The following is a 57671-nucleotide window of genomic DNA, read 5'->3' on the forward strand; positions in this document are numbered from 1 at the left end:
TAAATAACATGAAGCTAAAACTCGGAATGATAGGAGGCGGAACGGGGGCATTCATCGGTGCCGTGCACCGGATTGCCTCCAGGATTGACGATCAATACGAACTTGTTTGCGGAGCCTTCAGCAGCGATCCGGAGAAAGCAAGAGCCAGCGGCATCATGCTTGGTCTCATGGAAAGCAGGATCTATAACTCGTATGCCGAACTGTTTGAAAAGGAAAAAAAATTGCCACCTGAAGAACGGGTTCAGGTGGTGAGCATCGTTACCCCTAATCACCTGCACTATGAGCCTGCTAAACTCGCTCTGGAGAGTGGTTTCCACGTGATCCTGGACAAGCCGGCAACGTTCTCACTTCTGGAAGCGAAGGAACTGGCCCGGCTGGTGTTGGAAACAGGATTGCTGTTTTGCCTTACGCATACCTATACCGGCTATCCGATGATTAAAGAAGCCCGGCAGATTGTAGCTTCCGGGAAACTTGGAGAGATCAGGAAAGTCTACGTGGAGTATCCCCAGGGATGGCTGAGCGGCTTCGAAGAAGGTTCAGGCAATAAACAGGCGTCCTGGCGCACCGACCCTCAGCAAAGCGGGATTGCGGGGGCTATGGGCGATATCGGAACTCATGCTTTTAATCTTGCCGAATATGTGAGCGGATTGCAGGTAAATCGTATATGCGCTGACATAAATATCGTGGTGAAAGGCCGCAAGCTGGATGATGACGGAGCTGCTTTATTGAAATTTTCCGGGGGGGCTTCAGGGCTCCTGATGGCAACGCAGGTAGCTGCCGGAGAGGAAAATAATGTCAGGATCCGGGTGTACGGGGAAAAAGGAGGCATTGAATGGCAGCAAAGTGATGCCAATACTCTTCTTTTGAAATGGCCCGACAGGCCGTCTGAAATTCTGCGTACAGGAGGGGGATACCTGAGTTCTTTTGCAGCTCATAATACACGCGTCCCAGCCGGGCACCCGGAAGGGTATCTGGAAGCTTTCGCCAACCTGTACCGCAATTTTGCGCTCTCTGTGAAGGCGAAGATCAACGGAGATGAAGCAAAACCGGAATGGCTGGACTACCCCGGGATGGAGGAAGGAGTAAGGGGAATGGCGTTTATTGAAAACGTGATTGCTTCAGGCCGTTCAGAACAAAAATGGATTGATTTTACAGTTTAACCAATATGACGACAATAAAAGGCCCTGCCGTATTTCTGGCACAATTCATAGGGGAACAGGCTCCTTTCAACAGCCTCGGATCCATTTGCCGCTGGGCAAAAGATCTTGGATTCGAAGGGGTGCAGATCCCTACAACCGACCCCCGGTTCATCGACCTGCAGAAGGCTGCAGAAAGTAAAGATTATGCAGACGAAATCAACGGTGTAGTAAGGGAAGCGGGACTCGAAATTACCGAGCTCTCCACGCATCTGCAGGGACAGTTGGTAGCCGTACATCCTGCTTACGATCAGTTATTTGACGGATTTGCCCCTGAGGCAGTACGAAACAATCCCAAAGCAAGACAGGAATGGGCTGTTCAGCAGCTTAAGTATGCTGCTAAAGCTTCGCAGAACCTGGGGCTGAAGGCTCATGCTACTTTTAGCGGTTCCCTCTTGTGGCCGATGGTTTATCCCTGGCCTCAAAGACCGGCAGGCCTGGTGGAAACAGGTTTTGAGGAACTGGCATCGCGGTGGCTGCCGATATTGAACTATTTCGATGAATGCGGAACAGACCTGTGTTACGAAGTGCACGCAGGCGAAGACCTGCATGACGGAATTACCTTTGAGCGATTCCTTGAAAAGGTAAATAGCCACCCGCGTGCCTGCCTTCTTTATGATCCGTCACACTTTATTCTGCAATGTCTTGATTACCTTGAATATATCGATCTCTACAAAGACCGTATCCGGATGTTCCATGTGAAGGACGCAGAGTTCAACCCCTCCGGGCGGCAGGGAGTTTATGGCGGATACCAGGCATGGGTAGACCGGGCCGGACGCTTTCGTTCGCTTGGCGACGGCCAGGTTAATTTTAAAGCAATTTTTAGTAAGTTAGCACAATACGGGTTTGAAGGATGGGCGGTAATGGAATGGGAATGCGCCCTTAAACATCCGGAAGACGGGGCGAGAGAAGGGGCTGAGTTTATCCGTAACCACATTATCAGGGTGACAGACAAGGCGTTTGACGACTTTGCAGCTTCTGGTATTGATGTAGCTGCAAATAAAAATATCCTTGGAATTAATAAATAAAATAGCACACATGAAAAAAACACTGATCCTTTTTAGTTTTTATGCATTTATCACAGCCTGCGGGGGGAGTTCGGATAAGACCGCCAGCGGAGATACCAGCGCGGCGGCCGATCTTGCGGCATCAAGCCGGCAGACAGAAGTGGATACCAATGTCAACAATATCGGTACCAACCGGGCGGAAGGTTCTGCCCCCAGCGGAGCGTATGAGAAAGGCGCCCAGCTTATTTCCGAATCCGACTGCCTCACCTGTCACAAAGTAAATGACAAACTGATCGGCCCTGCATATAAGGATATTGCCAAAAAGTACAGCAAGACAGACAAAGACGTCGCATACCTGGCGGGTAAGATCATCAAGGGAGGAAGCGGTGTCTGGGGCGATATTCCAATGACTCCTCATCCTGCTGTGAGTGAAGACGACGCCAAAGAGATGGCAAAATATGTTTTATCATTAAAAGAGTAATCAAATAACTATGAAACGTTTTATTCTACCGGCAGTGGTGTGCGGCATATTTATATCCTGCGCCTCATTTAAAAACACATCCTCGATGAATACAGAAGTTGCAGGCCAGAAGGCTGGCTGGGTTCCCCTTTTTGATGGAAAAACTACCAGCGGTTGGCACATTTATGGAAAAACTGTGACCAGTTCGGCCTGGAAGGCCGATAACGGAACTCTGCATCTGGATCCCGCAGCGAAAAAACAGGGAGCCGAAGGAGGGGATATTGTTACCGACCAGGAGTTCGAAAATTTTCATCTGAAGCTTGAATGGAAGATTTCAAAGAATGGCAACAGCGGCATCATATTCCTGGTGAACGAAGATCCCAAATATCAAAGCACGTATAATACCGGCCCTGAAATGCAGGTACTCGATAACGACGGGCACCCCGATGCTAAGATCCATAAACACCGTGCCGGCGATCTTTATGACTTGATAGCCAGTTCAAAAGAAACAGTTAAGCCTGTGGGCGAATGGAACAAGGCAGAAATTGTCTGCATTAAGGGTAAGTTGGATTTCTTCCTGAACGGAACAAAAGTGGTTTCCACCACGTTATGGGATGATAACTGGAACAAGCTTGTTGCCGGGAGTAAATTTGCTTCCATGCCCGGCTTCGGAACATTCCGGTCGGGCAAGATCGCCCTTCAGGATCACGGAGACGAGGTCTGGTACCGCAACATTATGATTAAAAAGCTGTAAATTACCCATCAGACTAACCAGACATGACCACAGCCAATCGTATTAAACTTTCAGTGATGATGTTCCTCGAATTCTTTATTTGGGGAGCATGGTTCGTCACACTGGGAACTTTCCTGGGTAAGAATCTTCATGCTTCGGGTACACAGATCAGCCTGGCCTATCTGACGCAGTCTATTGGAGCTATTATTGCTCCGTTTATTATCGGGCTGATCGCCGACAGGTTTTTCTCTGCACAGAAGATCCTGGGAGTCCTGCATCTTGCCGGGGCTGTCCTGCTGTGGACGGCATCCCGGGCGTCCGGTTTTGACGCTTTCTTTCCCTGGATACTGGTTTATATGGTTCTTTTTATGCCCACCCTTGCTTTGGTCAACTCAGTTTCTTTCAGGCAGATGACCGATCCCGGAAAGCAGTTTCCTTCCGTCAGGGTACTGGGTACTATCGGGTGGATTATCGCCGGCTTGACGATTGGATGGTTAAACTGGGAACAGAACAATCAGCTGGAACTTACGTTTGGAATGGCTTCAGTTGCTTCTGCAATACTCGGGCTTTTCAGCTTCACATTACCCTCTGCACCTCCTGTTAAAAGAGGAGAGAAGACTTCGGTGGCAGATGTGCTGGGGCTGGATGCCATTGGCCTGCTTGCCAACAGGTCTTATCTGTTGTTTTTCGTGGCATCAGTCGCTATCTGCATTCCGCTAGCGTTCTACTACAACTTCACCAATCTGTTTCTCAATGAAGCAGGGATGAAATCGGCAGCCGGTGTTCAGTCCCTGGGGCAGGTGTCCGAGACTTTGTTTATGCTCCTGATCCCCGTGTTTTTTGTCCGCCTGGGTGTGAAAAAGATGCTGGCAATAGGAATGCTTGCCTGGGTGCTCCGATATGTTTTCTTTGCCTTTGGAAATGCAGACGCCAATTACTGGATGCTGATCCTCGGGATTGTCCTGCATGGCGTTTGTTACGACTTCTTCTTTGTCACCGGGCAGATCTACACAGATAACCTGGCGGGAGAACGTTTTAAAAGTGCAGCGCAGGGGATGATCACACTGGCTACGTATGGTGTCGGGATGCTGATAGGATCGCTGGTGGCGGGGCCCGTTGTCGATCTCTATGCACAGGGAGGGAGCCATGACTGGAGATCAGTCTGGCTGATCCCTGCGGCAATAGCGGCTTTTGTCCTGCTGCTCTTTATTCTCCTGTTTAAAGACAGGAACCATGTAAATAAGCAAGCGGCTGTTCTTCCGGGAGAGAGCCGTGAAATAGATCCTCTGATATGAAAACACAACAGAACCGCCGCTCGGCAATAAAAAATATTCTGGCCGGGACAGCAGCTATCACAACATCCACTATGGTGCCTTCATTTGCATGTGCCACAGGGCATAAGGAATATAAGCTCAAAGGAAATATCAATCACGCCGTGTGCAGGTGGTGTTTCAGCGACTTGTCACTCGATGATCTGTGTATGAAAGCAAAGGAAATCGGAATAAAGGCGATTGATCTTGTGGGGCCTAAGGACTGGGAGGTGCTGAAAAGACACGGACTGGATTCGTCTATGTGTAACGGTGCCGAAATAAGTCTGACAGAAGGCTGGAACACCAGGGAATACCACGCTGCCCTGGTTAAGAATTATTCTGAAATGATTCCGCTTGTAGCAAAGGCAGGGTACAGGAATCTGATCTGTTTCAGCGGCAACAGAAGGGGAATGGATGATGAGACGGGTTTGAAGAACAGCGTTGAAGGGCTCAGGCAGGTACTGGCCCTTGCGGAAAAGCACAAAGTGGTGCTGGTTATGGAATTGCTGAACAGCAAGGTCAACCATAAGGATTATCAATGCGACCGCACGGCCTGGGGCGCCGAACTGGCCAGGCGGCTGGAGTCGGAAAGTTTTAAACTGCTCTATGATATCTATCATATGCAGATCGATGAAGGCGACGTGATCCGCACTATCCGTGATAATCATCCCTTTATTGCTCATTATCATACAGCCGGGGTGCCTGGCCGGAATGAAATTGACGATACGCAGGAACTGTATTATCCTGCCATCATGAAAGCAATTAAGGAAACGGGTTTCAAAGGATATGTTGCCCAGGAATTTATCCCGTTACAGAAAGATAAAGTTGCTTCTTTGAAAAAAGCTGTTGAAATTTGTGATGTGTAATTCCGGCATTGAAAGATAAGTTAGATTAAAACAAAATGATCAGAAGAAATTTTCTGCAGCATGCCGGTTTGTTGAGTGCAGCCTTCCTCTTGCGTCCGTCTTTTTTGACAGGCAGGCCTTCCCGGAAGATTGGGATTCAGCTATATACACTTCGCGATCTGATCGGGAAAGATGTCAGCGGAGTCCTGGCCAAGGTAGCAAAGGCAGGGTACAAGGAAGTGGAGGTTTACGGCTTTAGCCGGAAAGATAAGTTCTGGGGCCTTGAGCCCCGGGCATTTAAGCAAATTTTAAGATCTCATCAGCTTACTTCTCCTTCAGGACACTATGATCCTGGCATGTTTTTAGCTCCCGGAGGAAAGGAAGATGATCTCAAAGTAAATATTGAGGCGGGAGCGGCCCTTGGCCATTCGTATCTTACTGTTCCTTATCTTGATGATCGCTTCAGGAGAAGTGCTGATGACTATAAAGCTATCGGGGCAAAATTTAACAGGGCAGGGGAGCTCTGTAAACAGTCCGGCCTCCGGTTCGCTTATCATAATCATTCCTTCGAGTTCGATCGCCTCGGCGATACTTCGGGATATGATATCCTGCTGAAGGAAACTGATCCCGCATTAGTGAAGTTTGAATTAGATTTGTACTGGGCTGTCAGGGCTGGAAAAGACCCGGTTGCGATGTTTAAAGAACATCCCGGCCGTTTCGCCATGTGGCATGTAAAGGATATGGACAGGCAGAAACCGGATCTTAATACAGAAATTGGGGATGGAAGTATAGATTTCAGGAAGATTTTTGCAGCAGCGAAAATCTCTGGAGTGAAACATATCCTGGTGGAACAGGAGAATTTCGCTATCGATCCTTACCAGAGTATCGCCAGGAGTTATCAGTATATCAATACTAAGCTTCTTTCGGAAATATAGGATAAACAGATCTTTTCAGAAATACTGGCGTCATCTGCTCTGTCATATCTATGACTTAGTGTATTTTCTTCTCCCTGTATAGGTTAGGTGAGATACCCATGATCTTTCTAAAAAGGCGCGAAAAGTAATATGGGTCGTCAATCCCTACTTCATTCGCAATTTCCTTTATTCTTAATGTCGTAAAAAGTAAAAACTGGCATGCCTTCTGAATCTTCAAATGGTTGTAGTATTCAATAGGGGAAAAGCCTGTTTTGTTCTTGAACAACGAGGAGAAATAAGATGGAGACAGGTTAACATGTGAAGCTATTTCTTCCAGAGTAAGCGTTTTGCTGATATTTTTGCTTAAATAGTCGATAGCCATGTCCGTCGTATTCTTGTCATTAAGCTGTCCGGCCGGATCGGATTGTATGTTATAGATGAACGAGGTTAAAAAATGCCATAAACACATATTGGTATAAATCAGGTTATCTGTGCCATAACCTCGCTCCAATTGATTGTACATTTCATTAAAAAGGCTGAAAATCCTTTCGTTATTCCTTATAAATCCTTTGTGCCCGCCTGTTTGTTTTTCAAAAAGCGAAAGTATAGAATGCGAAATGCTTCCTTTAAAATGTACCCAATAAATTGTCCATGGGTCATTTACATCCGCTTCATATTTATGTGCGACTTTTATCGGAATAATAATGAAATCACCCGCTTCAATCCGGTATTCCTTTGTTTTGACAATTACATCACCCGCTCCTTTATAGCAATAAATAAGAATATGCTGATCAGCACCGTGAGGTCTCTCCCTGTAATGGTAAAGTGCTTTAGGATAATAGCCTATATCGGTAATGTACAGGGTGCTGATGATATCATTTTTTACACATTTCTGGGCAAGCACCGGCCTTGGAATTACTACCGCCTTTTGCCCCTGGAAGCCTTCTTTCTTTTTTAGCGGGAGACTTTTGTTCATAATTTAATGATAGTAAAAAAATCCATCATTATAAAAAAAACTTCCATTTTTCCCCCACTTGCCTCTGCCTATTTTAGCGTTATAGTTTTAAGCCAGTTATATGATAAATGAAGTAAATGCCTGGAAAGAGGATGTGGTCATTCCGACCTATCCCGTCGGGCAGCCCGAGAAAAATCCATTGTTCTTAGAGAAAAGAGTTTATCAGGGCAGCAGCGGGGTGGTATATCCTCATGCTGTTATCGAAAAGATCTATGATGAAAAAGTTGACCAGACCTATCAGGCGGTTTTTATTGAAAATGAATACATCAGGCTGATGATACTTCCCCAGCTGGGGGGCAGGATACAAATGGCATATGATAAAGTACAGAACCGTCATTTTGTATATTATAATCAGGTGATTAAGCCGGCTTTAGTCGGTCTGACCGGACCATGGATCTCCGGCGGGATCGAATTTAACTGGCCTCAGCATCACCGGCCTTCAACTTTCGAACCTGTTGACTTTAAGATTGAGGCGAACAGTGACGGGAGTAAAACCGTGTGGGTAAACGAGGTGGAGCGAATGTCCCGGACTAAGGGCATGGCGGGCTTTACCCTTTATCCTGGAAAGGCATATATTGAGATCAGCGGAAGAATTTACAATCGTACGCCCTTTCCTCAAACCTTCCTGTGGTGGGCAAATCCTGCGGTGAAGGTAAACGACGATTATCAGTCTGTTTTTCCGCCCGATGTTTACGCGGTATTCGACCATGGAAAACGGGATGTTTCTTCGTTCCCTATTGCCAAGGGTGTGTATTATAAAGTCGACTACTCCCCCGGTACAGATATTTCAAGGTATAAGAACATACCTGTTCCTACGTCCTACATGGCCATAACTTCGAAGTATAATTTTATAGGAGGATATGAACACGATAGCCGGGCCGGGCTGCTGCATGTTGCCGACCATCATGTTTCACCCGGTAAGAAGCAATGGACCTGGGGGCATGGCGACTTTGGAGTTGCCTGGGACAGAAACCTTACTGACGAAGACGGCCCGTATATTGAATTGATGACAGGTGTATATACAGATAATCAGCCGGATTTTTCGTGGTTGCAGCCGTTTGAAGAAAAGCGTTTCGTGCAGTATTTTATGCCTTACAGCGAAGTCGGCCTGGTCAGGAATGCCACGAAAGAAGCTGTAGTAAGTATCGGCTGCCAGGAGCAGACTGTTGAGATAAGGCTCTATGTAACTGCGGAATATCCGCGATTACAGGTGATCTTAAAGCAGGGGATGGATGAACTCTTCAGCGAGGAAACGAAAGGCTCGCCGGATCTTCCCTATATTAGAATAGTTGAGCCGGATAAGTCATTTTCTGAAACTGAATTAGAATTAATAATCGTTGATTTATCCTCCGGCAGAGTTCTGGTGAGCTACCAGAATGAGAAACCGGAAGAACAGGAAGTTCCGGCTCCGGCCACGGCTGCAAAACGCCCGGAAGAAGTGGAAAATAATGAGCAATTGTATCTGACCGGATTACATCTTGAGCAATACCGGCATGCGACGTATTTGCCTTTAGATTATTACAACGAAGCGCTTCGGCGCGATCCCGGCGATGTGAGGAGCAATAATGCAAAAGGACTATGGTATTTGAGGCGTGGAAAATTTGCGGAATCGGAAGGTTATTTCAGAAAGGCAATCTTCACGTTGACGCAGCGTAATCCTAATCCTTATGATGGTGAGCCCTTCTACAACCTTGGTTTGGCTCTTAAGATGCAGGGAAAGAATGCTGAAGCGTTTGACGCTTTTTTTAAATCGGCGTGGAACGATGCCTGTCAGCATGCTGCCTATCTTCAACTTGCACGGATAGCTTGCGGTGACGGGAAATTTGAGGAGGCATTAGACTTTGCCGAACAAGCGTTGATAAAGAATTATCGCAGCCATACGGTGCGGCATATTAAAACCGCGATTTTGCGGAGACTCGCCCGTAAGCGCGAAGCGCTTGCCTTTGCCGATGATTCTCTTGCTGTTGATCCTTTTAACTTCGGATGTTTATTTGAAAAATACCTGCTGTTAAGTGAAAGTAATCAGCCTGATGCTGAACAGTCGCTCGAAGCTCTGAAAGATTTAAGCCGGAACTGGGTTCATAATTTCATAGAATACTCTCTTGACTACAGTCATGCCGGTTTGTTTGAAGAAGCGTCAGACTTGTTACAAGTACATGTGAACAGCAGCGGCAGTATCTATCCTATGCTTTTCTACTATTCAGGCTGGTTTGCTTTCAGGCAGGGGCAGCATGAAACTGCTCTTGAATATTTCAGGAAGGCCTCTTTGCTCGACAGCGGGTATTGTTTTCCTAACAGGATTGAAGATGTCCCCGTACTGCAACTTGCTATGGATCTGAATCCCGCGGACGCAAAGGCACCTTATTATCTCGGAAATTTCTGGTATGATAAAAGGCAATATGCCGACGCGATCTCGTGCTGGGAGCGGTCTGTTGAAACAGATGCTGCCTTTCCCACTGTACACCGTAATCTTTCTCTCGCTTACTTTAACAAGCTTAATCAACCCGAAAAGGCACTCAGGTCTCTGGAGAAAGCTTTTATGCTTGATACGACAGACGCACGTGTGCTGATGGAGCTGGATCAGTTGTATAAAAGGCTGAATACTCCGCACGCGGAAAGACTCGCACTGCTGGAAAAAAACATAGATCTCGCGGAAGCAAGAGATGATTTATTCCTGGAGCGAATAACCCTCTGCAATCAACTGGGAGACTACAAGAAAGCCTGCAAGCTAATATTGTCCAGGAAATTTCATCCGTGGGAAGGGGGAGAGGGAAAGGCCGTGGGGCAGTATCTGATATGTCACACAGAACTGGCGAAGGAGGCAATTGCTGCCGGTAATTATGAAGAAGCGTTGGGTTTGCTGGAAGAAGCGGGAAATTACCCCGTTAACCTGGGAGAGGGAAAGCTGCCGGGCACGCCTGAAAATGATATATATTTCCTGAAAGGCCTTACTTTCGGACTATGCGGAGATGAAGAGGCCGCTACACACTATTTTAAACTTGCAACGCAGGGAATAAGTGAGCCCGTTCAGGCCATATTCTACAATGATCCGCAGCCCGACAAGATCTTTTATCAGGCTCTGGCCTGGATGAAACTGGGTAATCCACAGAAGGCGGAAGAGTTGTTCACCCGGTTAATCGATTTCGGGCAAAAGCATATAGACGATGACGTTACTATCGATTATTTCGCTGTATCCCTGCCCGACCTCCTGGTCTTTGATGTAGATCTTGTCCTGAGGAATAAAATCCATTGTCTCTATCTTATCGCTTTAGGCCGGCTGGGACTTGGCAAAGACGGGGCTTTGCAATTGGAAGGTGCTTTTAACGAAGTGCTGCAACTGGATTGTAACCATCAGGGCGCTATTCTGCACAAAAATATGATCGGTTTTTTAGGCGGGGAGTTTAGATTATCTTCTTCTCAATTAGAAAAAAAGTCCATCAAATCCAACTGATTATCCATTTTTACTGACACAACATCAGAATAAATTTGACATAATAAAGCTAACCAATTAACAAACTTGAAATATGAGATGCGATCCTCTAAAAATCAAGAAGCTTAGTGCTTGCCTCAGGCTGAATCTTTTATTCGGCCTCCTCCTGGCCTCTTTCTTTTCCTTTGGCCAGGGAACTCTCAAACAAGTTACAGGGAAAGTAACTGATGACAAAAAGGAACCTTTTGCCGGGGCAACCGTCAGGCTGAAGGGGAAACAAGGTTCTGGAACCCTTACTGACGGTAAAGGTGCTTTTTCTCTCATGGCAGCGCCGGCAGACACCCTGGTGATTTCCGCTGTCGGTTATTTAAACGTAGAGCTGTCTGTAGGAAGCAGCACAAGTTTCACGGCTGCACTTATGCCTTCGTCAAATACGCTCAGCGACGTCGTGATAGTGGGTTACGGCTCGGTCCGCAGGACCGATCTTACAGGAGCTGTAACACAGGTAAGTTCGAAGGATTTAACCAAACTGCCTGCCGCAAATGTTGATCAGGCGCTTCAGGGTAATGTGCCTGGTCTGTGGACCAATCAAAGCGACAGAAGTCCCGGTGCAGGAGTCAACATCGCTTTGCGGGGTAGCAATTCGTTTTCCGGAAATGCACCGCTTTTTATTGTAGATGGTTTTCCGATCGCATCGGGCGGAGGTGTTAATGCCATTAATCCCAATGATATCGAATCTGTATCAGTATTAAAAGACGCTTCATCCATTGCAATTTATGGCGCAAGAGCTGCCAACGGCGTAATCCTGATTACCACGAAATCCGGGAGGGCCGGAAAGAACAACTTTACAATCAATGCATTTAACGGGTTCAAATCTTTTGATAACCCGCTTGAGTTTCTCAACGGCGAAGAACTAGCTGCTTTAAGAAGAGAGGCTTACAAGAACGATAATGTAAATGGCGGAGTAGCTGTGTTCAGACCTGAAGAAAACACCATGCTTCAGAACGGTCAGTATACAAACTGGTGGGACGAGGTAACTGGTTCCGGCCGTCCTACTCAGAACATCCAGTTAACCTTTGGTGGCGGGTCTGAAAATACCCGTGTTCTTCTGAGCGCCAACCTTTATAACGAAAAAGGAGTGGTCAACAATTCAGATTTCTTACGGGGAAGCTTCCGCGCGAATATTATTCAAAAAGTAGGTAAGCTTACCTTTACGAGCAACAACAACCTGGCAATGGTAAGCGGAAGAGGGGTTTCGGGGCCAAGTATCTTATACCCGGCAATGGTCGGTAACCCATTAGCTCCTATAAGGCAAGCCAATGGCGATTATTACACCATGCTGATCGGTGTCGGCAATACTCCATGGGCTAATCCGGTGGCCTTTTCCGAATCTATCAAAAGCCGATATACAGAGCCCGTCATCACCAGCTCTCAGGCTCTCGAATACACCGTGTTGCCCGGGTTGAAGTTGAAAACGCAATTGTCGGGCGAGTTGGACAGCTGGAAGGAAAATTTCTACGTTCCCAAGGCATTGTCGGGAAATCATGAAGAAAGCGGCAGGGTAGCAGATGGATTTGCCAGAATTACCAATAATATCAATTATAACTGGATCAGTGAGACCACAGTATCTTTTAATAAAACCTTTAATAACGTCCACAGACTTGAAGCCCTTGGCGGATTCTCTGTACAACAGAACCGCTGGGAGTCGGTTATAGCCTCGGCGTCGGGTTTTCCTTTTGATATCTATGAAACGTGGAACCTGGGAGCGTCCACCGGCCAGGCGCGCAAGCCTTCGTCGGACTTACAGAAGTGGAGTATGGTATCCTACATCGGCCGCATAGGCTACACCTTTAACAATAAATATATCCTCACCGGAAATATCCGGGCAGACGGCTCTTCCCGTTTTGGCTCAAATAATAAGTGGGGGGTATTTCCAAGTGTGGCAGGAGCCTGGAAGGCTTCAGAAGAGAGCTTTGTAAGGGATCTTAATGTGTTTGATGAGCTTAAGTTCAGGGCTAGCTACGGACTTGCCGGGAATGCAAATGCTCTCGGTGTTTATTCAACCCAGGCCAGGCTTTCCCCGGCTTCCTTTAACTGGGGAGGCGTCGAAGCGTCGGGCTATTATCCCAGCCAGCTTTCCTATGATAACTTAAAATGGGAGACGACGAAACAGTTTGATATCGGTCTTGATGCTGGTATATTGAACAGGAGGCTGACTATTACGCTTGACTACTACGTCAAAAATACATCGGATCTTATCCGCCAGCTTCCGGTACTCGCAGTTTCGGGTTTTCAAACCGGCTGGGCAAATCTGGGTAACCTGAAAAACCAGGGTGTTGAACTGGCCCTGAAAGGAACCGTAGTTGACAAGGAGTTTAAATGGAATGCAACTCTTAATCTCGCTGCAAACCGCAACAAGCTGACTTCGCTGGGCGACGGGACCACAAAAATCGGTACAACCCACTGGGTCGGAGAACCTATTGGCATTGGCGCACGGTATATGATCGAAAAGATCGGAATCTGGCAGGAATCCGACAGGACTGAAGCTGCACTCTACGGAGCTAAGCCGGGGGATGTACGGTATCGCGATCTCGATGATGATAAGAAGATCAACAATAACGACAGGGCCTTCCATGGCAACCTTACTCCTGATTATTACGGGTCCTTAACAAACGACCTTACCTATAAGGGATTTGATCTGAATGTATTTGTAACGTTTGAAAAGGGAAGGACGGTGTATAACGGGCTGAATTATAAACTGCTTGCAGGAGATGGGTACGATAACCACCGCAGAGAAATTCTTGAAAGATGGACGCCGGAAAATCCAACCAACAAGTATCCCCGTGCGGCTCTTGGTTACTCAAACCGTTCCACTATGGCCTCCACTGAATTTTTGGAAGACGCTGACTTCATTAAGTTCAGAAGTATTACGCTTGGTTATACATTGCCCGAAAAACTAACCCGCAATATAAAAAATGCAGGTCTGCGCGTTTACTTCTCAGCAATAAACCCGATAACAATCACGAACTATTCAGGAATGGATCCGGAGGACGGAGACTATGGCAATACAGCAAGATATGCGCCCTATCCGATCACCAGGTCGTTCATTATTGGACTGAATCTTAATTTCTGATCTATTTACCATTAAATCAGGTTAACATGAAATCAATTTGCTACACAATATTAATGGTCTTCACCTTCGGTCTGATTTCCTGTAACAAGGATTTCCTGGAAGAAGACCCCAAAACGTTCCTCACACCTGCCAATTTCTATAAGACAGAGCAGGATCTTCAGATGGGACTGAATGCGGTTTACAGGACGCCCCAGGACCGTTATTCCAATATGTGGGGAGCACCATGCTGGTTCGGCTGGGCCACAGACATTGGCTACCTTACACCGGCAAACGGACATGCTTTTCATAATCAACCGAGTCTTCTGCGAAACGATTTTAACTCATCCTCTGATATGCCCTGGTACTTTTGGGATTATATGTACCGGCATATAAAAGATATCAATTTCCTCCTCCTGGCATTGCCCGACGTACAGGTGAACGTTGACGTGAAGAAGCAGATTGAAGCACAGGCGAGAGCCTGGAGAGCTCATATCTATTTTGATGGTATACGTATTTTTGGTGCTGTGCCATTGATCCTTGAGCCGATATCGGACGTGAAGGCCCTGAACAGTATGACCCGTACCGACGCCACAAAAGTATATGATCAGATAATTGCTGATCTCCAGTTCGGGAAAGATAACTTAACGAATCAGTGGACTGATGCCAAAGACCGCGGGCGCATTACTGCAGGCGCCTGCGCTGCTATGCTTGCCCGCGTATATATCACGATGGCCGGTTACCCACTGAGGAAGACCGAAAGGTGGCAGGATGCCCGTACCGTACTGAAAGAGTTTGTCGACGATAAGAAATACGGCAACCAGTATGGGCTCTTCGACGAATATAGCCAGGCGTTTGCCGATGCAAACATTCCCGGAAAGGAGAGTGTGTGGACTGTAAACTTTACCAGGGGGACGTTTGGTCAGGGGAGTCAGGTACATACTGACTTTTCGCCTATTGAGTTGTATTATGATTCCCGTGCCGGTTTAACGAGAGGCGGTGGCTGGAGTAATGAACTGCCTACCGATGCTTTCCTTAATTCATACGACAAAGCACAAGATAAACGATATAAATTTACCTACTGGTCATCTACAGCTGATATACCGGACGAATATGCTGATATCAATAACAGCACCACCGGTCCGGTTGTATTTGCCAGGCCCCATGTTAAAAAGTTCAGGGAGCGGACGCCCAACGACAACTCGCAGGGCTCAGGGATCGATCATTATATTATCCGTTATGCCGACGTTTTACTGATGTATGCGGAAGTCCTCAATGAGCTGAATGACAATAATGCTTATCGCTATATTGATATGGTGCGTCAGAGAGCCGGCCTTGACGATCTTCCCCAGATGACGCAGCAGCAATTCAGGGATCACATGCTGCTTGAGAGGGCATGGGAATTGTGTTTTGAAGGCGAAAGAAGGTTCGATCTTATGCGTACGGGAACCTATTACGACAGGGTGAAGGCCTGGAATCCTCAGGCAGGTGCCAATATTGTAAAAGGGAAGCATGAGCTTTGGCCCGTGCCTCAGAGAGAAATTGACATAAACCAGAATCTGGCACCAAACAATCCCGGATATTAAGTAGTATCACAGCAGCCGCTTGCCGGCTGCTGCTGCTCTCGTTTATTTTTAAGGTACAGATTACCAATATTATTGTTCTATGAGTACAAATTCCGCCAGCTTCAATAGCGGGTACATTATGGCCATATCCTTTGTGTCTGCTCTGGGAGGCTATTTATTCGGTTTCGATTTTGCCGTGATCTCAGGTGCTTTGCCTTTCCTGAAAAACGAGTTTTTGCTGTCCGCTGCCGGTGAAGGTTTTTTAACCGGCTCACTTGCTCTCGGCTGCATCGTGGGGTGTATGATAGCCGGAAGCATGGCTGAAAAATATGGAAGAAGGCCTGCGCTGATGCTTGCCGCATTGATTTTTGCGGTCTCGTCCCTTGGCATGGCTTTCTCAACCGGACTGAGCGTTTTCATTTGTATGCGCTTCGCTGCGGGCATCGGGGTAGGGATGGCTTCCATGCTGAGCCCTATGTACATTGCAGAGATTTCGCCGGCTTCCGTAAGAGGCCGCAACGTGGCGATCAATCAATTGACCATTGTCACGGGGATCCTGATTACCAATCTTGTGAATTATTCACTTTCCGACAACGGCGTGAATGCCTGGAGGTGGATGTTTGGTCTGGGTGCTGTTCCTTCAGTCTTGTTCTTTGTGGGGGTACTTTGGCTGCCGGAGAGCCCCAGGTGGCTAATGAAGGTTAACCGTCAGGCAGACGCAGCAAAAGTGCTGGGTAAAATCGGAAACAGCGCTTATGCCGGTGGCGTACTTGAAGATATTGAAACTTCATTGAAGGGCGTGCTTCAAACATCATGGCGGATGCTTTTTCATTCATCGGTATTGCCTGCAGTAGTTGTAGGTGTCGGCCTGGCTGTCTTTCAGCAACTGTGCGGGATTAATATTGTGTTTAATTATACCTCAAGGATATTTGCATCAGTGGGTGCTGACCTCGACCGGCAACTGCTGGAAACTGTAGCCATTGGACTGGTGAACCTGGTGTTTACCCTGATTGCCATGTGGCAGGTCGACAGACTGGGGAGGCGCCCATTAATGCTTGCAGGTTCTATCGGCCTTTCCGTATTATATCTTTTGCTGGCTTTTGCTCTAAAGGAGCAGCTCAGTCCGGCATTCGTGTCCGCCTTCGTTTTGCTGGCTATCGCCATGTATGCAACCTCCCTGGCGCCCGTAACCTGGGTGCTTATATCAGAAATCTTTCCGAACCGGGTTCGTGGCCTTGCATCTTCAGTGGCAATTATCGCGTTATGGGCAGCTTATTTTATACTGGTATTTACATTCCCCATATTAGCGGAAAGACTTGGTACTTATGGCCCATTTTATCTGTATGCCGGGATCTGTTTGCTTGGTTTCTTTTTTGTGAAAGCGAAGGTAAAGGAAACAAAGGGCCGGACACTGGAACAACTGGAACAGGTGATGACTGGTCACTAAATTTTAATAGACTAATATTTCATGATGCAGAAACAGTGCCGGGTAACGGCAGAACGCTGGGGAACGACGGATGGGCATGAGGTTTTTTTGTTCCGGCTCAGTAACGGGGACATTGACGTTGAAATAAGTAATTACGGAGCAACTGTTGTGAGCATAAACGTCCCTGACCGTTTAGGGATAAGGGATAACATTGTAGCCGGATTCAACAATTTAAAACCGTATCTTGGTGAGCACCCTTATCTCGGCTGTATAATAGGACGCTATGCAAACCGCATTGCTTACGGGAGCTTTACTTTAGATTCGGTCAATTATTCCCTCGTAAAGAATGACGGCCTTAATCATCTGCACGGCGGATCCTGTGGCTTCAACCGGAAAGTCTGGCAGGAGGAAAAACGTATTCAGACAGATACTGAAGCTGGTATAGAGTTAAGCTACCTGAGCGCTGATGGCGAGGAAGGATATCCCGGTAACCTCAAGGTGAAAGTTCGTTACATTCTCAGTATCAGTAATAAGCTCCATATTCAATATGAGGCCTTTACGGATAAGCGGACTGTTTTTAACCCTACTAATCATTCTTATTTTAATCTCACCGCATTTCAGGAACCAACGATTCACAACCACTTCCTCCAGGTTTACGCCGACTCTTATACCGTGAAGAACGAAAATAATGTTCCTTCCGGGGAATTTGCACCTGTAGAAGGAACGGCACTTGATTTCAGGGAGCCGAAAAGGCTTGGAACTGATATTCTGAAAATGGCTGCAGACCGGGGATACGATCATAACTTCGTGATCAGAAAGGGGGGGGACCTTCCTTCTCCCGCAGCTCTCCTGTATGATGAGCATTCGGGAAGGGGACTGAAGGTTTATACTGACCGGCCGGGGATGCAGCTTTATACATCTAATTGGTGGGACGGAACGCTTACAGGGAGCCAGGGCGTGTGCTATGAAAAGCATGGTGCTGTGGCACTCGAAACGCAATCTTTCCCCGATTCTCCGAACCATTCTCATTTTCCTTCCACGGTGCTGAGTCCCGGAGAAGTGTACCAAAGCGAAACCATCTATGAATTTTATGTCAGATAAAGCTATTCTTGAAGTTTGTGCATTTAACATTCAATCCTGTCTTATTGCTGAACGTGCAGGTGCAGCGAGGGTTGAACTTTGTGATAATCCTTTGGAAGGCGGAACAACACCCGGGTATGGTACTTTGAAGCAGGTGAGGGACAAGCTCTCCATAAAGCTTTATCCAATCCTGAGACCGCGTTCAGGAAATTACTTTTATGATGCAGATGAGTATGAAATCATCCGGAAAGATATTGAACTGTGCAAACAGATAGGATGTGACGGCATTAGTGTGGGAGCTGCCACCATAAATGCTGAAATAGACACTGAATGGCTGAAGCGGCTGGTGGACTGGGCGGGGCCGATGGGTGTAACATGCAATCGCGTGTTCGACGGAACTCCCGACCCCTTCAAAGCCCTCGAAGACGTGATCGCCTGTGGTTGTGAAAGGATCCTTACCTCCGGTCAGGAAAGTTCTGCGCCTGAAGGAATTGGATTGATAGCGCGGCTAATAAGGGAAGCCGGAGACAGTATTATTATAATGCCGGGTGCGGGCGTTAAATCATCTAATATTGAAGATCTGAAAAAACAAACCGGGGCGAAGGAATTTCATGCGTCGGCAAGAAAAATAGCCGGGAATCCCCTGAGCTATATTAATACAAAAGTAAGTGATTACGGAAATGTATATATCGCGGACGAAGATGAAGTTCGTTTGCTTGTGCAAAGGATTTCCTGAATTAATGAATGAACTAAATATGTTTTTTATGATGCCATCTGCTATCACCCGTTTTTTTTCAAGACCCATCAGTATGTTACTCACCCTGTTCCTGGTGGGGGGCGCTGTTTTTCCGGTGTATTCTCAAAAAATAATAATCCCGGTTTATTCAAAATCAAATGCGCTCATATTACAGGTTGAAGATAGCAAGGATCTCAATATGGCTTATTTTGGAGAAAAATTGTCAGATGAGAACGAGTATAAGAATATCAGCCGTGTCTACCGCCCTGCTGAGGATTATTCCTCTATGCTGGCGTCTGCTTACACTGCTTCCGGTACGCGAAATCTTGCCGAACCGGCTATCAGTGTAACTCATGCAGATGGCAATAATGGTCTTCATTTATTATACGAAAGTCATAAACAGGAGAAGATCGATGAGAATGTCTCTCTGACAACCATTGTCCTAAAGGATCCTGTTTATCCCTTCTGGGTGACTCTCTATTATAAAGCTTATGTGAATGAGGATGTGATAGAGCAATGGAGCAGTATCAGACATAAAGAAAAGAAAAGCGTTACACTTGGAAAATTTGCCTCTGCCAATCTCCTCATGAGGGGCAGCGCTTACTGGCTGAGACAGTATCATGGAGACTGGGCGCGGGAAATGCAGCCGGAGGAAAGCCGGCTCACACATGGAATAAAAGTTCTGGATTCAAAGCTTGGTACCAGGGCCAATTTGTTTCAGCCTCCTTTGTTTATGGTGTCTCTTGACAAGCCTGCCACAGAGGACGAGGGGAAAGTACTGTTTGCATCCCTTTCATGGACTGGGAACTTCCGGGTAGATCTCGAAGTGGATCATCAGGATAACCTTCGTATTATTGCGGGCGTCAGCAATTTTGCCTCGGCCTACTCTCTTAAGCCCGGTGAAGAATTCAGCACCCCGGCTTTTTTGTATACCCTTTCTAACAGTGGCAAGGGGCTAGCCAGCCGTAATCTGCACGATTGGGCAAGAAATTACAAACTTGTGGATGGAAAAGGAACACGTCTGACGCTTTTGAACAATTGGGAAGCAACCTATTTTGATTTTAACGAAAGTAAGCTGTCTGCCTTATTAAAAGATACTAAAAAGCTGGGAGTCGATTTGTTCCTTCTCGACGATGGCTGGTTTGCAAACAAATATCCCCGGAATGATGACCATGCAGGGCTCGGCGATTGGCAGGAAAACAAACAGAAACTTCCTAACGGGATCAGCTATCTGGTGAAAGAGGCGGATGCAAATGGTGTAAAGTTCGGTATCTGGATAGAACCGGAAATGGTGAATCCGAAAAGCGAGTTGTACGAAAAGCACCCAGATTGGGTAATCCGCCAGCCCGGCCGGGACGAGCATTATTTCAGGAATCAGCTGGTACTGGATTTAAGTAATCCTAAGGTTCAGGATTTCGTATTCGGGATTGTGGATGGGCTGCTTTCTAAAAATCCGGAACTGGCTTATATAAAATGGGATTGCAATGCTGTTATTTACAATGCTCATTCATCTTATCTTCAAAATCAGTCGCATCTCTACATAGAGTATGTCAGGGGCTTGTATAAAGTCCTTCAGAGAATACGGGCAAAATATGCTTCTATTCCGATGATGCTATGTTCCGGAGGCGGTGGAAGGGTGGATTACGGAGCCCTGCAATACTTTACGGAGTATTGGCCGAGTGATAATACTGATCCTCTCGAGCGCATCTTTATGCAGTGGGAATATTCCTATTTCTTTCCCGCTATCGCCTCTGCCAATCATGTAACGGACTGGGGAAAGCAACCTGTTAAATTCCGAACTGATGTGGCTATGATGGGTAAGCTGGGTTTTGATATAGTGATAAGCAAGCTGGATCCAAAAGATCTGACCTTCTGCCAGCAAGCGGTAAAGACATACGATTCTGTTAAAGATATTATCTGGCAGGGTGATCAGTACCGTTTGACAAACCCGTTAACTGATGACGTAGCATCTGTTTTCTATCTGGATAAAGCAAAATCAGCAGGAGTGATCTTTAACTATCTCGTCAATAATCGTTACGGAGCCGGAAGCGCCGTGCCGATCAGGTTGAAGGGGCTGGATCCATCGAAGAAATACCGGTTGGAAGAAATAAATCTTTATCCCGGAACAAGATCTGCTTTAAATCCGGGCACTATCTATACGAGTGATTTTTTGATGAAAATAGGCTTCAATCCGGCGGTAAAGTCTGGAAGAAATAGCGTAGTAGTAAAGATAACAGAAGTCAGATAGTTTAAAGGGCAGCCGGTCGGCTGCCCTTTAAACTATCTGATCAAAGTCTGTTTATGCCTGAGTTGAGGAAGAGCTTGCACTGTCTCCACCCGCGCTGATTTTAGATTTTACGCTGCTGACTGCCTGATCCTTCAGGTCTGAAAGATCATCAGCTTTAGCCTGGAATCCTTCTTTCACTGCCTGTACCTTGTCTTTCAATGAGCCGGCAAGATCCTTTGCTTTGTCTGAGATCTGGCTTCTCGTTTCAGCACCGCTGTCAGGAGCAAACAGAATTCCGATAGCAGCACCAATAGCTACACCGGCAACAAGAGCGGCAATTATTGCGGATGTATCATTACTTCTACTTTTGTGCAGCCCGCTGGGCAAATACTTCTTGTAGTTCATATTCATAGCTTTTTATGTCTATGTAACATCGTAACACTCATTGTGTTTAGAATAAATCATTAATTCCTTTTTTCTGTCATTTTGTATACCCTCACATAATCTACCTCCATGCTCTTCGGAAAGATGCTGTCGTCTACGCCCTGCTGGCCGCCCCAGTTGCCTCCAACGGCAATATTGAGCAGTAGATGGAATTTCTTGTCGAAGGGCCAGGTAGAGTACCCCTTTTCGCCATTGGCGTATTCGAAAATAAGATCGTTGTCGATATACCCCTGGATACCCTTGGGCGTCCAGTCCAGTCTGTACAGATGAAAGTCCGTGGTAGCTGTACCGATTACCTTCGAATTGCCCTTCTGTGTGTTGCTTGCACCATTATAAGCTTCGTTATGGATAGTAACATGAACGCGGTTCTGATCGAAACCAACATGCTCCATAATATCTATTTCCCCCGACTTTGGCCACCCGCCATAGGCATTCTCTGTGGGAAGCATCCAGATGGCAGGCCAGGTACCCCGCCCGCCCGGAATTTTAGCTTTTATTTCAAATCTGCCGTAAAGAAAGTCCCCCTTTCCTTTAGTTACCAGGCGTGCAGTTGTATAATTCTTTCCTTCGTATTGTTCTTTTATGGCTGTTATCGTTAAAACTCCGTTCGCTACGCTGGCATTGTTTGCCCGGTCAGTGTAAAATTGCAGTTCGTTGTTACCCCACCCGGAGCCGCCAATATCATATCCCCATTTAGAAGCATCGGGCTTTCCTGAGTAGTCAAATTCGTCAGCCCAGACAGGGCTTGCTTCAAAGGCATATTCGATGGTTCCGCCTTTGCCCGGATCAACGGGATCCTGTGGCAGTGGTTTCATTTCGTCCTTTCCCGAGCAGCCGGTCATCAGGAATATGCAGAGATTAGCAATCAGAGTGAATGTCATTTTGTGCGGTATTTTTAAATCTTCGTGAAACATAATTTTAATCTTTAGAATAGATGATCATTCAATCAGATAAAAAATAATAAACCGGAACCCCGGGTTCCGGTTTACCTGATCTATTTTTTCAGTTCAAAATCATCCATGTAAAAGATACCCGGATACGGATGTCCTTCACCCCCGATCTGGAGGACGATCTTGTCGTATTTAGTCACCGTGGATATTGCCGAGAAATCAAACTCTACTTCCACCCACTGGTTATAAGTGCTGATAGGTTTAACGATCTCGTACTGCGTTTGCCAGGCGTTGCCACCCTCCAGTGAATTCTGAAGCTTCAGGGCGATCTGCGGTTTTACTTCAGAATAGTTATTATAGCCGGGCAGGAGTACCTTTACGGTAAATTTGTTCCGCTGGCTCAAGTCCATGCGATAATCCAGGGTTACCTGCAGATTTCCGTACTGGAAGTCATTTCCGGCTTTCCTGATATATCGGGCAACTTTAGGGGAAGCATTGACGCTCAGAGGACCGGGATTGTCGAAATTCGGTGTGAAGTCAATATTCTCCGCAACCCATTTTACTTTACCCGTGCCGTCAAAGTGATCTGTAATGTCAAGCGCCTTGGATGGCTTCTCCACAACAGGCCTGGAGTATCCTTTCGGAACCAGCCTCAGCCACCAGGCGTTTGCAGGAGTTGCCTGGTCGGCAACCTTCAGATAAAGCTCGTTTTCCGAAAGTGCCAGGACCTGATATTTGGAAACCCCGGTATAGTAAGCAATAAATCCTCCCCCCGAAATGCTGAGGTATTTCTTTCCGTTCTCTTCCGACATACTCCATTTCATATTGGTAGGAGGGGTATAGCTCATGGTATAATCCGATCCTTTGGTTCCTCCAAGCCCGGCAGCGTTAGCTCCGTTGACGAAAGTGGTCCCATGATTATTGTAAATATACTCGAAATTATTGTTCAGGTTGAAAACCATTTCATCATCATACATCCCTTCACTCGCTTTCTCATTTGCCCCTGCCGTCCACCATTCAGGAGTAAGCGCTTCGATAGGGCCAACTCCCATGTGTCCGGGATAATCCTTCTCGATCACCCATGTCTTGCCCGTTTGGTTCTTTGCTCCTCCGGTAAGTAAATTGTATTCCGGAACATCCAGCATCTCCGACTTTGTATTGGCGATGTGAACCACCTGGGAGGCGCTGGCGTATCCTCCGCTCGTAAAAACGGTCAGGGTAACAGTATAGTCGCCGGCAGTGGCAAATCGACCGGTTGCTGTTTGTCCGTTTTCTTTTTGTCCGTTTCCGAAATCCCAGTTGGCACGGCCCACACCAGGGGTTTCGTTCGAAAATATAAGTATATTTTCGTTGTCCTCCGAAGGCTTAAAAGAGAATTTTACTATGTCTGAAACCGGGGCCGCTCCCAGTTCCGGATCTTCCTGTTTACATCCCGCCCAGCTTACTACCGAAATGAGCAGGATAAATATATAATGAAGTCTTTTCATCTTGATCTCTTTAAATATTAATAACCAGTATTCTGATGCAGGCTCGTACAAAGGTCGAGTTCTGATTGCGGGATAGGGAAGAATCCTTTGGCGGCGGTGTTGAATTTGATGTTGAAATCAACAGCATCGCCGACATAATGAGGCCCTCTGATGTTCTGGATCGTAATAGCCTGATCTGCTACGGTCACCCCTCTTCTGAGCAGGTCCCAGTACCGTTGTCCTTCCAATGCCAGTTCAGTCCTTCTTTCCTTGTAGATATTATCCAGCGAAACCACTTTTTCGGGGAGGTCTACCCGGTCTCTCACCCTGTTAAAATAGGTCTGTGCATTTCCCGCGCCCGTGCCCAGATCGAGCTCCGCAGCCATGAGCAGCACATCAGCAAAACGGATATCCCGGTAATTATTCCCCCAGTTTAATTCGTATGTGCCGGTAGCAGGGGCATATTCTTTTGAAGTAGAATATTTTTTGCTGAAATACCCCGTATGCTGATATCCGGGAGTCACGGTGCCGGTAAGATCAGTTTCCTCAACCAGGATTGTCGCTTCCCTCCTTGGATCATTGGCTTCGAAAGCATCTGCAAGGGACTGGGTAACGGGAGCAAAGCTCCAGCCGGTTGTATAATTGGGATCATTACTTATCCTGGGACCCTGCATCAGCGGCTGCATGTTCCCTTCTCCGCCCTGGATATAGTTCCAGTCATACCAGGGGTTCAGGTCGGAATAGGAGATTTCCCACACCGATTCCTTGCTGAATTCACTGGCTTTTTTGAAGATGTCGGCATAATTTTCTAACAGGTCGTGACCGCTGCTGGTGATGATATCTGTCAGGTGGCTAAGTGCCCGTTGTTTATCTACTGTAACTGTTCCTGCCTGAAGATCTTTCTTATAGACGCCGTTGTAGAACAGGAATGTTCTTGCCAGTAAGGCTTTCGCAGCCCATTTAGTTGCTCTTCCTTGGTTTTGGCTCAGTGTTTTGGCCGGAAGATCCGCAATCGCTTCTTCCAGGTCCGTAGCTATCTGGTTGTAAACGGCTTCCGGCGTAGCTTGCGTGGCACATCCGTCACTTGCCTGTGTGGGTTCAAGCAGCAATGGGACGTTTTCATAAAAGCGTACCAGGTCGAAGTAGAAATAGGCTCTAAGGAATTTTACCTGGGCGGTGACCGATTTTTTGAAATCGTCGCTCACAGCGGCCGCAGGAAGTTTTTTCAGCAGGAGGTTGGCCCGGTAGATACCTGTAAAGTGATTCCCCCAGTGCACTGCCAGGTCTGAATTGGTTGGCAGGATATTTTGCTGATCGACAGAGATCATATTCGGCGAATCTGAACGGTTTCCTCCTCCGGCAAAAGAATCATCCGAGGCAATATCGCTTAAAAGGGGACTGGGGCTGAACCCTCCGCCACCTGCATTCGTATGCCATTGAAGAGCGTCATATACACTTGTGAGCGCTTCGTTTATATCACTTTCTGTCTTGTAAAAGTTTTGTTCAACCCTGGTATCCAGCGGAGACAGTTCCAGGAAATCCTTACAGGAGGATAGTCCCAGCAGACCCGCAGTGATTAAGGCTGTTCCTGTTATATTTCTGATGATCGTTTTCATTCGAGTAATTATAAGTAAGCTAATTAGTTGTTTCCGGCCTGTCTAAAAAGTTGCGTTCAATCCCAGCCTGAGGGTGCGCGACTGCGGGTATACTCCCCGGTCAATCCCTATGTCCAGCGTGGTTCTTGCACCGATTTCGGGGTCAAAACCTGAGTAGTTTGTAAATGTGATCAGGTTATCGCCCGAGATATAGATCCTGAGCTTTTGCAGCCTGATCTTAGACAGGGCAGCCCGTCCGAGATTATAGCCAAGTTGCAGGGTCTTCAGGCGTACAAAATCACCGTCTTCGAGATACAGGTCGGATATGTTGGTGTAATTTTTATTCGCATCATTCCAGGTAAAACGGGGCATCTCATTGGTGCTTCCTTCTCCAGTCCACCTGTTCAGATACATGGTAGACATATTGGCGTCTTTAAGGTCATGCCTTCTGATACCGTTAAAGATCTGGTTACCGAATGAACCACTGAAGAATCCGCCCAGGTCGAAGTTCTTGTAGCTTACGTTAAAGTTAAAACCGGCAAAAATATCAGGCATCGGCATCCCCAGGTACATGCGGTCTGCCGCGTCAATCTTCCCGTCGTTATTCTTATCAACGAATCTCACATCCCCCGGTTGTGCGTAAGGTTGGATCTTCTGGCCATCTTTTACATAGGCATCTACTTCAGCCTGGTTTTGGAATATCCCGTTCATTTTATACCCGTAGAAGTAAGAGAACGGGTCGCCGACCGTGCTTTGAGCAACCTGCCCGTATGTTGAGATCCCTGCACCAGGTAATTTCTTTTCTGCGTTGTTGATCTCCGTTACTTCATTCTTGTTGTAACTGCCGTTGATTCCCAGCGAAATGCTCCAGTCATTTATCTTTTGCTGGAAGTTGAGGGCCAGCTCAATTCCCGAGTTCCTTACGGATCCGCCATTTCCCGAGCCTGCAGGCACCCCTGAATAGCGCGGGATCGGCAGGGTAAGCAGCCAGTCCTTTGTCGTCTTGATATAGTAATCGCCGCTAAAGCTCAGCCTGTTGTTCAGGAAGGCGAGATCCAGGCCGATATCTGTTTGTTCTGATGCTTCCCATTTGATGTCAGGATTGGCCATGTATCCGGGAGAAGCTCCGCTCTGGTATCCGTCTCCAAAACTATATCCTCTTCCCACCGATATAACGGGGGCCCATGGGTAGTTGTCGTTTATACGGTCGTTTCCGTTCTGGCCCCAAGACATCCTCAGTTTTCCATAATTCACGAATTTGCCCTTGGGGAAGAAACCTTCTTCAGAGAATATCCATCCTCCGGATACAGAAGGGAAGGTTCCGTACCGGTTATTGGCACCGAAACGGCTGGAACCGTCTCTCCTGATCGTTGCAGAGAAAATATACTTTCCTGCATAGTTATAGTTAATCCTGCTGAACAAAGACAAAAGGGCAACTTCACTTGCTCCCCCTTTAGCCGTAGCTGTCTGGGCTCCCGTAGCCAGGTTGAGGTAAGCCATGGAAGGATCGCTGACAACAAGCCCGGTATTCGACCCGAAAAGATCTTCGAAGTTTTCTTTTCTTGCCGTTGTTCCTACCGTGACATTCAGGGTATGTTTATTAAATGTGTTATCGTAATTGATGTAATTTTCTGTTTGCCAGGTATACCAGCGTTTTACTGACTTATTCACAGAACGGGTATTGTTAAACTGTGCCTGGTTCAGATAAAACAGCGGCGAATAATTGTTATCCGTCTGAAATGCAAGGTCGGCAGCGAATGTTGACCTGAAAGTAATATGCCTGGCGATCTGAAGGTCGGCAGAAAGGTTGCCCACAAACTTATCCACCCTGGTTCCTCCGTTTGTAACAGCCAGCCTGGCAAGAGGGTTGACAACTTCCTGCGCAACCCTTGTCGATATCCCATAAAGTACCCCGTCTGAATTCCTGACGGAATTCGCAGCGTAGGTATCCGGAACCACAGGGTCTGTCATCAGTACCGGTGTGATCGGATCCAGGTTCAGTGCATTACTGAGGATTCCCCCAAACTCCTGGTTAGGGTCGAAAGCCTTCCTTTTAATTTGTGAATAAGCAATATTAGTCCCGATCTTCAGGAAGTCTTTTACTTTGTTATCTGCATTTACCCTGAAGGTATATCTTTTAAAATTTGACTTGTCTCCTCCAACCAGCCCGGTTTGATCAAAGATAGAAGCAGCAGCAACGTAATTGCTTTTTTCTGTTCCTCCCGAAACAGTCAGCTGGTGGTTCATTATGGGGGCGCTGTCATCGAAGATGGCTTTCTGCCAGTCCGTTCCATAGCCCGCCGGGTATAGGCTGAGATCCGGGAAGGGAGGGGCGATTCCTGCATTCCCTGCGCCTTCATTCATCATGATCGCGTATTCATGTGCATCGAGCATATGAAGCTTTCTCCAGGCGCTCTGAACACCCTGGTAGCCATCGTAAATAATACGCATGCTTCCGTCTTTGGTGCCGCTTTTGGTGGTGATCAGCACTACCCCATTTGCTCCTCTGGCACCATAAATGGCCGTAGAGGCAGCGTCCTTCAGGACATCCATTGATTGAATGTCGGCGGGATTCAGGTAGTCGATACCGTTAACCTGGAACCCATCCACTATGTACAGGGGAGAGGCATCTCCATTCGTTCCGATCCCTCTTATACGGACGGTCGGAGCTTCTCCCGGCGCGCCTGATACGTTCGAAACCTGTACGCCCGCTATTCTACCCTGGAGCGCCTGCTCGATCCGCTGTACCGGTGTCTGGGTGATCTGCTCCGGTTTAACGGAGGAAATGGCGGTTGTGACGGCCCTGCGTAACTGCGTTCCGTAACCCACCACCACTACTTCACTCAGCTCATTGGCTTTCTCCGCGAGAGCTATCCGCACGGGCTTATTGTCCCTTACTGTAAATGTCTGGCTTTCCATCCCGATCTGACTGAAGGAAAGGACCGTTCCCGAACGGGGTACTGTAATTTTAAAAGAACCGTTGATGTCTGTTGAGACTCCTTGTTTGCTTCCCTGGATCATGACAGTGACTCCGGGCAAACCGGTTCCGTCTTTCTGCGAAGTGACTGTTCCTGTAATAACCATCTCCTGTGCATAAAGCACGGAAGAGGCGATAAAATAGAGGATCAGGAAAAACAAAGTACTTTTTCCATTCATAGTAAATTGATTTAAGTGAATAATTGATTTATTGTGATCGGGCAGGGTATGCCGGTATCACTTTCCAAAGGTATCAATACATTGTCCGCAGGATCAATTTCAGCCTACAACAACGACAATACAAAACGCCATTTACAGCCTTCTTTGAGGCGTTTTTTCCTCATTTACCCTACAACAATACTACTACATGGCGGCAGCACCGCCCGGAGGAACGCCTTTAGATCCTTTTTATGGTTATCAGGCAGCTTACGGCAACAGAAAGGTCCGACGGGTTGAATAGTATGTTTTATTGAGGGAAGATTCCTGGATTATTCATAGCTTTATGTGGCCATACCGGGATCCCTTCGGGGACTCTATGGGAGATGAGAGCACCATGACAGCACGTTGAGAGCACGGTGAGTGCACCCTTTTCCCGGATAACGTGCACTCACCGTGCTCTCACTGTTCTCTCAATATGCTAACATGCAGGACTCTTATCCCACCGGGATAGAATAGGGATCAGGCAGCTCTTTGAACTGGCTGTATGGCATCCTTCTGCCGGGAGTGCATCAGGAGGTGCCGGCCCCTCCCGGAGCTGTTGCCGGGAATAGCCCCCTGGCAGGTCGCAGGCACACAGGAAAAGCCCGCTGTTTTTTCTTTTGGTTTGTCATTTTTTATTTGAAATACTGTTGAAGTCTTGATGCTTTCAATGGAATCGTTATTTTTACGCAACACCATGATGAACCCGGGGAAACTAACCTTTATTTTTCTATTCTTTTGCAGCACTCTTGCCTCTGCCCAAAACTCAATAGGGCTTCCGCACATTACCAATTACAGTACCCTTGATTATAAAGGCGGTACGCAAAATTGGGATATTCAGCAGGATAAGAGCGGAATATTATATTTTGCCAATAATGAGGGTCTTCTGACTTTTAACGGCTGTTACTGGAAAATTTACCCCCTGCCCAATAAAACGATCGTAAGATCGGTGAGGCTGACGCCCGACGGAAGGATCTATGTGGGAGGGCAGGACGAAATGGGCTATTTCTTTCCTGATGAACGCGGCGTTTTGAAGTTTACGTCGCTTAAAAACCTGATCCCTGCTTCAGCAAGGCAGTTTTCGGATGTATGGAATATCGTGGCAAAAGGCAGTGATGTATTTTTCAGGACGATGGACAAGCTGTTCAGACTGAAGGATGAAAAGATTGAGGTGCTCAGGGCTGCCAGCGAATGGGAATATGCGGGTCTTGTAGACGGAGAGTTCTTTGCCCAGGATCTGAGGCAGGGGCTCATGGTGTACAAAAACGGGCGGCTGGATTTGCTGTGTGATGATGCCAGACTGAAGGGTGAGGTCATCTCTGGTATCCTGCCTTATCGTGGGGATACGCTTTTAATTACCACACTTAAAAACGGTCTTTTCCTTTTGGCGGGTTCACAGCTGACCAGGAAAGAAAGCAGCGCAGATGCTTTATTCCGGGATGCGAGGATCTTCCGGGCCATCCAGATTGATAAAGAACATTATGCGCTCGGGACCACCTCGTCGGCAGTCATGATCATGGACAGGCGTGGAGAGATCGTACAGCATTTTTCTTCTGCCGATGGCTTGCAGAAGGATAATATCAGGAGCCTCTTTCTTGACCGTGACCGGAACCTTTGGGTGGGGCTCGACAATGGGATCGGTTATATCGCCTATAGCAGTGCCATTAAAACCATCTATTCCGATCGCAGCAAACAAGTAACGAGCTACAGCACAATTATCTATAACCAGGAGCTTTACATCGGGACGTCTAACGGGGTTTTTGTGTCCCCCGTAAATTTGAAGAATAAGGATCTCAGTTATTCTCCCGGGCGCTTCAGGGAAGTGGAAAATACCTCAGGACAGGTATGGAACCTGGCAGAAGTGAATAAATGCCTGCTGCTTGGCCATGAGGACGGCGCTTTCGTGATAAACGGGACGAAGGCTAAACAGATCTACAAGTATCCGGGAACATGGCTTTTTCAGCCGGTGTCTGCTGTTTATCCCTCGCATGATATTATCGCCGGTACCTATAATGGTTTGTATCGGCTTGGTTTTGATAAGGCGGGTTTCGTTAATAAGGGTCCTCTGGGGGCAGTTACGGAACCACTAAGATTTCTTACTTACGACACGGAGAACAATACCGCATGGGCTTCACATCCTTACCGGGGCATCTTCCGGTTCGTGTTGTCTGCCGACAAAAGCCGGGTGATCAAGTCTGCGCTTTACACGCAGAAAGACGGGCTTCCATTTTCACTCTATAACTATGTCTTCTTCGTCAGGAACAGGATCGTGGTTTCAACGGCCAGGGGAATCTATGAATACAACCCTTCGGATAACCGGTTTATCAGGAGTCCGTTTTTCAATGATATCCTGAAGAATACCACTATCGAATATCTGAAGGAAGATACTGAAGGAAATGTCTGGTTTGTATCCAATAAGAAGATAGGGGTGATTGATTTCTTAAAGAAATCATCAAAGAAGCCATTTTCTGTCATCTATTTTCCGGAGCTTACCGCCAGGATTGTGGCTGGCTTTGTCAGTATTTACCCTTATAATAAGAACAATATTTTTATTGGGGCAAACCAGGGTGTATTTCATATCAACTACGAAAAGTATGCGAAAAAGCTCGATAAGCCAAGAGTCATGATCGGGCAGGTGAGATTAACAGGGGAGACGGACAGCATCATTTTCGGTGGTTACTTTGTTGAAAACGGGAGTATTAAAACCACGCAGAGTAAAGATGTTCTTCCCTCGCTGCCACACCGGTTTAACTCTCTCCACTTTGAATATGCTTCGTCCCTTTTTGAGCATCGCGATAATACCGAGTATAGTTTTCAGCTGCTTGGATTCGACAGGAACTGGTCTGAATGGAACGCAAAGAGTGAAAAAGACTACACTAACCTTCCTCCGGGTACTTACACCTTTCGGGTAAAGGCGCGGAACAACCTTGGAAGTGAATCGGCTGTTGTGAACTATACGTTTAAGATAAGGCCGGCGTGGTATCAAACTTACTGGACTTATTCAGTATATATGCTGCTGCTCGTGGCGATGGTGTACCTGATCATTACCAGGCAGCGGAGAAAACACGAAAACGAACAAAAGCATCTCAAATACCAGCATCAGCTGGAACTGGAGCGCAATGAAAAGAAGATCGTGTCTCTTCAGAATGAGAAGCTGGAAGCAGAGGTGGTTTATAAAAATAAAGAACTGGCCACAACGACGATGCACCTGGTGCAGAGGGGAAAGTTATTGTCGAAGATCAGGGCCGAGTTAATGCCGCTGATCAAGGAAGACCAGGGAGAATATTCTGCCAACGTAAAAAGAGTGCTGCGGCTTCTGGATGATTCTGATAAGGCGGATTCCGACTGGCATCATTTCTCCATCCATTTTGATCATGTGCACTCCAACTACCTCAGTATATTGAAGGAGAAATTTCCGCAGCTCAGTTCGAATGATCTGAAGCTTTGTGCCTACCTGAAAATGAATCTGACCACCAAGGAGATGGCACAGCTTATGAACATTACCATCCGTGCTGTAGAAGTAAGCCGGTACCGGTTAAGGAAGAAAATTAACGTGCCGACGGATGTTAGCTTGTTTGATTTCCTGATGCTGGTGACCGGACAATCCTATGCTGACCGTAAAAACCACGACGACAACTAATATCAAACTGATGAAAAGATACTGTTTTGCACTCGACCTTAAAGATGACGCCGGACTGATCAGGGAATATGAAGAATACCACAGGGCTGTCTGGCCGGAAATCATCGGGAGTATCCGGAATTCGGGCATCCTGGATATGGAGATCTATCGCACAGGCACCCGCCTGTTTATGATTCTGGACACGCACGATTCTTTCAGCTTTGAGAAAAAGGCTGAAATGGATGCCGCTGATGCCAAAGTTCAGGAGTGGGAAGATTTGATGTGGAAGTATCAGCGGCAATTGCCGGGAGCGAAGCCGGGAGAGAAATGGATGTTGCTCGACAGGATCTTTTCACTTAATAACTAACTGGCGGAACCAGGTACTCACGAACAACATGGGGCATTTTCTCTGCAGGACAGAACATGACAGTTCTTCCATGCAGAGGAGTTATTATTGTAAAGCGGCTTTGTCCTCATGCCGGGGTTCCGCGCTTTATATTTTTTACAACCAAACAACCATGAAATTAAAATTAACCAGATTTGCTTCTTTTACTATTCCGGTCTTTTTAATGTTTTCTGATGCTGCATTTGCAGCCGGAGAACCCTCACCCGTGGATCTTCAGTGCGAGCATTTAGTCCGTCCTCTGGGAATAGATGCCTCGAAACCCCGTTTATCCTGGCGTATCGAAGATTCCCAGGGAACCGCTGTACAGGCTGCCTGCCAGGTGATTGTGGGGACTGATTCAGTGGAGGTAACTAAAGGAATCGGGAACATGTGGAATAGCGGGAAATTGATGACAGGAAATCAGATGATCTCTTATAGTGGCAAAGTGCTAAATCGATTTTCAAGCTATTTTTGGAGGGTAGAGTTATGGGATGGCCAGGGAAAAAAGTTAAGTTCCGCAGTTTCGTCATTTGAGACCGGAATGATGGGAAATGGGGGGTGGCGCGGTAACTGGATCTCCGACGGTCAATCGATGGACACCCGCCCCGCGCCTTATTTCCGGAAAGAGTTTAATTCGGGTAAGCGGGTAAAGAGTGCCCGTGCATATATTGCGGTGGCAGGGCTTTACGAATTGTATATAAACGGCAAAAAGATCGGCAATCACCGGCTCGACCCGGTGTATACGCGCTTTGACCGGCGGAATGTCTATGTAACCTACGACGTAACGGCCAGTTTGCAGGAAGGAAGAAATGCTGTAGGGGTACTTTTGGGCAACGGCTGGTATAATCATCAGCCCCTGGCGGTATGGGACTTTGACAGGGCTCCGTGGAGAAACCGGCCTGCCTTTTGTTTCGATCTGAGGATCACGTATGAAGATAACAGTACCGAAACGATCAGCAGCAGCCTGGATTGGAAAAGCAGCTCCGGCGCGATCTTATCAAATAATATCTATACTGGCGAGCATTACGACGCCCGAAAGGAATTGTCCGGATGGAGTTCTGCGAATTTCGACGATTCAAAGTGGAGAGGTGTAAACCTCAGGTCTGCCCCCTCTCAAAATGTTGTAGCGCAAGCGCTTCATCCAATCCGCAATGTGGAAAAGATACCAGCGAAATCGGCTAAGCAGATGAACGACAGTACATGGCTTTTTGACCTTGGACGGAACATAGCAGGGGTCGCCGAGATCAGCGTAAAGGGGGAAGAGGGAACTGTATTGCGTCTGACGCACGGAGAGCGGTTAAAGGATGATGGCAATCTGGACATGTCGAACATCGACGTCTATTACAGACCGAGGGATAATAAAGACCCCTTCCAGACAGACTTTTATACCTTAAGCGGAAAGGGCACGGAAACTTTTATGCCGAAGTTCAATTATAAAGGATTTCAATATGTGGAAGTGACCACCAGCAAGCCGGTAAAGTTTACCAGGGAGAGCCTCACAGGGTATTTTATGCATAGTGATGTTCCGGTTGCGGGAAAAATTTCATCCTCGGATAACCTGATCAATAAAATCTGGGCAGCCACCAACAACTCTTACCTGTCCAATCTTTATGGGTACCCGACCGACTGCCCCCAGAGGGAGAAGAACGGATGGACCGGTGACGGGCATTTTGCTGTAGAATCGGGACTTTATAATTTCGATGCAATCACGATATATGAAAAGTGGCTGGCCGACCACCGCGACGAGCAGCAGCCTAACGGGGTGCTTCCTGATATTATTCCGACAGGAGGCTGGGGCTACGGAACGGCGAACGGCACAGACTGGACCAGTACTATTGCCATTATCCCCTGGAACGTTTACCTGTTCTATGGAGACAGCCGCCTGCTGGAGGAATGCTATGATAATATCCGCCGTTATGTTAACTATGTGGAAAGCATCAGTCCGGACGGCCTTACTTCCTGGGGAAGGGGTGATTGGGTACCTGTAAAATCGCAGTCTTCCCTTGAACTGACATCGTCTGTATATTACTATGCCGATGCACTTATTTTATCCAAAGCAGCAGGTTTATTCGGGAAGAAAGAAGATCAAACTTATTATTCGGCCCTCGCAGAGAAGATCAGGAAGGCCATAAACGGGAAATATTTTAATGCTGCTGCCGGGACTTATGCCAGCGGTACTCAAACGGAACTCAGCGTTCCCCTGTTCTGGGGCCTGGTGCCCGAAGAGTATAAACAAAAAGTAGCGGCCAATCTGGCACGAAAGGTCGAAGAGAGTAACTTTCATCTGGATGTAGGGGTCCTGGGAGCAAAAGCGATCCTGAACGCGCTAAGCGAAAATGGATATGGAGAGACAGCCTATAAGCTTGCGCGCCAGGATACTTACCCTTCATGGGGATGGTGGATCGTAAATGGCGCAACTACCCTGTATGAGAACTGGGACATCAAAGCAGCACGCGACATTTCACTCAATCACATGATGTTCGGCGAGATTGGTGCCTGGCTTTATAAGGGACCCGGAGGGATCAAGCCGGATGAGCGCCATCCCGGCTTCAAAAATGTGCTCCTCGAGCCCACTTTTCCGGCCGGGCTGAACGAATTTTCAGCAGAACACAGCGGTCCCTACGGTATCATCCGTTCTGCCTGGAAGAAGACCGGCAATAAAGTGATTTACAGCGTTACGGTTCCTCCTAACTCCACTGCAGAAGCCCGCCTTCCTGCAGGAAAGACTAAAATCCTGGATGTTAACGGGAAGAGATCCGCCAATACAAACCTTGCTGCGGTAACAAATTCCGGCGCACTGAAAGACTCTTATAGTCTGCAGCCCGGCACTTACCGTTTTGAAATTAGATAAGGCAGAAACATTTTTACCTCAATACAGGTTGTATTGAGGTAAATCATTAATGCTGAAGCTATGGACAATCCAAATTGGAAGGGCAATCCGGACAGGGATCGGATCAGCCTGGACGAAGATTACGAAGTCAGGTACTGGAGTCATAAGTGGGGTATAAGTCCTGAACAACTAACTGAAGCCGAACAGAAAGCGGGAAGTAATATTGTGAGGAAGGTGCACGATGCACTGTGTGAACTGGGATATATGAAACCACAAATCGGGAACTGAAACGTTTCCCGGCTAACTAATTTAAACATTCTTGACCCAAAATCATTTGAGCTAACAGAACCCCCGGATATTTGAAGATATTACCGGAACATCTGCAAAATAAAAGAACAGGAATCTGTTTACAAATTCCTGTTCTTATGATAGACAATTTTGATAGATATATGCTGATCAGACAACCGGCAGGTCATTATCCCGGTTCGCCTGGTGTATTGCGGATGTTAATTTGAAAGCTCTTTTTTTCATGATTTTGCCTTGCTCTCAGAGTAAAGCCAAGAGTATGCCAATTATATATCTACTTTAAATTAAACGCTGAAAAACAGAATTTTTGCCGGAGGAAAAGTTGTCTGTCCTGTTTTGAGTACAGTGAAATGTGTGTAATTAGTATACAATCCGTGGTGCACACAAACAACAAATGTGAAATAATTGTAACTTCTTATATCTCACCCAGGTATACAGGAAGTAAGGCGCGCGACAGCAGCCGGCAATATTGAAAATTGTAAATCTATGAACGTTTCTACAGGTAAGCTCACGTCCATCAGGGTTTTTTGCTTCCGGTTACTAAGAGTGTCTTCTCTCTTGAGCCTTTTATCCCTTTCTTACCTGGCCAAAGCACAGGATTTTATCAAAAATACCAGCGTTCTTTCGGGCGTGCAGGTGGGAGCAGGGAGCTGGGCCGACTACGATAACGATGGTTTACAGGATGTCCTGGTGGCAGGAAGCGGCAGTACGAAGCTGTACAGGCAAGCTTCGCCCGGTGTTTTTACAGTAACTTCCGGGGTGTTGCCTGCAGGTGTGCTTCTGCCGAGCAATGCTTCCGTGAGCTGGGGGGATTACGATAATGACGGCAACCTGGACTTCATTCTGACAGGAAATAACGGAAGTCCTTTTACCCGGCTTTACAGGCAGAAAGTAGCAGGCTCTGTGCGGACATTTGAAGACGTTACGTCAACTGTGTTCGCTGCTGCAGTAGCTGTTGAAAGGGCTGCTGTAAAGTGGGGAGATTACGATAATGACGGCCGGCTGGATATCCTTCTTACCGGTCTGAATGGTTCTACGAGTTATATCAGGCTTTACCGCCAGAATGCAGGCGGGGTATTTGTGGATGTTACGGGTGTTTTACCTGCCAGCGGCACCTCATTTTACGGAGTTGCGGAAGGAACTGCCGACTGGATTGATTTCAATAATGACGGGAAACTGGATTTTTTCATAACAGGCCGTAACAGTACTACGAGATATACCAAACTTTATCAACAGGACGGGGGCAAGTTCAGGGATGTTACATCCACGATGATGGCTGCTTTCAGTACCGGGATCAGTAACAGTTCCACATCATGGGCTGATTATAACGGAGACGGGCTTATTGACCTGCTGTTATCAGGAGATAATGGTTCGGGCACTACTTATGTGAAACTTTTAGCGCAAAACACCGCAGGGACGGCCTTTGAAGATAAATCGACGTTGATTAGTAACCTTCCTCTTTTAAAGCAGGGGACGGTAAGCTGGGCAGATTACAATAACGACGGAAAACAGGATTTTATGATCACCGGGCTGGATAACGCATCTGTCCGGTTTGTTTATTTATACCAGCAGGATGCAGCAGGGACCTTTTCGAGGACTTCTGCTGCCCTGCCTTCAGATTTGCCGGCAGTGTATAACAGTTCTGTGCAATGGGCCGACTATGACAACAATGGAAAAACAGATTTCATCCTGACCGGGAACGCAGCAAGCGGCGTAGTAAGTTTGATCTATACGAACCAGGGAAGTTTTGCTGCCAACGTTAAACCGGCGGTACCTGCTTCGCTGAACTCTGCGGTTAACTATACCGCAGACGGGCCTGTTGTCAATTTTTCCTGGACAGCACCGGCTGACGATTTAACACCTCAGGGATCTCTGACTTATGATATTTATGTAAGGAATACCGGTACCGGTGTACTGCAGGCTGGCCCTGCAGCTGATGCAGCTACAGGACTTCGCCGTATTGTACAGCAGGGAAATATTCAGCCTGTGGCTACTACCATCGCAGGCCTTGATCCGGGTAATTATGCCTGGAGCGTACAGGCGGTAGACGGGGCGAATACCGGGTCCTCCTTTGCGGCAGAAAAGAATTTTACCCTCGAATATCCCAGGTTTGTGAAAAAGGCCGGTACTGCATTTCCCGGCCTTGAGTCGGGGATGAGTGCCTGGGGCGATTATGATAACGACGGTCTGCCCGACCTGCTGATGACCGGTATCACCGGAAACAATACCCTTAAGCTCTACCGTCAGAAACCCGACGGTACTTTTGAGGATAAGACCTCTCTTATTGCCATTCCGTCAGGAATGAGCAGCGGGCCGGGAGCCAGCAGGGGAACTATCAAATGGGGTGATTATGATAACGACGGACGGCTTGACTTCGCCTTCCTCGGATACAATGCTACTTATGCTTCGGCAACTTTCTTCATTTATCACCAAAAGACTGACGGAACCTTTGAAATGGTTACCGGGCTTTCGGTTAACTCGGGCAGTACTTACCAGGTAAATACGCCGGGTATTGTTTCAGGACTGGGGTATGCCCAGTTTACAGACGGAACGTTTAACTGGGTGGATTACGACCAGGACGGGCGGCTTGATATTTACATCAACGGGTACACCAACCTGCCTTCTGTTAACTATTATACCTACCTCTATCATCAGAAGCCGGACGGCACCTTTGAAGCGAAAACAACTTCCATCAACGGACTTGTCCCTGGTTTGCAGAATGCATCCGGCGAATGGGTAGATTATGATAAGAACGGCCTGCCCGACCTGCTGATAACGGGGTACAGTAATACCCTCGGGTATATCACAAAACTGATCCGTCAGACCAGTGCAGGGGTATTTGAAGATGTCACTTCCCGGATCCCTTCGGTGCCGGGTGTATTCAAGGGAGCTGTCAAATGGGGAGATTATGATAATGATGGCCTGCAGGATTTTCTTCTGACCGGGTTTAATGGCTCAACACGTTATTTCAGGCTTTACCGCCAGTTGGCCAGCGGCAATTTTGAAGATAAGACATCACTCGTGGCAAATGCAGCAGCCCTGGGTATTACAGATGCGAATGGTTCTGCACTAAGCTGGGGCGACTATGATAACGACGGGCGCCTGGACTTTCTGGTGACGGGGAATTCTTCGTCAGGGCGGATCACCCGCTTGTACAGGCAGACTGCAGCAGGAGGGTTTGAAGATGTAAGCGCGTTGTCATTACCCTGGGATATATCACTGGGTTCTTCCAGTAACATCGAGTTTGCTGACTATAATAAAGACGGGCGTCTTGACTTTTTCTTCAGCGGTAATGATAACAGCGGGCTAAGAGTGGCTATGATCTACGATAACCGCGGATCGTCTGTCGTGAATGCCGTACCTGCGCCCCCTTCGGGTTTAACTCATCAGGTAAACGATAATGGGACTGTCACCCTTAGCTGGACTGCCGGAACCGATGCGGAAACGGCATCAGCGGGATTAACTTACAATGTTTATTTAGGTACAGCTCCGGGAACCGCTAACAGGATCCCGGTATCAGCAGACCTGGCTACCGGTTTTGGCAGGATCGTTCAGAAAGGGAATCTGACTGCGACCAGCTTCACTGTTCCGGTTTCACTTCTTGACCCCGCTGCCCCTCTTTACTGGAGTGTGCAGTCGGTAGACGGAGCCTACGCGAGCTCACCCTTTGCTGCAGAGAAAAGCTTAACGCTTGACTATGCCAAGTTTGTTAAAAAAGCAGGGACCTCTTTTCCAACGGGAAATTACGGAACGACCAGCTGGGGTGATTATGATAACGACGGACTGCTCGATGTACTGGTGACCGGCCAGAATGGCGCTGGTATGCTGAAATTATACCGTCAGAAAGCTGACGGCACTTACGAAGACAAGACGAGCCTCATCCCGGTACCAACGGAGATCGGTGCTGCTAACTTCGGAGTTTACCAGGCAGATATAAAATGGGGGGATTACGACAATGACGGGTTGCTCGATTTCGCTTATATCGGCTATAACAGTAATAACACCAATAGCTATTTTATGGTCTATCATCAGAAGTCTGACGGTACTTTTGAAGTAGCCAGCGGGATAGGACAGAGAAGCAGCAGCACATTCTACAGCTATAACGGGATCATGCCGTTCACGAAGTACGGGTTGTTTAATGGTGCATTGAACTGGGTGGATTACGACCGCGATGGCCGTCTGGACCTGTACGTCAACGGGTACACTTCTTTTAATAATTCGTATTACAGTTACCTGATGCGCCAGAAGCCTGACGGTACTTTCGAAGATAAATCAGCCCTTATAAGTTCCTTTGTACCGGCCGGTTCTGCCACCACTGCTGACTGGGCAGATTATGATAATAATGGCTTTCCCGACCTGGCGATCTCAGCCTACAATTCATCGAACGGATATTTCTTCCGTCTGATCCGTCAGACCAGCCGCGGCGTATTTGAAAATGTATCGGCGAGAGTTCCCGGGGTTATTGCGGTAAATGGCGGTGCTGTTAAATGGGCTGATTATGATAACGACGGGTTACTGGACTTTATCATAACCGGGAGCAACGGTACCCGCTATTTCAGACTATACCGTCAGAAAACCGACGGGACGTTCGAAGACAAGTCATCTCTGGTTGCTGATTATACGAACATTGGTGTTTCGGATGCTACTGCAAACGGAGCTGTAAGCTGGGGTGACTACGATAACGACGGTCGCCTGGATTTTCTTATCAGCGGGAATTCAAACTCGGCAGGCAGGTTAACAAGGCTTTACCGTCAAACCAGCAGCGGCACCTTTATAGATGCAAGTTTGCAGGCACTGCCCCTGGATATGCCTATGTTTATATATGGCAAAGCGGAGTTCGTTGATTTCAACAACAACGGACAGCTCGACTTCCTGATCATGGGAAGCGGATCGACAGGAGGCATCCAAACCTCATTATATGAGAATAAGGGATCTTCCATTACCAATACACCGCCGTCAGCACCTTCAGGGCTGACTCATACGCTGAATGCGGACGGGTCTGTTACCCTTAGCTGGACGGCATCCACCGATGTCCAGACTCCTTCAGCTGGTTTGAGTTACAGCATATATTTAGGCTCAGCAGCAGGGAAAGATAACAAAGTGAGTCCTTCTTCTTCATTGAGTAATGGCTTTCGCCGGGTGGTGCAATCCGGCAACAGCCAGACGATATCTTATACCCTGGCATCAGAGATCTTTGAACCGGGAGTTCCTTACTACTGGAGCGTACAGGCGATAGACGGGGCTTATGCCGGTTCTGCTTTCGCTGCTGAAAAAAGCTTTACGCTGGACTATACCAAGTTTGTAAAAAAGGCCGGCACAACATTCACTGCCGGGAATTATGGTACGGCCAGTTGGGGCGATTATGATAATGACGGCCTGCTCGACGTCCTGGTGGCAGGACAAAACGGTAACGGGGTCCTGAAATTATATCGTCAGGTATCTGACGGAACCTTTGAAGATAAGAGCAGTCTTATCCCCATTCCTACGGAAATCGGGACCACTCATTTCGGGGTTTACCAGGCAGATATTAAATGGGGCGATTATGACAACGACGGTCGCCTTGACTTCGCCTATATCGGGTACAACAGTTACAGTGCCAGCAGTTATCTGATGGTGTATCATCAAAAAGCAGATGGTACATTTGAAGTGGCAAGCGGCATGGGTCAGAGAAGCAGCAGTACTTTTTATAATTATCCGGGCATTATAAATGTTGGCAGGATGGGCTTATATAACGGAACCCTGAACTGGGTGGACTACGACCGTGACGGGCGCCTGGACCTGTATGTAAACGGCCTGTCTTCCTATAACAATACTGTTTACAGCTACCTGTTCCGCCAGAAGGCAGACGGTTTCTTTGAGGATAAGTCTTCACTTGTCACTTCGTTTGTTCCTGCGGGCCAGGGTATGATAGCAGACTGGGGAGATTATGACAATAACGGATTCCCTGACCTGGCAATTTCCGGTTATAATACCTCAAACGGATATTTCTTCCGCTTGTTGCGCCAGACCAGCCGCGGGGTATTTGAAAACGTGACAGCACGTGTACCGGGAGTTATCGCTGTAAACCAGGGGGGGCTGAAATGGGCCGACTATGATAACGACGGTTTGCTGGACTTTATCATAACGGGGACCAATGGCACCCGGTATTTCCGGTTATTCCGTCAGAAGACCGATGGCACATTCGAAGACAAATCAGCGCAGGTTTGGGATTATGCCAATATCGGGATAACCGATGCCTATGGGAACGGAGCTGTCAGTTGGGGAGATTACGATAATGACGGGCGTCTGGATTTCATCATCAGCGGGAACGGGAGTTCCCGGGTGACGCGGATCTACCGTCAGGTGAACAACGGGGCATTTATTGACGTAACATCGCAGGTACTGCCCCTGGATATGCCTTCGTTTATATATGGTAAAGCAGAGTTTGTAGACTTCAACAATAACGGGCAGCTGGACTTCCTGATCTCAGGTAGCGGTTCGACCGGTGGTGTACAAACATTGTTATATGAAAACAAAGGGTCCTCAGCCATCAATACACCACCGGCTGCTCCAACAGGGTTGACCCATACGGTGAATGCCGACGGTGCTGTTACCTTTAGCTGGACTGCCTCAGCTGATGCACAGACCCCTTCATCGGGGCTGAGCTATAACCTATATTTAAGTACAGTAGCAGGGAAAGAGAATAAGCTCGGGCCGGCTTCAGCACTGAGTAACGGCTTCCGCCGGATAGTGCAGCAGGGGAATACTCAAACTGTATCTTATACCCTTCAGCCGGATATTTTTGAACCGGGAACGACCTATTACTGGAGTGTACAGGCAATAGACGGAGCTTATGCCGGTTCTGCCTTCGCTCCTGAAAAGACACTTAGCCTGGACTATACCAAGTTTGTCAAAGTAACCGGCACTTCATTTCCCACCGGGAATTACGGAGCTACCAGCTGGGGCGATTATGATAATGACGGACTGCTCGACGTACTGGTAACAGGGCAGAGCAGTTATGGTGTGCTGAAGCTGTACCGTCAGAAGCCTGATGGTACCTTCGAAGACAAAAGCAGCATTATTCCGGTCCCTACGGAGATCGGGGCCACTCATTTCGGGGTTTACCAGGCAGACATAAAATGGGGCGATTATGACAACGACGGCCGCCTTGACTTCGCCTATATCGGCTACAACAGTTACAGTGCCAGCAGTTACTTCATGGTATATCATCAGAAGACCGACGGTACATTTGAAGTAGCAAGCGGCACGGGACAGAGAAGCAGTTCCACTTTCTATAACTTTAACGGGAACATACCTGGTGGTAAGATGGCCTTATATAACGGCTCATTGAACTGGGTAGACTATGACCGCGACGGGCGCCTGGATCTGTATGTAAATGGTATTTCATCTTATAACGGAAGTTTCTACAGCTACCTGTTCCGCCAAAAGCCGGATGGCCTCTTCGAGGATAAATCCGGGATTATTACATCTTTAGCCCCTGCCGGTCAGGGTATGATGGCAGACTGGGGAGATTATGATAACAATGGCTTTCCCGACCTGGTGATCTCTGGTAATAATGCATCAATCGGATATTTCTTCCGCCTGATCCGGCAGACCAGCCGCGGGGTATTTGAAAATGTCTCAGCCAGGGTGCCGGGAGTTATTGCCGTAAACTACGGGGGCCTTAAATGGGCTGATTACGACAATGACGGGTTGCTGGATTTTATCCTGACCGGTACGAACGGTAACCGTTATTTCAGGCTGTACCGTCAGAAAACCGATGGTACGTTCGAAGATAAGTCATCTCAGGTATGGGATTCTGCCAATCTCGGGATATCAGAAGCGTATGGCAATGGAGCTGTGAGCTGGGGCGATTACGATAACGACGGCCGCCTTGACTTTCTGATCAACGGAGGTACGAATCTGGGAAGGCTTCTGCGGCTCTACCGCCAGACTCCTGCCGGAACATTTGTTGATGTAAGTTCACAGGTTTTCTACCTGGATATGCCAATGTTCAACTACAGCAAAGCGGAGTTCGTAGATTTTAACAATAACGGGCAGCTGGATTTCCTCGTGATGGGAACCGGATCGACAGGAGGGGTGCAAACTTCCTTATATGAAAACAAGGGTTCTTCATCCATCAATACACCTCCGGCCGCACCGGCGGGGCTGATTCACACACTAAACGAAGACGGCTCTGTTACCTTCAGCTGGACAGCGCCAGCCGATGGCCAAACTCCTTCTTCCGGATTAAGCTACAACCTGTACCTGAGCACAGTGGCAGGAAAGGAAAATAAGCAAGGTCCGGCTTCTTCCCTGGTCAACGGCTTCCGCCGCATAGTACAGCAGGGACATAGCCAAACAACTTCTTACACATTACCGGCAGATATTTTTGAACCGGGAGTAGCGTATTACTGGAGCGTGCAGGCGATAGACGGAGCTTATGCAGGCTCACCTTTCGCTGCTGAAAAAAGCTTTACTCTGGATTATACGAAGTTCGTCAAAGTAACCACTACGTCTTTCCTGTCGGGTAACTACGGCTCTACCAGCTGGGGGGATTATGATAACGACGGAAGGCTGGATGTACTGGTGACCGGACAAAACGGTAACGGAATGCTGAAGTTATACCGTCAGAAACCTGATGGCACCTTCGAAGATAAAAGCAGCATTATTCCGATCCCTGCGGAGATCGGGGCCACTAATTTCGGGGTTTACCAGGCAGATATCAAATGGGGGGATTACGATAATGATGGCTTACTTGATTTCGCCTATATCGGATATAATAGCTACAACGGCAATTCTTACCTCATGGTCTATCATCAAAAGACAGACGGTACATTTGAGGTGGCGAGCGGGATCGGTCAGAGAAGCGGCAACACGACCTTTTATAACTATAACGGGATCATGCCTTTTACCCGCTACGGACTATACAATGGTGCGTTGAACTGGGTCGATTATGACCGCGACGGACGTCTCGACCTTTACGTAAACGGCCTTTCTTCTTTCAATAGTACTCACTATACTTTTCTGATGCGCCAGAGACAGGACGGTGTATTTGAAGATAAGAGCTCCCTGATCAGTTCGCTGATCCCGGTTGGCCAGGGTGTTACAGCCGACTGGGCTGACTTTGACAACAACGGGTTTCCCGACCTGGCGATCTCGGGATATCATCCTTCAAACGGGTATTTCTTCCGCCTGATCCGGCAAACCAGCCGCGGCGTGTTTGAAAATGTAAGCTCCAGGGTGCCTAATCAAATTGCAGTAAGTAATGGTGCGTTAAAATGGGCGGATTTTGACAACGATGGTCGTCTTGATTTTATCCAAACAGGTACTAATGGCACCCGTTATTTCAGGTTGTACCGCCAAAAAACTGACGGTACGTTCGAAGACAAATCCTCCCTGGTAGCGGATTATGCGAATATCGGGATCTCAGATGCAATGGGCAACAGTGCGATCAGCTGGGGTGATTACGATAACGACGGACGCCTGGATTTCATTATCTCAGGATACGCTAATTCGAACCGGTTTAACAGGATCTACCGTCAGATCAGCAACGGAACGTTTGCCGACGTTACGTTGTCTGTATTGCCCTTAGATATGCCGCTGTTCTCCTACAGCCGTGTGGAATTTGTTGACTTCAATAACAACGGGCAGCTGGATTTCCTGATCATGGGAAACGGCTCCACAGGAGGGATACAAACTCTATTATATGAGAATAAAGGATCTTCGGCTATTAATACACCTCCTTCAGTGCCGGCAGGCCTGACACATACAATGAATTCCGACGGATCCGTCACCTTTAGCTGGACGGCTTCTACCGATACACAAACACCTTCGGCGGGACTGAGCTACAACCTGTATCTCAGCACGGTTTCCGGTAAGGAAAATAAACAGGGGCCCGCTTCTTCCTTGAGCGACGGCTTCCGCCGTGTCGTGCAGTTCGGGCCAACTCAAACGACATCTTATACGGTATCTCCCGATGCATTCGACCCCTCTGTTACCTTCTACTGGAGCGTGCAGGCGATAGATGGTGCTTATGCAGGATCTGCTTTTGCCCCGGAGAAGAGTTTTTCTGTTGTTTACCCGAAGTTCGTGAAAAAAGCAGGAACTCCTTTCCCGAATGTCTATTCAGGTGCGACCAGCTGGGGTGATTATGATAATGACGGCTTGCTGGACCTCCTGATCATTGGAGCCAGCAACTATGGAAACATAAAATTATATCGTCAGAAGCCTGACGGGACATTTGAGGACAAGACTTCCCTGATCCCCTTCCCTTCACAGATCAGTGCCAGCCCGGGTGTTTACAGCGGCGATATCAAATGGGGCGATTACGATAATGATGGCAGGCTCGACTTTGCTTATATCGGATATAGTAACTATTACGGTGCCAGCAATTTCTTTGTCTACCATCAAAAGACCGATGGTACATTTGAAGTTGCAAGTGGTCTTGTGCAAGGCAGTTCTACGCTTTATAATTATTCAGGAATCATATCAGCATCCAGAACTCCTTTGTACAACGGTACGATAAACTGGGTTGATTACGACAGGGATGGTAGGCTGGATCTATATTTGAACGGTCAATATTCCGGCAATTCATCTTATTACACATACCTGTATCGTCAGAAACCAGACGGGACTTTCGAAGACAGGACATCAGGCATTTCCTATCCGGCATCACAGTCATCCAGTGACTGGGGAGATTATGATAACAATGGCTTCCCTGACCTGTTGCTCACCGGCTACAGTCCAAGCTACGGGAACTTTACAAGATTGTTCCGCCAAACCAGTGCAGGGGTGTTTGCGGATGCTACTTCAACGATCCCTTCTGTTCCGGGTGTTAATGAAGGCCTCGCAAAATGGGGGGATTATGACAATGATGGCCGCCTTGATTTTATCATTACAGGCAGCCGCCAGTTCAGGCTTTACCATCAGAAAACTGACGGAACGTTTGAGGATAAAACATCCCTGGTTCCCAATGCATCAGTCATTGCCGTGAACCAGGCTTCGAACGGAGCTTTCAGCTGGGGGGATTATGATAACGATGGTCGTCTCGATTTCGTGATCAGCGGGAATTCAGGCACAGGCAGGAGCACACGTTTGTATCATCAGAAAGCTGATGGCAGTTTTGAAGACCACAGTGCACTTTCTCTTCCCTGGGATGTGCGCCAGATGAACAATAGCAGGGTAGATTTTGCAGATTACAATAAAGATGGTCGCCTGGACTTCATTATTTCAGGCTATGATCAGACCGGCATCGCACAAACGGTTTTATATGATAATTTATCCACTCCGAAGCTGAACACAGCTCCGGTGGCTCCAACCGGCTTAAGCCACGTGGTGAATGCCAATGGTACGGTGACCTTACGCTGGTCTCCTGCTACAGATACACAGACTCCTTCCGGCGGTTTAAGTTATAATGTTTACTTTAGTACTGTTGCGGGGCAGGTAAATAAACTGGGCCCTGCTTCTGACCCTGCTAACGGTTTCCGCCGTGTGGTTCAGCAGGGTGTTACACAAACCAACAGTTATACGATCAATATCAGCGGGATTGATCCCGGCATCACTTACTACTGGAGTGTGCAGGCCGTAGATGGCGCGTATGCCGGATCGCCTTTTGCCCCTGAACAAACTTTTAAACTGGATTATCCTAAGTTTGTCAAAAAGACCGGAACGCCTTTCCTATCCGCCAGCGGAGCTTCTACGCATTGGGGTGACTACGATAACGATGGCCTTCTGGATATCATTATAGCAGGCGGGAATATGCTGAAGCTTTACCGTCAAACGCCGTCAGGCGGTTTTGAAGACAAAACTTCCCTCATCAACCTGCCTTCCAATGCTGCTTCGTATGCGGGAGTTATAGATGGTAACATTAAGTGGGGAGATTATGATAACGACGGACGCCTTGATTTTGCTTATGCCGGCTACAATACATCAGGCTTTTATAATTTCTATATATACCATCAAAATGCCGCAGGTTCTTTTGACGTTGCCACGGGAACTGCTCAAAACAGTTCTTATACATATCAGGTACAAGGTATTTTTAACTCGACCCTATATGGCTACCGTTACAGTTCGCTGAACTGGGTGGATTATGATCTCGATGGCAGGCTGGATCTGTATGTAACCGGTCAGAGATATGATGGATATAGTGATCATATGCTGTTCCATCAAAGAAGCGATGGTGGATTTGAAAACAGGATCGGTGCTATTTCCAGCTATTTACCAGCTACACATCAGGGTACCGCAGAATGGTGTGATTACGACAAAGATGGCTTGCCTGACCTGCTGGTTTCAGGTAACAACTATAATGGCTCTGCCAATAATTACTATGTCCGGCTATTAAAACAAACTGCACCCGGCGTTTTTACTAATGCAACTGCAAAAATTCCGTCAATTCCGGCCCTTTACGGCGGAGCTGCAAAATGGGGAGACTATGATAATGACGGACGGCAGGACTTCCTGTTCTCCGGCTATAATGGTACACGGTACCTGAAACTGTATCACCAGACGAATACCGGTACTTTCGAAGATAAATCCTCGCTGATCCCGAACGCTGCTAACATAGGTGTTTCGGATGCCGGAAACGGCAGCTTAAGCTGGGGTGATTATGACAACGACGGCAAGCTGGATTTTCTTTTAACGGGATATCCTCAATCAGGCACCTATACGAAATTGTTCAGGCAAACCAGCTCCGGATCGTTTGAAGATGTTTCAGCACTGACTCTCCCCTGGGATATGCCACAGGGAAATAACGCCCGTGTGGAGTTTGCAGATTATAATAATGATGGCAGGCTTGACTTCTTCTATGCCAGTAATGGATCGGTTTATGAGAACCGGGGCTCAACAAAGCTGAATACAGTGCCATCTGCTCCGGGTGGGCTAACCCATACCGTTAATGCCGATGGTTCTGTTACGCTTAGCTGGACAACGGCTACAGATACGCAAACTCCGGCGGCGGCATTAAGCTATAATTTGTATGTGAGCACGGAGCAGGGGAAGGCAAATAAGGTGGATGCCATGTCGATCCTGAGCACAGGGTTCCGGAAAGTGGTGCAGCAGGGGAACCTTCAGAAAAGTTCTTACACTATTCGTACAGAGTTGCTGGATCCTGCGGTTACTTATTACTGGAGTGTGCAGGCTGTAGACGGTGCGTATGCAGGCTCTGCTTTTGCTCCGGAGAAGAGCTTTAGGCTGGAATATCCAAAGTTTGTGAAAAAGACAGGAACGTCTATTGTTTCTATGAGCTACTCAGGAGGAGCCTGGGGAGATTACGATAATGATGGTCTGCTCGATCTCATTGTAGCGGGTTCTGGCGCATTAAAACTTTACCGTCAGACAGCGGCAGGAGGGTTTGAGGATAAAACTTTGAGTATCAATCTGCCCACTAACGGAAGTGCTCCCTATGCCGGGGTGTATTATGGTGATATCAAATGGGGTGATTATGATAACGACGGTCGCCTTGATTTCGCTTACATTGGCTACAGCAGTTCAGGGTATTGCAATTTCTACATCTATCGTCAGAATGCTTCCGGCACATTTGATGTCGCAAGTGGTATCACTCATAATGCTTCCTCCAACTGGACCATTCAGGGGAACATGCTCAATACGATCTATGGATTCCGCTACGGGACGCTGAATTGGGTGGATTACGACCGCGACGGTCGCCTGGATTTATATGTTGCAGGCCAGACATATGATAACAACCACTACATCATGTTATACCGGCAGACAGCAACGGGTACTTTTGAGAACAAGGGGGGATTAATCTCATCATACGTGCCGGTGGGCTACCATCTGGCCTCAGACTGGGCTGATTATGATAACGACGGCTTGCCTGACCTGCTGACGACCGGCTATAATCCGGGCAGCGGAAACTTTACAAGACTTTTAAAACAAACCAGTCCCGGTGTATTTACAAATGTTACTTCGAAGATAGCTTCTGTGCCGGCAGTATATACCGGAGCAGTAAAATGGGGTGACTATGATAACGACGGACGTCTTGACTTTCTCCTTTCGGGGTACAGTAATGGCGGAAAGCTCAAGCTATACCGTCAGACAGCCAGCGGTTCGTTTGAAGATAAGTCGTCGCTGATTCTAAATGTCGCTTCGCTGGGTGTTTCAGATTCCGGTAACGGGGGGATCAGCTGGGGTGACTATAATAATGATGGATTGCTTGACTTTTTATTGACCGGATCCAGTAGGACGAAACTGATTCGTCAGAACAGCAATGGCACTTTTGAAGATGTGTCTGTTCTTTCGCTGCCTGCCGATATGCCGCAGGCAAACAATGCAAGAGTAGAATTTGGGGACTATAATAAAGATGGCCGCCTGGATTTCTATTATTCTAATACAGGGGCTATTTACGAAAACACGGGATCGCCAAAAGTGAACACTGCGCCTGTGGCACCCGCCGGCCTTTCTCATACCGTAAATGCGGATGGTTCAGTTACGCTTAAATGGACTGCCGGTTCTGATGCTGAGACGCCATCAGCAAGCCTGAGCTATAATTTATATGTTAGCACGGTTACCGGGAAGGAAAATAAACTGAGCCCGGCTTCTGCTCTGGCGAACGGTTTCAGGAAGATCGTACAGCAGGGAAATCTAAACGGTGTTACTACCTATACGATCCGGACGGATCTCCTGGATCCGGATGTGACATACTATTGGAGCGTACAGTCTGTAGATGGAGCGTATGCCGGTTCAGCATTTGCGCCGGAGAAAACGTTTAAACTGGATTATCCGAAGTTTGTCAAAAAGGCTGGAACCAGTTTCCAGATGTTCTACGGAGGATCAATGAGCTGGGGCGATTTTGATAATGACGGCAGGCTGGATATGATTACAGTGGGCGCCAATACGCTGAAGCTCTACAAGCAAAACGCAGCAGGAGGCTTTGATGACCGGACAACACTGATCAATGTGCCGTCTGCAATTGCCAGTTATCCGGGTGTTCATAATGGAGATATCGAGTGGGGAGATTACGACAACGATGGTAAACTCGATTTTGCCTACATGGGTTATAACGGGTCGTATGGTTATTATCAATTATTCATTTATCGCCAGAACGCCTCCGGATCTTTTGATATGGTTGGGGGAATATCACAGAATAGCAGCGGCCAGACAAGTATACCATCATCAGGTATCCTGCCGTCCGGCCTGTACGCGCCCTCTTATGGCACACTCAATTGGGTGGATTATGATCGCGACGGCCGGCTGGACCTGTATGTAAACGGACAATATTTTAATGGCAGTTATGCTACCTATCTTTTCCGCCAGAAGCCGGACGGGACATTTGAGAACAAAGGAGGGCTGATTTCGTCTGTTGCTCCTGCGGGCTATAACAGCTCAAGTGACTGGGCCGATTATGATAATAACGGTTTGCCGGATCTTCTGCTGACCGGTACCAATGGGAGTTATTTCACCAGGCTGATCAGGCAGACCAGTCCGGGGGTATTTGTAAATGCTACTTCCAATATACCCTCAGTTCCGCAGATAGCTTACGGAACAGTTAAATGGGGCGATTATGATAATGATGGTCTCCTCGACTTTATCATGGTGGGCAACGGCTCGACAGGAGGTTACCAGTTTAAATTATATCGCCAGAAGGCTGGCGGAAGCTTCGAAGACAAGACAAGCATTGTGGCTAACGCCTCAAAAATCGCCATGACCAATGCGGGCTACGGCGCTGTCGACTGGGGCGATTACGATAACGACGGCCGACTGGACTTCGTTTTATCAGGATCGAGCAATTCGGGCACGATCACGAAACTGTATCACCAGACAGCTGCCGGTACATTTGAAGATGCGAGTGTCCTCTCGTTACCTTTTGATATGCCTCAGGCCTATTATTCCACTGTAAAGTTTGCAGATTATAACAAAGACGGAAGGCTTGATTTCTTCTTCTCCGGATATAGCGGATCGAACAATGCCTTTATCTATGAAAATAAGGGATATTCTGTAGTGAATACAGCACCTTCAGTTCCAGGTGGCCTGAGTCATGTGGTGAACGCGGATGGCTCAGTAAAGCTGAGCTGGACGGCATCCACGGATGCTCAGACACCAAAGGCAGGTTTATCTTACAATATTTACGTTTCGACAGTATCCGGAAAAGAAAATCGTACCGGGCCTATGTCAGACCTCACCTCCGGGTTCCGCAGGGTAGCGACCATCGGAAACATGTATGAGAATACTTCGTTCACACTGGCTGCTAATGTACTGGATCCTGCAACGGATTATTACTGGAGTGTTCAGGCTGTCGATGGCGCTTACGCTGCCTCTGCATTCGCACCTGAAAAGAGCTTCAGACTGGACTATCCAAAGTTTGTCAGGAAAACGAACACTACTTTCCCTGCCTATAATGGTTCTGCTTCCCATTGGGGAGACTACGATAATGACGGGCGCCTGGATTTACTGATGATAGGAACTAACGGGAACTCAAATATCAAGTTATTCCGTCAGAAACCCGACGGGACTTTTGAAGACAAGAGTTCTCTTATCCTGGTGCCTTCAGGGCTTAATACCTCTACTATGGGTGCATACATCGGTGATATCCAGTGGGGCGACTTTAACAATGACGGCAAACTGGACTTCGCTTACATGGGGTATAATGGTTCCAGCGGGTATTACAACTTCTTTATCTACCGCCAGAATGCAGCCGGAAATTTTGAAGTAGCAAGCGGGGTGGCACGCCTGAATGCTAATTATTTGTCCTCCATCCCTGGAATAAACAAGGCTCCTATGTCTGGTTTCAGGCAAGGTACATTGAGATGGGTGGATTACGATAACGACGGACGTCTGGATTTATACGTAAACGGGCAGGATCATACAGGCGGCAGCACTACTTACCTGTATCACCAGAAAACGAACGGCGATTTTGAAGACAAGACAGCTTCGATCATTAATTATGCTCCTGCCGGAAGGTTTACATCTGCGGAATGGATCGACTATGACAAAAACGGGCTGCCGGATCTCCTGCTTATCGGAACCGCAAACGGCTCTACCGGTGTTACCCGTCTGGTCAGCCAGACGAGCCCGGGAGTATTTGTCAATGCGACTGCAAAGATCCCTTCGGTTCCCGGTTTTTACCAGGGCGCTGTAAAGTGGGGAGATTATGACAACGACGGAAGACCTGATTTTCTTGTATCAGGAATGACTACAGGCGGAACCCGTCAGTTTAAACTGTATCATCAAACCAGTAACGGCACTTTCGAAGATAAGACGGCATTGGTAACAGGCAATACGCTGCTCACGGCATCTGAGAGTAGTATCAGCTGGGGGGATTACGATAATGATGGCCGTCTTGACTTTATTATATGCGGATATTCGGGGAATCCGGCCAATTCGCCCCGTATTACAAAGCTGTACCACCAGACACAGAGTGGTACCTTTGAAGACGCAAGTTCCCTGAGCTTACCGGCTGAATTGCCGCCGATAGTGGGGGGACGAGTTGAATTTGCAGATTACAACAACGACGGGGCCCTGGATTTCTTTGTCACCGGGTACGATCCGTTTGCCGGCCAATATTCTTCTATTTACGAAAATAAAGGCTTTTCCAGGTTTAATAGCGTCCCCGCAGCTCCGGCCAATCTTACGCAGGTGGTGAATGCCGACAGGTCGGTGACCCTGAGCTGGTCGGCTCCGGCAGACGGAGAAACTCCGCAGGCGGGATTAAGCTATAATGTCTATCTCACCACGGTTACCGGCAAAGAAAACAGGATGAGCCCGATGGCTGCTTTAGCTAACGGTTTCAGAAGAGTAGTGAAGCTTGGAAATACACAAACGACCAGCTTTACCATAAGCGCGTCTGCTATTGTTCCCGGCGCCACCCATTACTGGAGCGTTCAGGCTATAGACGGAGCCTACGCAGGATCTGCCTTTGCTCCGGAAAATTCATTCTTTGTTGATTTTCCAAAGTATACCAAAAAGGCGGGCACTACTTTCCCTGCTCTGCAATATTCATCGAGCAGCTGGGGAGACTATGATAATGACGGACGCCTGGATCTGCTGATGACAGGATACAGCACGGCTACGTCGTTTTCTGCGATCAAGCTGTATCACCAGAAAACAGACGGAAGTTTTGAGGACCTTACTTCTTTAATCCTTTTCCCGTCGGAGGTCAGCTCATATCCTGGAGTACAGCAAGGAGATATCAAATGGGCAGACTATAACAACGACGGGCGTCTCGACTTTGCTTATATCGGTTATAACAATGCTTACGGTACCAATAACCTGTTTATCTTCCGTCAGCGCACAGACGGCCGCTTTGAGCAGGTAAGTGCGGTTTCGCAGATCAACAGTTCTTCTAACAGGATATTATCACCGGGAGTACTTCCGGCGTCGGCCAAAGGCTTGTTTAAAGGGACACTGAACTGGGTGGATTATGACCGCGATGGCCGTCTTGATCTGTACCTGAACGGCTGGTCAGCTGCCAGCAATGCGAATGTAACCTTCCTTTACAGGCAGAAGGCAGACGGCACTTTTGAAGATAAGAGTTCGCTTATTTCAACGGTTGCTCCGGCAGTAGAGAGCCCGGCGGCTGAATGGGCCGATTTTGACAGGGATGGATTACCGGACCTTATGTTGTCCGGGATAAACGGATCTACGCGCTATACGCGCCTGATCAGGCAAACCGGTGTTGGGGTATTTGCCGACGTAAGCAGCCGGATAAGCGGTTTACCGCTGGTCAACCTGGGCTCTGTTAAATGGGGAGACTATGATAATGACGGGCTGCTGGATCTGATCATGACCGGGACAACCGGTTCTAATACCTTTAAACTGTACCGCCAGTTGCCGAACGGAACTTTTGAAGATAAAACATCTTCCGTAGTTGGTGCCGAAACCCTGGCTTCATCCGACAGTGGAAACGGAGGGATCAGCTGGGGAGATTATGATAATGATGGTAAATTAGACTTCCTGCTGACCGGCAACACGGCCACAGGTGCAATTACCCGTTTATTCTATCAGACCTCAGACGGAACATTTGAAGACGGATCCTCTTTATCGCTGCCTCTCGACATTCCGCAGAAATACAGGGGTAAGGCAGACTTTGCTGACTACAACAATGACGGACGCCTGGATTTCGTTCTTTCGGGTACGGATGCTACCACGTCTGAGACCTTTATCTACGATAATACAGGTACTTTTACTGCAAATCAGAAACCAGCTGCACCAGCCGGAGCTGTCGCTTCGCTGAATGCCGACGGCAGCATCACCTTTACCTGGGAAAAAGGCAAGGATGATGTCACTCCGCAGGACGGGCTGAACTATGCTATTTATGTGCGTACAGCTGATGTTTCGGACTACGGGAATAAGGTAAATCCAACTGCTAAACTCAGCAACGGGTTCCGCAGGATCGTTCAGAGGGGCGACATCCAGAATAACTCCTTTACCATACGCAACCTGGATGGGGCATTTGTGGTGGGCACTACCTATTACTGGAGTGTACAGTCCGTTGACGGAAACTTCAGGGGCTCAGAATTTGCACCTGTTCAGAGCTTTGTTTACGGAAATACCACCTTCACAAAAGATAATATTGCAGCATTCACCGACCAGTTGCAGAACGCTTCTGCTAACTGGGGCGATTATAATAATGACGGTCTCCTGGATGTATTGGTTTCCGGTAATGCCGGTACCAGTGGCATTACCAAGTTATACCGTCAGACCAGTGCCGGCGTGTTTGCCGATTTGACTCCTTCGGGTCTTCCGCAGTTAACACAGGGCGCTGCCGACTGGGCAGATTACGATAATGACGGAAGGCTTGATTTCATCCTGACCGGTAAAACAGGAACAGGAACTTCGGGTATCACGAAATTGTATCATCAGAAAGCAGACGGTACTTTTGAAGACCTCACCAGCACAACAACATTCCCTGACGGAGTACCTGCAGGGGTGTTTAACAGTGCCGTGAAGTGGGCTGACTTTAACAACGATGGCCGGGCCGACTTTATGTTCACCGGAAATACCACCAGCACTTCAGCATATATCTCAAAACTATATGCCCAGGAACTTGCTGCTGATAAAACCACCATCGTGTTCCGGGATAAAACCGCTATGCTGCCCGGGTTACCTGCGCTTGCGTCCGGTACCGTCAATTGGACAGACTACAACAATGACGGTCTGGCTGACCTGATGCTGACTGGTTTCAATGGTTCCTCGCGCTATGTTAAGCTTTATACACGTTCAACACCGGCAGATGCAGTGTTCACAGACGTGAGCAGTTCTGCTTTTGCGGTGACACCTGCTGGGATAAGCAACAGTGCCGTGGCATGGGGCGATTATGATAACGATGGCAGGATGGACGTTGCTATGCTGGGTAATACGAATGGTTCCGTTTACAGTACGAAGCTTTACCGGAATGATCCTGTGACTGAAAAGTTTGTGGACGTAACCGCTAAAATGTTCCCTTCAGCTGTCAATCCTGTTAAGAACCTGGCTTATGGCTCGCTTAAGTGGGGCGATTATGATAATGACAGTAAACCGGATCTGCTGATGACAGGTTCAGACGCATCCAATGTTTATTACACATTATTGTATAATCAGCGGTCGATGCCTGATACCATTTTTGCAGATGCAAGCTCGGTGATCCTCGGAAATATAAATGTGAGCAGGGGTACTGCGGAATTTGCCGACTATAACAATGACAGTAAACTGGATATCCTGCTTACCGGTTCAAAATCAGACGGTACATCAATTCCTGTTACCCTGTTCAGGAGCAGTACGCATAATGCCAATACACTGCCCACTATGCCGTCGTCCCTGCAGGCGGATGTAGCCGCCGACAACCTGGTAACCCTTAACTGGGATGCCGGTACTGACAGCAAAACAGGTCAGGGCGGATTAAACTATAATGTGTTCGTAGGTACTGCGGGAAGCAGTCAGAACCCACTTTCTTCCCTGGCCAGCGGAAAGCTGAAAGTGGTACAAACCGGTAATGCAAAAGCAACCTTCAGTATCATCAAAGACCTTCCCGGCGGTATATATACGTGGGGCGTGCAGTCGGTAGATAACGGTTATGGCGGATCGCAGTTTGCCATTGCACCCGAGCCGTTCGTTATAAAAGACAAGCCTAAGTACACATTCAATCCACTGGCGAAGGTTTACGGGGCGCCTGAGTTTATTGCTGCTACCAGTACGAACACGGAGATCCCGGTCAGGTATGCAGTATCAGACAGCTCGGTGGTTGAAATTACAGCTGAAGGAAAGATCCGGATCTTAAGAACCGGACGTATCCTGCTGACCGCTTACCAGGCTGAAAGCGAACATTTCCTGGCAGGCTCAGCCAGCGACAGCCTGATCATTACCAAGGCTGTCCTCACGGCCAAGCCTGATCCCAAATCCAGGATCTACAAAACTGAAAATCCTGAATTGACGGTCGGTTATACCGGTTTTGCTTACAACGATGACCCGACGACCCTCGATCAGGCTCCGGTAGCTTCCACTACGGCGAATATCAATTCACCTGTAAATAAGTACCTCATTACGCTGAGCACCGGCCTGGATGATAATTATACTTTCGTCTATAAGCAGGATACGCTCTCGGTAACGAGATCGGTGGTGACTATACGGGTAGATGACCAGGCCCGTGATTACAAAACAGCCAATCCGGAACTGACTTTTTCCTATGACGGCCTGCTGGAAGGAGAGACATGGGCAGATATCGATGTTAAACCCGTGATCGCAACTGCCGCAACGATAAATTCCGATGCGGGAACTTATCCTATCACGGTTAGCGGCGCAGCTGATGCGAACTACACTTTTGCCTACGTCAACGGGACGCTTACCATCAGGAAGGCTGTCATTGATGTTGTTGCAGATTATAAAACAAGGCCATACGGCGCTGAAAACCCTGTATTCACCCTGAACTACAGTGGTTTTGTAAGTGGTGATAATGACAGTGTACTGGACGTAAAACCGGTTGGTACTACAACAGCAACT

General features: G+C 47.7%; 25 protein-coding genes (1 of these 25 cut by a window edge). 19 read left to right on the forward strand and 6 right to left on the reverse strand.

Features of this window, described 5'->3' with window-relative positions:
• Window positions 1-8 precede the first annotated feature (8 nt).
• The 7 genes from DDR33_RS21330 (at window position 9) to DDR33_RS21360 (ending at window position 6486) form a co-directional block, all read left to right on the forward strand.
• Window positions 9-1160, forward strand: a complete 1152-nt coding sequence (locus DDR33_RS21330) for a Gfo/Idh/MocA family protein (RefSeq protein WP_238387891.1) — start codon at window positions 9-11, stop codon at window positions 1158-1160.
• 5 nt (window positions 1161-1165) lie between these two features.
• Window positions 1166-2224: a sugar phosphate isomerase/epimerase family protein gene (locus DDR33_RS21335; RefSeq protein WP_109417835.1), complete on the forward strand. Its 1059-nt coding sequence runs from the start codon at window positions 1166-1168 to the stop codon at window positions 2222-2224.
• 10 nt (window positions 2225-2234) lie between these two features.
• Window positions 2235-2684 carry a c-type cytochrome gene (locus DDR33_RS21340; RefSeq protein ID WP_109417836.1) on the forward strand — a complete coding sequence of 150 codons (450 nt, stop codon included), beginning with the start codon at window positions 2235-2237 and terminating at the stop codon, window positions 2682-2684.
• An 85-nt stretch (window positions 2685-2769) separates the two neighbouring features.
• Complete coding sequence (locus DDR33_RS21345; protein ID WP_238387887.1) at window positions 2770-3417, forward strand: 3-keto-disaccharide hydrolase; 648 nt, start codon at window positions 2770-2772, stop codon at window positions 3415-3417.
• Between the two features lie 23 nt (window positions 3418-3440).
• A complete protein-coding gene (locus tag DDR33_RS21350; RefSeq protein WP_109417838.1) occupies window positions 3441-4691 on the forward strand; it encodes a nucleoside permease in 1251 nt (416 codons plus the stop codon).
• Entirely contained in the window at window positions 4688-5572 is an 885-nt protein-coding gene (locus DDR33_RS21355; RefSeq protein ID WP_109417839.1) for a hydroxypyruvate isomerase family protein, read from the forward strand. Before DDR33_RS21350 ends, DDR33_RS21355 begins: the two co-directional genes overlap by 4 nt.
• Before the next feature lie 35 nt (window positions 5573-5607).
• Window positions 5608-6486, forward strand: coding sequence for a sugar phosphate isomerase/epimerase family protein (locus tag DDR33_RS21360; protein WP_109417840.1), 879 nt, complete (start codon window positions 5608-5610; stop codon window positions 6484-6486).
• A gap of 55 nt (window positions 6487-6541) precedes the next feature.
• Here DDR33_RS21360 and DDR33_RS21365 read toward each other — a convergent pair whose 3' ends face one another.
• Complete coding sequence (locus tag DDR33_RS21365) at window positions 6542-7441, reverse strand: AraC family transcriptional regulator (RefSeq protein WP_109417841.1); 900 nt, start codon at window positions 7439-7441, stop codon at window positions 6542-6544.
• Window positions 7442-7541: 100 nt separating this feature from the next.
• Between DDR33_RS21365 and DDR33_RS21370 the strand changes: the two genes are divergently transcribed.
• The 7 genes from DDR33_RS21370 (at window position 7542) to DDR33_RS21400 (ending at window position 21074) form a co-directional block, all read left to right on the forward strand.
• Complete coding sequence (locus DDR33_RS21370) at window positions 7542-10931, forward strand: DUF5107 domain-containing protein (RefSeq protein ID WP_109417842.1); 3390 nt, start codon at window positions 7542-7544, stop codon at window positions 10929-10931.
• Window positions 10932-11004: 73 nt separating this feature from the next.
• The gene (locus tag DDR33_RS21375; protein WP_109417843.1) at window positions 11005-14043 is read left to right on the forward strand and encodes a SusC/RagA family TonB-linked outer membrane protein; all 3039 of its coding nucleotides are present in this window, start codon (window positions 11005-11007) and stop codon (window positions 14041-14043) included.
• A gap of 26 nt (window positions 14044-14069) precedes the next feature.
• Window positions 14070-15605 carry a RagB/SusD family nutrient uptake outer membrane protein gene (locus DDR33_RS21380; RefSeq protein ID WP_109417844.1) on the forward strand — a complete coding sequence of 512 codons (1536 nt, stop codon included), beginning with the start codon at window positions 14070-14072 and terminating at the stop codon, window positions 15603-15605.
• 79 nt (window positions 15606-15684) lie between these two features.
• A complete protein-coding gene (locus DDR33_RS21385; protein WP_109417845.1) occupies window positions 15685-17031 on the forward strand; it encodes a sugar porter family MFS transporter in 1347 nt (448 codons plus the stop codon).
• Between the two features lie 21 nt (window positions 17032-17052).
• The gene (locus DDR33_RS21390) at window positions 17053-18111 is read left to right on the forward strand and encodes an aldose epimerase family protein (protein ID WP_109417846.1); all 1059 of its coding nucleotides are present in this window, start codon (window positions 17053-17055) and stop codon (window positions 18109-18111) included.
• Window positions 18092-18826, forward strand: coding sequence for a copper homeostasis protein CutC (locus DDR33_RS21395; RefSeq protein WP_202913809.1), 735 nt, complete (start codon window positions 18092-18094; stop codon window positions 18824-18826). Before DDR33_RS21390 ends, DDR33_RS21395 begins: the two co-directional genes overlap by 20 nt.
• 28 nt (window positions 18827-18854) lie before the next feature.
• The gene (locus DDR33_RS21400; protein ID WP_238387888.1) at window positions 18855-21074 is read left to right on the forward strand and encodes an alpha-galactosidase; all 2220 of its coding nucleotides are present in this window, start codon (window positions 18855-18857) and stop codon (window positions 21072-21074) included.
• Between the two features lie 51 nt (window positions 21075-21125).
• Here the strand turns inward: DDR33_RS21400 and DDR33_RS21405 are convergent, their stop codons facing one another.
• From DDR33_RS21405 to DDR33_RS21425, 5 genes are all read right to left on the reverse strand, one after another.
• Window positions 21126-21458 (reverse strand): YtxH domain-containing protein, encoded by a 333-nt coding sequence (locus DDR33_RS21405; RefSeq protein ID WP_109417860.1) that lies wholly within the window; start codon window positions 21456-21458, stop codon window positions 21126-21128.
• Window positions 21459-21517: 59 nt separating this feature from the next.
• Window positions 21518-22378 (reverse strand): glycoside hydrolase family 16 protein, encoded by an 861-nt coding sequence (locus DDR33_RS21410; RefSeq protein ID WP_109417848.1) that lies wholly within the window; start codon window positions 22376-22378, stop codon window positions 21518-21520.
• Between the two features lie 113 nt (window positions 22379-22491).
• On the reverse strand, window positions 22492-23874 hold the full coding sequence (locus DDR33_RS21415) for a PKD domain-containing protein (protein ID WP_109417849.1): 1383 nt from the start codon (window positions 23872-23874) through the stop codon (window positions 22492-22494).
• Window positions 23875-23891: 17 nt separating this feature from the next.
• Window positions 23892-25469, reverse strand: coding sequence for a RagB/SusD family nutrient uptake outer membrane protein (locus DDR33_RS21420; RefSeq protein WP_109417850.1), 1578 nt, complete (start codon window positions 25467-25469; stop codon window positions 23892-23894).
• Window positions 25470-25511: 42 nt separating this feature from the next.
• On the reverse strand, window positions 25512-28604 hold the full coding sequence (locus tag DDR33_RS21425; RefSeq protein WP_109417851.1) for a SusC/RagA family TonB-linked outer membrane protein: 3093 nt from the start codon (window positions 28602-28604) through the stop codon (window positions 25512-25514).
• Between the two features lie 688 nt (window positions 28605-29292).
• Here DDR33_RS21425 and DDR33_RS21435 point away from each other — a divergent pair.
• The 5 genes from DDR33_RS21435 to DDR33_RS21455 all read left to right on the forward strand — a co-directional run.
• On the forward strand, window positions 29293-32262 hold the full coding sequence (locus tag DDR33_RS21435) for a triple tyrosine motif-containing protein (RefSeq protein WP_238387889.1): 2970 nt from the start codon (window positions 29293-29295) through the stop codon (window positions 32260-32262).
• Window positions 32263-32272: 10 nt separating this feature from the next.
• Window positions 32273-32608, forward strand: coding sequence for an L-rhamnose mutarotase (locus DDR33_RS21440; protein ID WP_109417862.1), 336 nt, complete (start codon window positions 32273-32275; stop codon window positions 32606-32608).
• A 151-nt stretch (window positions 32609-32759) separates the two neighbouring features.
• Window positions 32760-35477 (forward strand): alpha-L-rhamnosidase, encoded by a 2718-nt coding sequence (locus DDR33_RS21445; protein WP_109417853.1) that lies wholly within the window; start codon window positions 32760-32762, stop codon window positions 35475-35477.
• A 60-nt stretch (window positions 35478-35537) separates the two neighbouring features.
• Complete coding sequence (locus DDR33_RS21450; RefSeq protein ID WP_109417854.1) at window positions 35538-35744, forward strand: DUF3606 domain-containing protein; 207 nt, start codon at window positions 35538-35540, stop codon at window positions 35742-35744.
• A gap of 504 nt (window positions 35745-36248) precedes the next feature.
• Window positions 36249-57671, forward strand: part of the annotated coding region (locus DDR33_RS21455) for an FG-GAP-like repeat-containing protein (RefSeq protein ID WP_202913810.1) (this coding region is incomplete at its 3' end). 3785 nt of the annotated region lie beyond the right edge of the window; 21423 of its 25208 annotated nt are in view.

Origin of the sequence: Pararcticibacter amylolyticus, assembly GCF_003130405.1 — a bacterium.
GTDB classification, from domain to species: Bacteria; Bacteroidota; Bacteroidia; order Sphingobacteriales; family Sphingobacteriaceae; genus Arcticibacter; species Arcticibacter amylolyticus.

What these genes read in the sequence shown, in the direction of transcription:
- DDR33_RS21335 (WP_109417835.1), top strand. Translation starts at nt 1,166, where the DNA reads ATGACGACAATAAAAGGCCCTGCCGTATTTCTGGCACAATTCATAGGG.
- DDR33_RS21380 (WP_109417844.1), top strand. Translation starts at nt 14,070, where the DNA reads ATGAAATCAATTTGCTACACAATATTAATGGTCTTCACCTTCGGTCTG.
- DDR33_RS21420 (WP_109417850.1), bottom strand. Translation starts at nt 25,469, where the DNA reads ATGAAAACGATCATCAGAAATATAACAGGAACAGCCTTAATCACTGCG.
- DDR33_RS21355 (WP_109417839.1), top strand. Translation starts at nt 4,688, where the DNA reads ATGAAAACACAACAGAACCGCCGCTCGGCAATAAAAAATATTCTGGCC.
- DDR33_RS21400 (WP_238387888.1), top strand. Translation starts at nt 18,855, where the DNA reads ATGATGCCATCTGCTATCACCCGTTTTTTTTCAAGACCCATCAGTATG.
- DDR33_RS21365 (WP_109417841.1), bottom strand. Translation starts at nt 7,441, where the DNA reads ATGAACAAAAGTCTCCCGCTAAAAAAGAAAGAAGGCTTCCAGGGGCAA.
- DDR33_RS21450 (WP_109417854.1), top strand. Translation starts at nt 35,538, where the DNA reads ATGGACAATCCAAATTGGAAGGGCAATCCGGACAGGGATCGGATCAGC.
- DDR33_RS21390 (WP_109417846.1), top strand. Translation starts at nt 17,053, where the DNA reads ATGATGCAGAAACAGTGCCGGGTAACGGCAGAACGCTGGGGAACGACG.
- DDR33_RS21360 (WP_109417840.1), top strand. Translation starts at nt 5,608, where the DNA reads ATGATCAGAAGAAATTTTCTGCAGCATGCCGGTTTGTTGAGTGCAGCC.
- DDR33_RS21330 (WP_238387891.1), top strand. Translation starts at nt 9, where the DNA reads ATGAAGCTAAAACTCGGAATGATAGGAGGCGGAACGGGGGCATTCATC.
- DDR33_RS21445 (WP_109417853.1), top strand. Translation starts at nt 32,760, where the DNA reads ATGAAATTAAAATTAACCAGATTTGCTTCTTTTACTATTCCGGTCTTT.
- DDR33_RS21345 (WP_238387887.1), top strand. Translation starts at nt 2,770, where the DNA reads ATGAATACAGAAGTTGCAGGCCAGAAGGCTGGCTGGGTTCCCCTTTTT.
- DDR33_RS21375 (WP_109417843.1), top strand. Translation starts at nt 11,005, where the DNA reads ATGAGATGCGATCCTCTAAAAATCAAGAAGCTTAGTGCTTGCCTCAGG.
- DDR33_RS21415 (WP_109417849.1), bottom strand. Translation starts at nt 23,874, where the DNA reads ATGAAAAGACTTCATTATATATTTATCCTGCTCATTTCGGTAGTAAGC.
- DDR33_RS21435 (WP_238387889.1), top strand. Translation starts at nt 29,293, where the DNA reads ATGGAATCGTTATTTTTACGCAACACCATGATGAACCCGGGGAAACTA.
- DDR33_RS21410 (WP_109417848.1), bottom strand. Translation starts at nt 22,378, where the DNA reads ATGACATTCACTCTGATTGCTAATCTCTGCATATTCCTGATGACCGGC.
- DDR33_RS21340 (WP_109417836.1), top strand. Translation starts at nt 2,235, where the DNA reads ATGAAAAAAACACTGATCCTTTTTAGTTTTTATGCATTTATCACAGCC.
- DDR33_RS21350 (WP_109417838.1), top strand. Translation starts at nt 3,441, where the DNA reads ATGACCACAGCCAATCGTATTAAACTTTCAGTGATGATGTTCCTCGAA.
- DDR33_RS21395 (WP_202913809.1), top strand. Translation starts at nt 18,092, where the DNA reads ATGAATTTTATGTCAGATAAAGCTATTCTTGAAGTTTGTGCATTTAAC.
- DDR33_RS21425 (WP_109417851.1), bottom strand. Translation starts at nt 28,604, where the DNA reads ATGAATGGAAAAAGTACTTTGTTTTTCCTGATCCTCTATTTTATCGCC.
- DDR33_RS21440 (WP_109417862.1), top strand. Translation starts at nt 32,273, where the DNA reads ATGAAAAGATACTGTTTTGCACTCGACCTTAAAGATGACGCCGGACTG.
- DDR33_RS21370 (WP_109417842.1), top strand. Translation starts at nt 7,542, where the DNA reads ATGATAAATGAAGTAAATGCCTGGAAAGAGGATGTGGTCATTCCGACC.
- DDR33_RS21385 (WP_109417845.1), top strand. Translation starts at nt 15,685, where the DNA reads ATGAGTACAAATTCCGCCAGCTTCAATAGCGGGTACATTATGGCCATA.
- DDR33_RS21405 (WP_109417860.1), bottom strand. Translation starts at nt 21,458, where the DNA reads ATGAACTACAAGAAGTATTTGCCCAGCGGGCTGCACAAAAGTAGAAGT.